The following is a 57671-nucleotide window of genomic DNA, read 5'->3' as shown; positions in this document are numbered from 1 at the left end:
CCTGGCGGGAATCTATCGTCACGCGCAGCCCCGTGATGCTGCGTCTGCTGGAACAGGCGAGGATGGTGGCGCAGTCTGACGTCAGCGTGCTCATCAACGGCCAGAGCGGAACCGGGAAAGAGATCCTCGCGCAGGCAATTCATAACGCCAGCCCGCGCAGCAAGAACGCCTTTATTGCGATTAACTGCGGCGCGCTCCCGGAGCAGCTGCTTGAATCCGAACTGTTTGGTCATGCCCGCGGCGCATTCACCGGTGCGGTAAGCAGCCGTGAAGGGCTATTCCAGGCGGCGGAAGGCGGCACGCTGTTCCTGGACGAAATTGGCGATATGCCCGCGCCGCTGCAGGTCAAGCTGCTGCGCGTGCTGCAGGAGCGCAAAGTGCGCCCGCTGGGCAGCAACCGCGATATCGATATTAACGTGCGAATTATCTCCGCTACCCACCGCGATCTGCCAAAAGTGATGGCCCGCAACGAGTTCCGCGAAGATCTCTACTACCGCCTGAACGTGGTCAACCTGAAGATCCCGGCGCTGGCCGAACGTGCGGAAGACATCCCGCTGCTGGCGAACCATCTTTTGCGCCAGGCGGCCGATCGCCATAAACCGTTCGTGCGCGCGTTTTCCACCGATGCGATGAAGCGGCTGATGGCCGCAAGCTGGCCGGGTAACGTCCGTCAGCTGGTCAACGTGATTGAGCAGTGCGTGGCGCTGACCTCCTCACCGGTCATCAGCGACGCGCTGGTGGAGCAGGCGCTGGAAGGGGAAAACACGGCCTTGCCGACGTTTGCCGAAGCGCGTAACCAGTTCGAGCTGAACTATCTGCGCAAGCTATTGCAGATCACCAAAGGCAACGTGACCCACGCGGCGCGCATGGCCGGACGCAACCGCACCGAGTTTTACAAGCTGCTCTCGCGCCACGAGCTGGAAGCGAACGATTTTAAAGAGTAGTACCGCAAAATTTGCCTGAATATGGTACTGTGAGCAATCGATTACGAGGCAGCTTACAGGCAAGAGTTTAAGGACCCACCATGAAAAAGATTGATGCGATTATTAAACCTTTCAAACTGGATGATGTGCGTGAAGCGCTGGCGGAAGTCGGCATCACCGGGATGACCGTGACGGAAGTGAAAGGTTTTGGTCGTCAGAAAGGTCACACCGAGCTTTACCGTGGCGCAGAGTACATGGTCGACTTTCTGCCGAAAGTGAAAATTGAAATCGTGGTCAGCGACGATATCGTGGACACCTGTGTGGATACCATTATCCGCACGGCGCAGACGGGCAAAATCGGCGACGGTAAAATCTTCGTCTTTGACGTGGCGCGCGTGATCCGTATCCGTACCGGCGAAGAAGACGACGCCGCGATTTAACGTTCTTGCCGGGTGGCGCTGCGCTTACCCGGCCTACAAAACTCTTCGTAGGCCCGCGCAAGCGAAGCGCCGCCGGGCGATTACAGCACCTTATGCGGCCCGAAGCATTCGTAATGAATGTTGTCTTTGTTCACGCCCAGCTCAACCAGCTGCTTCGCGGCATACTGCATAAACGCCACCGGTCCACAGACGTAGAACTGCATCTCCGGTGCGCTGAACGCACCTTCATGCTGGCGTAAATCCATCAACCCTTCGCTGTCAAATTGCGCGGCAGCGCGATCCGCTTCCGTCGGCAGACGATACCAGGTATGCGCGGTGAAACGCGGCAGGGAGGCTCCGAGCGTTTTCACCTCATCCGCAAAGGCGTGCACGTCGCCGTTTTCGGCGGCATGGAACCAGTTAACCTGCGCACCGTGGTGTGATTTTGCCAGCGTATCGAGCATCGCCAGCATTGGCGTCTGGCCGACACCCGCAGAGATCAGCGTCACCGGGGTATTCGCTTCAACGGCCATGAAGAAGTCGCCTGCTGGCGCGGCCAGATGGACCACGTCGCCCACGTTAGCTTCGTTGTGCAGCCAGCTGGAAACCTGACCGCCGTCCTCACGCTTCACCGCAATGCGGTAGGCTTTGCCGTTTGGCTTGCGGGTAAGAGAATACTGGCGGATCTCCTGATGCGGGAAACCTTCAGGCTTCAGCCACACGCCCAGATACTGTCCTGGCTGGTAATCGGCCACCGGCTTACCGTCCACCGGCTCAAACTCGAAGCTGGTGATTAACGCGCTGCGCGGGGTTTTCTTAACGATGCGGAACGCGCGGGTGCCTTCCCAGCCGCCGTTCTTGCGGGCGTTTTCGCTGTAAATCTGTGCTTCACGGTTGATAAACACGTTTGCCAGCACCCCGTAGGCTTTACCCCACGCGTCCAGCACCTCCTGACCCGGGCTGAACATTTCGTCCAGCGTCGCCAGCAGGTGAGTGCCGACGATGTTGTACTGCTCGGGTTGGATCTGGAAGCTGGTATGTTTCTGCGCGATTTTTTCCACCGCGGGCAGCAGCGCAGCCAGGTTTTCAATATTGCTGGCGTAAGCCGCGATGGCGTTGAACAGCGCTTCACGCTGATCGCCGTTACGCTGGTTGCTCATGTTGAAAATCTCTTTGAGCTCCGGGTTGTGCGTGAACATGCGGTCGTAGAAATGGGCGGTGAGTTTAGGGCCGGTTTCCACCAGCAGGGGAATAGTGGCTTTTACGGTAGCGATGGTTTGAGCGTCGAGCATGAGCGCGTCCTTCTGATGTCATTTTAATGATGTATTTTGAATGCATCTTATAAAAAATACCCCTGTGTTGTAAATGGTCCTTTGCAAGATGAAAAATATGCATCACAAACCTGAAAAGAAATCCGCTGGAAAGGGCGAGCGCTTTATTCCTCAAACCCTTGCGTGGCGGGTAGGAAAACGTTTGCGTAAAATCGTTTGTCAAGACCTGTTATCACAGAACTAATCAGTTATACTGTTGCCCGTCGTCCAACAGGACTGCCTTTTCAGGCCAAAATTTACTTGTTAGCTGAGTCAGGAGATGCGGATGTTAAAGCGTGAAATGAACATTGCCGATTATGATGCCGAACTGTGGCAGGCTATGGAGCAGGAAAAAGTACGTCAGGAAGAGCACATCGAACTGATCGCCTCCGAAAACTACACCAGCCCGCGCGTGATGCAGGCGCAGGGTTCTCAGCTGACCAACAAATACGCTGAAGGTTACCCGGGCAAACGCTATTACGGCGGTTGCGAGTACGTTGATATCGTTGAGCAGCTGGCTATCGATCGTGCGAAAGAACTTTTTGGCGCTGACTATGCAAACGTCCAGCCGCACTCTGGCTCCCAGGCTAACTTCGCGGTCTACACCGCGCTGCTGCAGCCGGGCGATACCGTTCTGGGTATGAACCTGGCGCAGGGCGGCCACCTGACTCACGGCTCCCCGGTTAACTTCTCCGGCAAACTGTACAACATCATCCCTTACGGTATTGATGAGTCCGGTAAAATTGACTACGAAGACATGGCGAAGCAGGCTAAAGAGCACAAGCCGAAGATGATCATCGGTGGCTTCTCTGCTTACTCTGGTATCGTTGACTGGGCAAAAATGCGCGAAATCGCAGACAGCATCGGCGCGTACCTGTTCGTCGACATGGCGCACGTTGCGGGTCTGATTGCCGCAGGCGTTTACCCGAACCCGGTTCCACACGCTCACGTTGTGACCACCACCACCCACAAAACCCTGGCGGGTCCACGCGGTGGCCTGATCCTGGCGAAGGGGGGTGACGAAGAGCTGTACAAAAAACTGAACTCCGCGGTATTCCCAAGCGCGCAGGGCGGCCCGCTGATGCACGTTATCGCGGCTAAAGCGGTCGCGCTGAAAGAAGCGATGGAGCCAGAATTCAAGGTTTATCAGCAGCAGGTTGCTAAGAACGCCAAAGCGATGGTGGAAGTGTTCCTGAACCGTGGCTACAAAGTGGTATCCGGCGGGACTGAAAACCACCTGTTCCTGCTGGATCTGGTTGATAAGAACCTGACCGGTAAAGAAGCTGACGCTGCCCTGGGCCGCGCCAACATCACCGTGAACAAAAACAGCGTGCCAAACGATCCGAAGAGCCCGTTCGTGACCTCCGGTATCCGTATCGGTTCTCCGGCCGTGACTCGCCGCGGCTTCAAAGAAGCGGAAGTGAAAGAGCTGGCTGGCTGGATGTGTGACGTTCTGGACAACATCAATGACGAAGCGGTTATCGAGCGCGTTAAAGGTAAAGTTCTGGATATCTGCGCACGCTTCCCGGTATACGCATAATTCCTCTGCTTTGCAGAAATAAAAAAAGGCCGCGCATGCGGCCTTTTTTTATGGCTTAACGCCGGTCAAGGGAGATGGCGCCTGGCCCCACAATCGCCAGCAAAATAAAGGCGCCAGCAATACTGACGTTTTTGTAGAAGTTAATCATATTCGGTACGACTGTATCACCGGTCATATCCCAGTAGTGGTGACCGATAATCGCCGTGCCCAGCGTATAGAAGACAAAGAGAACCGCGAGAGGACGGGTGAAAAAGCCCAGTACGATCAGAATAGCGGCAGGCACTTCCATCACCACCGCAATAATGGCCGCCAGCATGGGCATCGGCGTACCCAGCGAGGTCATATACTGTACGGTACCGCTAAACCCCGTCAGTTTCGGGTAACCAAAGATAATAAACAGCACGACAAGCGCGATGCGGCCAATGAGCAGCAGCAGATGACGCGACTGACCAAAATCGAGATAACGTAGTGAGTTCATGGCAGAAATACCTCTGCAAGTGGAGTAATTTAAACGTAATACACATTTTCATTCCCTGCCATAAGCCAGACGACTGCACAAGATGTTAATTTTTCGTTAATTTATAGCAGGCTATCTACTTGCTTAATTTTTATATTCTCGCCAGACTATGGCCTCGATTTCGGGAGGGATTCATGGTCTTGCATTCCACGCGCTGGCTGGCGCTCAGTTATTTCACCTATTTCTTTAGCTACGGCATTTTTCTGCCTTTCTGGAGCGTCTGGCTTAAGGGTATCGGCCTGACGCCTGAGACCATCGGCGTCCTGCTGGGGGCCGGGCTGGTGGCGCGTTTCCTCGGCAGCCTGCTGATCGCCCCGCGCGTCAGCGATCCCTCCTTACTGATCAAGGCCGTACGCATTCTGGCTCTGCTGACCCTGGTCTTTGTGGCCTGCTTCTGGGTCAGCCACCAGTTTGCCTGGCTGATGGTGGTGATGGTCGGCTTTAACCTGTTCTTCTCACCGCTGGTGCCGCTGACGGATGCCCTGGCGAACACCTGGCAGAAACAGATCACCATGGACTACGGTCGCGTGCGCCTGTGGGGCTCTATCGCCTTTGTGATTGGCTCGGCGCTGGTGGGGAAACTGGTCAGTCTTTACGATTACCGCGCCATTCTTGCCCTGCTGAGTATCGGTATTGCCTCGATGCTGCTGGGCATGCTTCTGCGACCGTCGGTGATGCCGCAAGGGGAAAGTCGCCATCAGGAGAGCGCGGGCTGGCCCGCATGGCGGAGCCTGGTCGCACAGAGCTGGCGTTTTCTGGCGTGCGTGTGCCTCCTTCAGGGGGCACATGCGGCGTACTATGGTTTCAGCGCCATCTACTGGCAGGGGGCGGGATATTCCGCTTCCGCCGTGGGCTATCTGTGGTCGCTGGGCGTGGTGGCCGAAGTCATTATCTTTGCCCTGAGCAAAAAACTGTTCCGCCGCTTTGGCGCGCGTGACCTGCTGCTGCTTTCCGCCGTGTGCGGCGTGGCGCGCTGGGGGATTATGGGCTGGACGACCGATCTGCCGTGGCTGATTGTGGCGCAAATTCTTCACTGCGGCACCTTTACCGTGTGCCATCTGGCGGCCATGCGCTATATCGCAGCGCGCGAGGGCGGGGACGTGATTCGCCTGCAGGCCGTCTATTCGGCAGTGGCAATGGGGGGCAGTATCGCGATCATGACGGTGTTTGCGGGGTTCCTTTACCAGCACCTGGGGCACGGCGTCTTCTGGGTGATGGCGCTCGTCGCCTTGCCCGCCATTGTTGTTCGACCTAAAGTGGCCGCCCGCGCGTCGCTATGATTCCAGCATGGCGCGAATATGTTCTTGCTGCTGCGCGTTCAGTGTCTCAACGGCATGGATCAGCGGCGGCGAGAACAGCGGCAGGGCCGTAGGGTAGGGGGTGATTACCAGCGCGGCTTCGCGCGGCGCCCCCTCTTTCTGAAAGGCCTGCAGCGTCAGGTAGCGAATGTTGAGCGGCAGCAGCGTCAGCTCGCGAAGCTGTTGTTCGATCTGTTCCTCACTGGCTTTATCGTCTCCCGTCAGCAGGATCACCTGTTTTTCATGCAGATCGGTCTCCTGCATCAGCCAGGCACCGAAAATTACCGCCACCAGACTCATCTCTTCGTCGGAAAAACGCAGCCCGAATTCCGCCTCCAGCTCAAACAGCGCCTCTTTCGTGGTACGTAACAGCCGGGGATAAAGGCGATGGATCTCCTCCGGCAGGCTGTTGTCGATGCCGATCTCAAACAGCGAACGGTCCAGCGCCTGAGCCAGATGGATATACAGCTGATCGGTCAGCCCCTGCTCATCGCTGAAGTTCATTCCGGTCTGCGAGCGAAAACGGGCCACCATGCGCACGATGGCCCGGCGTAGACGCTGATCCTGCTGGTGCTTATCAAGAACCGGATCGGGCGTGCGGAGCATCATAAACAGCAGCGCCAGAAACAGCTGTTCATCCACGTGCGCGCCCTGCGGCACGCGCCGCTTCCAGTGGCGGACAATCTCCTGCGCCGTAAAATACTCTCCCCGCGACTGGGTCCAGCTGCGCTGGGCATGCGAAAACTGCGGCGTATTCCCGAGCTGGTGCTGAATAAGACAATATTGCAGATAGAGCTGTAAAAACTGCACATCGCGGCATTCAAACTGGCGCTGCAGCTTGCGTGAGCAGAAGCCGATCAGCGCCCGCAGGTTCGCATCGTCGTAAAGCGGGCGCGCGATGCCGAGTTGTTTAAGCGCGGTTTTTAATGCGGGGGTAAACTGGTGCGAGACAAACTGCGGACAAAGCCGCAGCGCCCGGCGCAGCCAGTGCAGCAGGCATAAACGCTGATTCAGGGCTGTGCCTTCAATCCGGTAGCAGCCGTCGTGGTGCGTGACGATATCCAGCCGGTGATAGCGCTGGATTTCATCGCGCGTCTCGGCTATATCTTGCCGTGCCATCGCGTCGTCCACGCCGTTGGCAGCGATTATGCTCTGTGCGGTGACGGCAGCATCGGGCAGGTAAAGCATCAAAAGCACCTGGCAGCGGCGCTGCGAACTGGAAAGCACAGATGGAATTTCAAGCGTCGTCATCATCTGTCGGGTATCCAGTGTGAATGTTTGATAAGAATAGCTAAAGGATGAGCGCTGAAAAGCGCGCCGGCAGGCCTTTCACTCAGGATTGCAGGGGAACATCACAGAATTTTTGACGTGAGGAATTGATGCAAACAGTTAAACAAAGTGCGATGGCGTTATTTTTGGCGGTTATCACCTTCACCGCCAGCGCCCACCCTCACAGTTTTATTGGTCTCCAGACCGAGCTGGTCACCGACGGCACGCAGCTGAGCGGCCTGAAAATGCGCTGGACGATGGATGAAATCACCTCGGCTGACCTGCTCTATGATGCGGGAAACGCGAAGCCCGGTGACGATATCTGGAAAAAGCTGGCGGCGGAAGTAATGGCCAACGTGCTCGGCCAGCACTACTTCACCGAATTCTGGCATAACGGCAAAAAGGTCAAATTTCAGAACCGTCCAACGGAATACGGGATGACGCGTGACGGGCATCAGGCGGTGCTGACGTTCGTGCTTCCGCTGGCGCATCCTCAGCCGCTGGCCGGGCAAACGTACCGCTTTTCCACTTTTGACCCTACCTACTATGTCGACATGCGCTATGACAAAGACAGCGACGTACGGCTGCCGGACGCGCTGCAAAAAAGCTGCAAAATTGGCGTTCATACCCCGAAGCCCAGCGAAGAGACGCTGAACTTTGCGATCTCGCTGGATAAAGCAGATGCCCCGCCTGAGGACATGGAGCTGGGTAAACAGTTCGCGCAGGAGGTGACGTTACAATGTCAGTAATCTCCTCTCCGATCCGCAAGCCGCGTCGCTGGCTTCACCTCTGGCCGCTGGCGCTCTTTTTGCTGTTCGCGGTTTGCGGGGCGCTGTGGCTGTGGCAGGCCTGGCCGCAGGTGATGATGAAAAGCATTATCTGGCAGCGTGAAGTCAACCAGCAGATGAGCGGACTGCTGAAGGCGGTGGCCGAGAACCCGGCCAAAGCGGGCGGCTCCCTGCTGGCGTTCAGTTTTGTCTATGGCGTTCTGCACGCGCTGGGGCCGGGGCACGGCAAAGTCGTCATCACCACCTGGCTTGCCACCCATCCGTCTAAGCTGAAATCGAGCATCGGCCTGACGCTGGCCTCTTCGCTGCTTCAGGGCGGCGTGGCGATTGCGCTGGTCGTGGTGGTGCTTTCGCTGTTACAGCTTCCGGCGCGCCAGCTGCACATGAGCAGCTTCTGGCTGGAGAAGGGCAGCTATGCGCTGGTGGGCGTGCTGGGGCTGATCCTCTGCTGGCGGGCGCTGAAAAAACTGCGCGCGCTGCTGAAAAAGCCCACGTTCAAATCCTTTACGCCGCACCACGTTCATGATGAACACTGCGGCTGCGGTCATCAGCATCTGCCCACGCAGGAACAATTACAGAACGGCGACGACTGGCGCGCCCGGCTGATGATTATTCTCTCGATGGGGATGCGCCCGTGCTCGGGTGCCATTATGGTGCTGCTGTTCAGTAAGATAATAGGTGTCTTTGGCTGGGGAATGCTCTCGGCGCTGGCGATGGCGGCAGGAACCTCTCTCACCATTTCGTCTTTAGCGCTGCTGGTTCACAGCTTCCGTCAGCTGGCGGTCAAACTCAGCGGCAGTAAAACGCCGGTGCTGTGGCGACAGATAGGGTGGACAACGCTTGCGCTGGCGGGGGGAGTGATTCTGCTGGTGGCAGCGGTGACGATGTGGATGAGCGCGGTGCCGGTGGGAAGGGGATTGCGGCCTTTCTAGCGTACTGAGGGATTTTGTAGGCCCGGTAAGCGTAGCGCCACCGGGCTTAACAAACTGGATTAACGCTTCAGCGCATCGCTCAGTTCATCACGCATGTTTGCCAGCATGGCTTTAACAACGCGTGGGTTACCCGCAACAATGTTGCCGGTAGACATATAGTTATGGCCGCCGGTGAAGTCGCAAACAATGGCGCCTGCTTCACGCGCGATCAGCTCGCCCGCTGCAAAATCCCATGGCTTCAGTGAGAGTTCGAAGTAACCGTCAACGCGGCCGGTGGCAACGTAGGCCAGATCCAGCGCAGCAGAACCGGTGCGACGGAAGTCCGCGCATTCGGTGAACAGTTTGCCGAGGATATTCATATAGGTGGTCGCGTGCTGTTTCGCCTTGAACGGGAAACCGGTCGCCAGGATGGTGCCGTCCAGATCGCGTGCGTTGCTGCAGCGCAGACGGTAGCCGTTCAGCTGTGCGCCCTGACCGCGGGTCGCGGTGAACAGTTCGTTACGCATTGGATCGTACACAACGGCGACTTCAGTACGGCCTTTAATGCGTACGGCGATAGACACAGAGAAGTGTGGCAGGCGTTTGACGAAGTTGGTGGTGCCATCCAGTGGATCGATAACCCATTGAACATCCTGATCGGTACCTTCATGTTCACCGCTTTCTTCGGTGATGATGGTGTGCTGTGGGTAAGATTTGCGGATCGTTTCGATAATAATCGCTTCTGCGGCTTTATCGACGTTAGTCACGAAATCATTGCTGCCTTTCTGGCTGGTTTCTACGGAGTCTGGCGTTTCGTAGTGTTTGGCAATTACATTACCCGCCTTGCGCGCTGCGCGCACGGCGATGGTCAGCATCGGATGCATCGGTCTCTCTCACTGGATGTTAAAGAACAGGAAAATCGGCGCAGAGTATAGCAGCGGGATCGGATTATGTCTCCCGTTTATGATAATATGCCCGAATATTCTTCAGACACTGAATCCAGACATTAAAAATTATGCTGCAAAACATTCGAATCGTGCTGGTCGAAACATCGCACACCGGCAACATGGGCTCCGTTGCCCGCGCTATGAAAACCATGGGCTTAACGAACCTGTGGCTGGTTAACCCGCTGGTGAAGCCAGACTCGCAGGCCATCGCCCTGGCGGCCGGAGCCAGCGACGTGATCGGCAACGCCCAGATCGTCGATACCCTTGACGAAGCGCTGGCCGGCTGCAGCCTCGTTGTCGGTACCAGCGCGCGTTCGCGCACGCTGCCGTGGCCAATGCTCGATCCGCGTGAATGCGGCCTGAAAAGTGTCTCTGAGGCTGAACAAGCACCGGTTGCGCTGGTGTTCGGCCGCGAGCGCGTTGGCCTGACCAACGACGAGCTGCAGAAGTGTCATTATCACGTGGCGATTGCGGCAAACCCGGAGTACAGCTCGCTGAACCTGGCGATGGCGGTGCAGGTTATCGCCTATGAAGTGCGTATGGCGTGGCTGGCGACGCAGGAAAAAGAGATTGAGCCTAAAGAAGTGACGGCCTATCCGCTGGTGGACGACCTTGAGCGCTTCTACGGTCACCTGGAGCAGACGCTGCTCTCAACCGGCTTTATCCGCGAAGGCCACCCGGGGCAGGTGATGAACAAGCTGCGCCGTCTGTTCACCCGCGCGCGTCCGGAAAGCCAGGAGCTGAACATCCTGCGCGGGATCCTGGCGTCGATTGAGCAGAAAAATAAAGAGTAGTGTCGTCTGTTCGCCGGGTGGCGCTTCGCTTACCCGGCCTACAAATCCGCAGGTCGGGTAAGCGAAGCGCCACCCGACAAAAAACGGCACAGAAGGTTAAATACCTGACTAAAACAGTCAAGTAAATAGTTGACCATTTTAGTCAGGAATGTCAGACTTGGCCCTGCTATGCAATACCCCATTTTACAATAAAAAACCCCGGGCAGGGGCGAGTTTGAGGTTAAGTAAGACATGAGACTGACATCTAAAGGGCGTTATGCCGTGACCGCGATGCTGGACGTTGCGCTCAACTCCGAAGCGGGCCCGGTTCCGTTGGCTGATATTTCTGAACGACAGGGGATCTCCCTCTCTTATCTGGAACAGCTGTTCTCCAGACTGCGTAAAAATGGACTGGTTTCCAGCGTTCGTGGCCCAGGCGGCGGTTATCTGCTGGGTAAAGACGCGGGCAGTATTGCAGTTGGCGAAGTGATCAGCGCCGTTGACGAATCCGTTGACGCGACCCGTTGCCAGGGTAAAGGCGGCTGCCAGGGCGGCGATAAGTGCCTGACCCACGCGCTGTGGCGCGATCTGAGCGACCGTCTGACCGGCTTCCTGAACAACATCACCCTCGGTGAGCTGGTGAATAACCAGGAAGTTCTGGATGTTTCGGGCCGTCAGCACAGCCATGATTCCCAACGCAGCACCCGCGCGCAGGACGCTATCGACGTCAAATTACGCGCGTAATAAAACGATAAGTATTTCAGAATCAGGCCGGGGCGTAGACTCGCCCCGTGAACTCGGTCGTACATCCAGCCGGTTGCCTGATTCCTTGCATTGAAGCGATGTACGGAGTTTAAAGAGCAATGAAATTACCGATTTATCTCGATTACTCCGCAACCACGCCGGTGGACCCGCGTGTTGCCGAGAAAATGATGCAGTGTCTGACCCTGGACGGAAACTTTGGTAACCCAGCTTCCCGTTCACACCGTTTTGGCTGGCATGCTGAAGAGGCGGTTGATATCGCCCGTAATCAGATTGCTGACCTGGTGGGTGCCGACCCGCGTGAGATTGTTTTCACCTCCGGTGCGACCGAATCCGACAACCTGGCGATCAAAGGTGCAGCCAACTTTTATCAGAAAAAAGGCAAGCACATTATCACCAGCAAAACCGAACACAAAGCCGTGCTGGACACCTGCCGCCAGCTGGAGCGTGAAGGGTACGAAGTCACCTATCTGGCGCCACAGAGCAACGGCATCATCGATCTGAAAGAGCTCGAAGCGGCCATGCGTGATGACACCATTCTGGTCTCCATCATGCACGTCAACAACGAAATCGGCGTGGTACAAGACATCGCGACCATCGGCGAAATGTGCCGCGCGCGCGGTATCATCTACCACGTGGACGCGACCCAGAGCGTGGGCAAACTGCCTATCGACCTGAGCCAGCTGAAAGTTGACCTGATGTCCTTCTCCGGCCACAAAATCTATGGCCCGAAAGGCATCGGCGCGCTGTACGTTCGTCGTAAACCACGTATCCGCATCGAAGCACAGATGCACGGCGGTGGTCACGAGCGCGGCATGCGTTCCGGTACGCTGCCTGTTCACCAGATCGTGGGCATGGGCGAAGCCTACCGCATTGCAAAAGAAGAGATGGAAACCGAGATGGCACGCCTGCGCACGCTGCGTAACCGTCTGTGGGACGGCGTGAAAGATATGGAAGAAGTGTATCTGAACGGCGATCTCGAGCAGGGCGCACCGAACATCCTCAACGTCAGCTTCAACTATGTTGAAGGCGAGTCGTTGATCATGGCGCTGAAAGACCTGGCGGTTTCTTCCGGTTCTGCCTGTACGTCTGCAAGCCTTGAGCCATCCTACGTGCTGCGCGCGCTGGGTATGACTGACGAGCTGGCACACAGCTCTATCCGTTTCTCTTTAGGTCGTTTCACTACCGAAGAAGAGATTGACTACACCATCAAGCTGGTTCGCAACTCCATTGGCCGTCTGCGCGACCTTTCTCCACTGTGGGAAATGTTCAAACAGGGCGTGGATCTGAACAGCATTGAATGGTCACATCACTAATCGGTACATAAGGAGAATTCAATCATGGCATACAGCGAAAAAGTCATCGATCATTACGAAAACCCACGCAACGTTGGCTCTTTTGACAACAGCGACGAATCTGTTGGTAGCGGCATGGTCGGTGCGCCAGCGTGTGGCGACGTGATGAAGTTGCAGATTAAAGTCAACAATGAAGGTATCATTGAAGACGCGCGCTTCAAGACCTACGGCTGCGGTTCTGCTATCGCGTCCAGCTCCCTCGTCACCGAATGGGTGAAGGGCAAGTCTCTGGACGAAGCACAGGCAATCAAGAACACGGATATTGCTGAAGAACTCGAACTGCCACCGGTGAAAATTCACTGCTCAATTCTGGCAGAAGACGCGATCAAAGCCGCCATTGCGGATTACAAAAGCAAACGTGAAGCAAAATAATTGAGGTTTGAGTATGTCGATTACCCTTAGCGACAGCGCTGCCGCGCGAGTAAGCTCTTTTCTGGCGAACCGTGGTAAAGGCTTTGGCCTGCGACTGGGCGTACGTACCTCCGGCTGTTCTGGTATGGCTTACGTACTGGAGTTTGTTGACGAACCGGCGTCTGACGACACCGTGTTTGAAGACAAGGGCGTGAAGGTGGTGGTCGATGGCAAAAGCCTGCAATTCCTCAACGGCACTCAGCTGGACTTCGTTAAAGAAGGCCTGAACGAAGGGTTCAAATTCACGAACCCGAACGTCAAAGACGAGTGTGGTTGCGGCGAAAGCTTCCACGTTTAACCGCGCGTCATCCGAAACCCCACCGTGGCGTTACCCGCTACGCGTGGGGTTTGTTTTAACAGGCTACCCCTGAGATTGTTATGGATTACTTCACTCTCTTCGGACTACCCGCTCAATACCCGATTGATCTCCAGGCGTTGACGATCCGTTTTCAGGATCTGCAGCGTCAGTACCATCCGGACAAATTCGCGAGCGGTACTCAGGCAGAGCAGCTGGCTGCGGTTTCCCACTCTGCCACCATCAACCAGGCCTGGCAGACGCTGCGCCATCCGCTGGCGCGCGCTGAATATCTGCTCTCGCTCCACGGTTTTGATCTGGCGAGCGAACAGCATACCGTGCGCGACACGGCGTTTCTGATGGAGCAGCTGGAGCTTCGCGAAGAGCTCGATGAGATTGAACAGGCCAAAGACGAAGCGCGTCTGGAAAGCTTTATTACGCGCGTAAAGGGCATGTTCGATACCCGCCATCAGCAGATGGTGGAGCAACTGAACAACGAGACCTGGGACGTGGCGGCAGATACTGTGCGCAAACTCCGTTTTCTCGATAAACTGCGAAGCAGTGCTGAACAACTCGAAGAAAAGCTGCTCGATTTTTAATTTCGGAAGCAATTATGGCCTTATTACAAATTAGTGAGCCTGGCTTAAGTGCCGCACCGCACCAGCGTCGTCTGGCGGTGGGTATTGACCTGGGCACCACCAATTCCCTCGTGGCGACCGTGCGCAGCGGCCAGGCGGAAACGCTGGCTGACGAGCAGGGGCGCCATCTGCTGCCTTCCGTGGTCCACTACCAGCAGCAGGGTCACGCGGTAGGTTATGACGCCCGCGCTAATGCCGCGCGCGATCCGGCGAATACCATCAGCTCCGTCAAGCGCATGATGGGCCGCTCGCTGGCCGATATTCAGACCCGCTACCCGCATCTACCGTATCAGCTGCAGGCAAGTGAAAACGGCCTGCCGATGATTGCGACCGCGGCCGGTCTGCTGAACCCGATTCGTGTTTCTGCTGACATCCTCAAAGCGCTGGCTGAGCGCGCTACGGAAACGCTCGGTGGCGATCTGGACGGCGTGGTGATTACCGTTCCGGCCTACTTTGACGATGCACAGCGTCAGGGCACCAAAGACGCCGCGCGTCTGGCGGGCCTGCATGTGCTGCGTCTGCTGAACGAACCGACGGCGGCGGCGATTGCCTACGGCCTCGATTCCGGTCAGGAAGGGGTGATCGCGGTTTACGATCTCGGCGGCGGGACATTTGATATCTCTATCCTGCGCCTGAGCCGCGGGGTATTTGAAGTGCTGGCGACCGGCGGGGATTCCGCGCTGGGCGGCGATGACTTCGACCATCTGCTGGCGGACTACATCCGCGAGCAGGCAGGCATCAGCGATCGCAGCGATGCGCGCGTACAGCGTGAACTGCTGGATGCGGCCATCGACGCCAAAATTGCCCTGAGCGATGCGCAGAGCGTCACCGTCAATGTTGCGGGCTGGCAGGGTGACATCACCCGCGACCAGTTTAACGATCTGATTGCCCCGCTGGTGAAACGCACCTTACTGGCCTGCCGTCGCGCATTGAAAGATGCCGGCGTTGAGGCTAGCGAAGTGCTGGAAGTGGTCATGGTGGGCGGTTCGACCCGCGTGCCGCTGGTGCGCGAGCGCGTGGGCGAATTCTTTGGCCGCACGCCGCTGACCTCCATCGACCCGGACAAAGTGGTCGCCGTCGGCGCCGCGATTCAGGCCGATATTCTGGTTGGCAACAAGCCGGACAGCGAAATGCTGCTGCTGGACGTCATCCCGCTGTCGCTGGGCTTAGAAACCATGGGCGGCCTGGTGGAGAAAGTGATCCCGCGTAACACCACCATCCCGGTGGCGCGCGCGCAGGAGTTCACCACCTTTAAAGACGGCCAGACCGCGATGTCCATCCACGTGATGCAGGGCGAGCGCGAGCTGGTGCAGGACTGCCGTTCTCTGGCGCGCTTTGCGCTGCGCGGCATCCCGGCGCTGCCGGCGGGCGGGGCGCATATTCGCGTCACCTTCCAGGTGGACGCCGACGGTCTGCTGAGCGTCACGGCGATGGAAAAATCCACCGGTGTCGAGTCGTCTATTCAGGTTAAGCCGTCCTACGGCCTGACCGATGGCGAAATCGCCTCCATGATTCAGGACTCAATGAGCTACGCCGAGCAGGATGTGAAGGCGCGTATGCTGGCGGAACAAAAAGTGGAAGCCGCACGCGTGCTGGAGAGCCTGAACGGCGCGCTCGCTGCCGACGCCGCGCTGTTAAGCGCCGCTGAGCGCCAGGTGATTGACGAAGCCGCCGCGCGCTTAAGCGCCGTGGCCGAAGGCAATGACGCTGACGCAATAGAAGAAGCCATTAAAAACGTTGATAAACAAACCCAGGACTTTGCTGCTCGCCGCATGGACAACTCTGTCCGCGTCGCGCTGAAAGGCCAGTCCGTGGACGAGGTTTAATATGCCAAAGATTGTAATTTTGCCTCATGCGGACCTCTGTCCGGATGGCGCTGTTCTGGAAGCGAAGACCGGTGAAACCATTCTCGATGTAGCCCTGCGTGCAGGTATCGAAGTGGAACACGCCTGTGAAAAATCCTGTGCCTGCACCACCTGCCACTGCATCGTGCGTGAAGGTTTTGACTCTCTTGCCGAGAGCACCGAAGACGAAGACGACATGCTGGATAAAGCATGGGGTCTGGAGCCGGACAGCCGCTTAAGCTGCCAGGCAGCGGTGACCGATGAAGATCTGGTCGTGGAGTTCCCACGCTACACCATCAACCACGCACGCGAGCATTAATATGGGACTGAAGTGGACAGACAGCCGTGAAATCGGCGAAGCGCTCTACGACGCGAACCCGGATCTCGATCCGAAGACCGTACGATTCACCGATATGCATCAGTGGATCTGCGATTTAGAGGATTTCGACGACGATCCAAACGCATCCAATGAAAAAATTCTGGAGGCGATTCTGTTAGTCTGGTTAGATGAAGCAGAATAAATAACAAAACGGGCTGCCTTCAGGCGGCCCGTTTGCTAGTTGCTAATAAGGAAAAATAAAATGACCGAAGCGATGAAGATTACGCTCTCGAATCAGCCTGCCGACGCGCGCTGGGGCGAGAAAGCCACCTACAGCATTAATAACGACGGTATTACCCTGCACCTGACGGGCAATGATGATTTGGGCCTGATCCAGCGCGCCGCGCGTAAAATTGACGGTCTGGGCATTAAGCATGTCTCGCTGGAAGGCGAAGGGTGGGACACCGACCGCAGTTGGGCGTTCTGGGCGGGCTATAAAGGGCCGAAAGGCACCCGCAAAATTGAGTGGGCGAACCTCGACGAAGCCGGTCAGAAAGAGCTGGAAAGCCGCCTGAAAATTATCGACTGGGTGCGCGACACCATCAACGCCCCGGCGGAAGAGTTAGGCCCTGAGCAGCTGGCGCAGCGCGCCGTTGACCTGCTGTGCGGCGTGGCGGGCGACAAGATGTCCTACCGCATCACCAAGGGAGAAGACCTGCGCGAGCAGAACTACATGGGTATCCACACCGTGGGCCGCGGCTCCGAGCGTCCTCCGGTGCTGCTGGCGCTGGACTACAACCCAACCGGCGATAAAGACGCCCCTGTCTTTGCCTGCCTGGTCGGTAAAGGCATTACCTTCGACACCGGCGGCTACAGCCTGAAGCAGAGCGCGTTCATGGACTCCATGAAGTCCGACATGGGCGGCGCGGCCACCATCACCGGCGCGCTGGCCTTTGCCATCACCCGCGGTCTGAAAAAGCGCGTGAAGCTGTACCTGTGCTGCGCGGACAACATGGTCAGCGGTAACGCCTTCAAGCTGGGTGACATCATTCGCTACCGTAACGGCAAAAACGTTGAGGTGATGAACACTGACGCCGAAGGCCGTCTGGTGCTGGCCGATGGCCTGATCGACGCATCTGCCCAGAAGCCTGAGCTGATCATCGACATGGCGACTCTGACCGGTGCGGCGAAAACCGCGCTGGGTAACGACTACCACGCGCTGTTCAGCTTTGACGACAAGCTGGCCGCACGCCTGCTGGCCAGCGCTGCGGCGGAAAACGAACCGTTCTGGCGTCTGCCGCTGGCCGAGTTCCACCGTAGCCAGCTGCCGTCCAACTTTGCCGAGCTGAACAACACCGCAAGCGCGGCGTACCCGGCGGGGGCAAGCACCGCAGCAGGGTTCCTGTCTCACTTTGTTGAGAACTACCACGAGGGCTGGCTGCACATTGACTGCTCTGCAACCTACCGTAAAGCGGCGGTAGAACAGTGGTCCGCGGGCGCGACCGGTCTGGGCGTGCGTACCGTGGCGAACCTGCTGACGGCTGAGTAATCTTTTTTGCCGGGTGGCGCTACGCTTACGCGCGCCTTCGGAGTCATCATATTGCCCGGCGGCGCTGCGCTTGCACGGACCTACGGTTTTGTAGGCCGGATAAGCGAAGCGCCACCCGGCGTTTTTTGAAGTAGCCAAACTATGTCAGATACCAAAAACGAATTAGAAACCCTGCTGGAGCAGGCGGCGACCGAGCCCGCCCACCGTCCGGCCTTTTTCCGCACGCTGCTGGAATCTACCGTCTGGGTGCCGGGCACCGCGGCTGAAGGTGAACAGGTCGTAGAAGACAGCGCGCTGGATCTGCTGCACTGGGAGAAAGACGACGGCACGTCGGTGATCCCGTTCTTCACCTCGCTGGAAGCGCTGCAGAAAGCGGTAGAAGATGAACAGGCGTTCGTGGTGATGCCGGTGCGTACCCTGTTTGAAATGACGCTCGGCCAGACGCTGTTCCTGAACGCGAAGCTGCCGACCGGAAAAGAGTTCACGCCGCGCGAAATCAGCCACCTGATTGGCGAAGAGGGCAACCCGCTCAGCACGCAGGAAGTGCTGGAAGGGGGCGAAACGCTGCTGCTCTCTGAAGTGGCCGAGCCGCCCGCGCAGATGATTGATTCCCTGACGACGCTGTTCAAAACGCTCAAGCCCGTCAGGCGCGCGTTTCTCTGCTCCATTAAAGAGCGCGCGGACGAAAAGCCGGTGCTGTTGATCGGTATTGAAGCCGATGGCGATTTCGACGAGATCGTTCAGGCAGCGGGAAGCGTGGCGACCGACACGCTACCGGGCGATGAACCAATTGATATCTGCCAGGTGAAAAACGGTGAGAAGGGCATCAGCCACTTTATTACCGAGCACATTACGCCGTTCTACGAGCGTCGCTGGGGCGGCTTCCTGCGCGATCTCAAGACCAACCGCATTATCTGATGACAGCGGGGTGAATATCACCCCGTTGCTTCCAGCAGCAGTAAATCCATCAGCAGCACCAGATTCGACTCAAACGACGTCACCCCTGCGGCTTCGGCGGCAAAGTGCACCGCTTCGTCATAGAGCGCAAAGTGCACGTCGGCCATCTCCGCCAGCGTGTTGGCCGAGGCGCGGGTAAACGCGACGATCGTCATGCCGACGTTTTTGGCTATCCGCGCTTTATCCAGCACCTGCTCCGTTTCGCCGCTGCGCGAGACGGCAATAAACACCTGATAGCGGGCGGCATTGCTGAGAAAAATGTTCCGGCTGTCGCCCGGTCCGGAGATAAACGCCGTTTTGCCCATTACCTGTAGCTTCTTGGTCAGGTACTCCGCAAACAGATAAGAAAACCCGGCCCCGTAGAGAAAGAAGCTCTCTTTCTGGCGCAGCAGGTCGGAAAACTGCTGGCGTTTGTCCTGGGTAACCCACTGAAAGGTGTGCTGATAGTTGGCGATAAACTGGTTAAACAGCACCGGGAGTTCAGGACGCGACTGCGCCTGAGCGGCAATATGCGGCGTGTCGGAGAGCAGCTGCTTGCAGTGCCAGATAAACTCGCTAAAGCCGCTGAACCCCAGCTTCTGGCACAGCCGCATGATGGTGGCGGTAGAAACGAATGTCGCCTTTGCCAGCTCGCGAACCGTGATGTTGCCCACCAGCAGCGGATGCTCCGTGAGGTGGGCGAGGACGCGATACTCCGCACGGGTCAATGACGCCCCGCGCGTTAACAGCGTGGCCAGGCGGTTATCCATTATTTCGCGGGTTCAACCGGCAGGTCGTCACGCGCGCCCCATTCGCTCCAGGCGCCGTCGTAGAGCGTGACGTCGCTTACGCCGAGCGTGGCGAGCGCCAGAATGACCACGCAGGCCGTTACGCCGGAACCGCAGCTGGCGATAATCGGACGATGCAAATCCACGCCCTGACGTTCAAAAATGGCGCGCAGCTCGTCGGTGGTTTTCAGCTCGCCCTCAAACACCAGGTCGCCCCACGGCACGTTCAGCGCACCGGGAATATGTCCGCGCCTAAGTCCCGGACGCGGTTCATCCGCCTCGGCATTGAAGCGTGGAGCAGGACGGGCATCGACGATTTGCGCCGTTTTTTCGTGGCTTACAACCAGCACGTCGGTCAGGCGTTTCACTACGTGTGCGTCGAACGTGGCATCGAACTCGCCTTCCGGCAGCGTCACCTCGCCCTGCTGAAGCGGCAGTTCGTCACGTTTCCAGCCCGCGAGGCCGCCCGCCAGAATCGAGACTTTTTCCACGCCGAAGTTTTTCAGCATCCACCACGCGCGCGGCGCGGAAAAGAGGTTACCTTCATCATAGACAACGAGGTGTTTGTCTTTGCTGACGCCCAGCTCGCGCATCGCCACGGAAAACGCTTCCGGGCGCGGCAGCATGTGCGGCAGGGGAGAGGTATGATCGGAGAGGGCTTCGATATCAAAAAATACCGCGCCAGGCAGATGCCCTGCGCGGTATTCACCGGGCACGTCACGATGCTCTTGTCCCGGAGGGGCCATACGCGCGTCAATAATCTGGACTTCCGGATCGTCGCCGTGCTCAATCAGCCAGTCGGCGGCGACAAAATATGAGGTGGACATGGGTTGCCTCCATTCTTTTCCGTAAAAAAGGATTGTCGGTGTTTTTTCTGACACCGACAAGCAAACCACGTTCAACTCGCGAGCAAGCCCCTATTTTTTCACCGGTTCGCCGTCCTGCCAGGCTTTTTGCAGCGCTGGCCAGTAGTCGCGGTTGGCCTCAATCATCTCATCCAGAATCGCTTTTGCATGTTCCATGGTCGGCACGGTGCGGTTCAGGGTAAATGCCTGCAACGCTTTTTCATAGCTGCCTTCGATAGTCGCCTCCACCAGCAGCTGTTCAGACGCGAGCTGCTGTTGCAAAAGGGTCTGATGGAACAGCGGCACCTGGCCGACGCGAATCGGTTCCGGGCCTTCGGCGGTGATATAAGCGGGAACTTCCACCACCGCATCGTACGGCAGGTTGGTAATCGCCCCGCGGTTTTCCACCATCACCAGATGGCGGCTTCGCAGGTTGAACGCCAGCGAACAGGCGACGTCAACGATAAATTCACCGTGGACGCCCACGTGGAAGGCATCCGGTAAAATTCCGGTGCGTTGATATTCTTCGGCGGCGGCGAACAGCTTTTTCTCGCGCCCGTTCATCACTTCGTTGGCGCGGGTATAGTCCGGGTTCTGATGCGCCACAATCTGGTTCGGCATCAGGTAATACTGCAGATACGGGTTCGGCAGATACTCGGGGAAGTTGTCCATGATCGGCTTGATATTGCGCCAGGTTTTCACCCACGACGGATCCGAGTGCTGCGGGTCGGTTTTAGCCGCATCTTCCGTCAGCAGGCCAAACTTCGCGATATGCTTACGCAGCGCCGGGAGCTTGTCTTCGCCGTCCACCAGCACGCGGGTAAACCAGCCGAAGTGGTTCAGGCCGAAGTAGTCCACTTCCAGTTTATGACGATCCACGCCCAGAATGGCGCCCATATTGCGCATCGCGGCAACCGGCATATCGCAGATGTTCAGCACCCTTGCGTTCGGGCGCAGGCGGCGCACGCCTTCCGCGACGATCGCCGCCGGGTTGGAGTAGTTCACGATCCAGGCTTTCTCGTGCGCGTAGCGATCGACCAGATCGATAAGCTCCACCATCGGCAGGATCGTGCGCAGGCCGTAGGCCAGCCCGCCGGGGCCGCAGGTTTCCTGGCCCACCACGCCGTGACGCAGCGGGATCTTCTCATCCTGCTCACGCATTTTGTACTGGCCGACGCGCATCTGGGCGAAGACAAAATGCGCGCCGCTAAAGGCCACTTCCGGGTCGCTGGTGACGGTAAATGTGATGCGCTGACTGTGGTCGCGAATGACCTTCTCGACGACCGGCGCAATGGTGTTCTGGCGCGCCTCGTCGATATCGTACAGGCGAATTTCGGCCAGCGGGAAATCCTGCAGGCGCACCATCAGGCTTTTCACAATGCCCGGCGTGTAGGTGCTGCCGCCGCCGGCAATCGACAGAATGAATGGGGGTGTTAACATCTTTAGCTCCTTTCAGAGAAACGTCTCAACGGCTTCTCGCATTTTTTTGACATGCAGCCCGTAGACCACCTGAACGTTGTTACCTTGTTTGATAATCCCTTTCGCGCCAGTCGCCTTCAGGCGCGGCTCGTCGATGATGGCGACGTCCTTTACCGTGACGCGCAAGCGGGTGTAGCAGTTGTCCACCACTTCAATGTTTTCCCGACCGCCCAGCCCCACAACGATAGACTCGCCCAGACCGTCGTTATTGCCCTTCGCCTGGTACTCCTGCTTGCTGTAGAGGCGCGTCTCCTGGTCCTCATCTTCACGGCCCGGCGTTTTCATGTTGAAGCGCAGGATCAGGAAGCGGAACACCACGTAGTAGAGGGCGAACATGATCAGTCCGACAACGATGTACATCGGCCAGTTGGACTTGGCCGTGCCGAGCGGCAGGTTGTAAAGGATGAAGTCGATAATCCCGTTGGCGCCGATGGCGTGAACGCCCAGCAGCGAGAACAGCATCATGCCGATGCCGGTCAGCACCGCGTGCACCACGAACAGCAGCGGGGCGACAAACAGGAAGGAGAACTCAATCGGCTCGGTCACGCCGACCAGCAGCGAAGTCAGTGCCGCCGGGATCAGAATCGCTTTCGCCGCCGCTTTACGCTCTGGCCTGGCGGTCATATACATCGCCAGCGCCGCGGCAGGCAGGCCAAACATTTTGCTGGTGCCGCGGGCGTCCCACACCACGGTGCTGCTGAGCTGCTTCACGTCCGGGCAGGCCATCTCGGCAAAGTAGATATTGCGCGCGCCCTGATAGGTTGCGCCGCATACCTCCTGCGTGCCGCCCAGCTCGGTATAGAGGAACGGCGTATAAACCAGATGGTGCAGGCCGGTGGGGACCAGAATGCGTTCCAGGAAACCGTAGATGGCTACGCCAAACGGCCCGGAACCTTTGATGGCCAGCGCCAGGGCGCTGATGCCGTGCTGGGCAAAGGGCCACAGTTCGCTCATCACCACGCCGAGCAGCATGGAGACAGGCAGCATCACAATGGCGACAAAACAGTGGCCGGAGTAAATCGCCATCGCGCCGTTAAACTGTACGCCGGAGTATTTGTTGTACAGATAGCCGGAAAGCGCTCCGGTCAGTATCCCGGCAAAGACCCCCATCTCCAGCACCTGCACGCCCAGTACCATCGTCTGTCCGGCCGCTTTCATCTGCGCCGCTGGCGCCAGCGCGCCCTGCAGCTGCAGCGTGACGTTCATGGCGTTGATGAATACGACAAAGGTGACCAGGCCAATCAGCGCGGCATAGCCTTTATCGCGCGTTGCCAGGCCAATCGGAATACCGACGGCAAACACCAGCGCCAGGTTAACCAGCACCGACACGGCAGATTTTGCGATCAACTGACCAAGATGCTGAATCAGCGGATGACCGAGAAACGGCAGGTACTCGGCGAGATTACCGTTACCCAGCACGTTACCAAAGGCGATAAACAGACCGACGATCGGTAAGATAAGCACCGGTCCGTACAATGATTTTCCGAAATTTTGTAGGGCGTTCACGGCTCGTTTCATGGCTTTCTCTCTTTTTGAACCGCGCACTCGGGGTGCGTCATGGTCATAAAACTAGCAGCCTTCAGGGACGCTTATCCAGCTATCCTCTTGTTTTAAAAACAAATGACGTGAAAGGTAACATGTGACGTTATGCGCTGTGATCGCGGTTCCATCACGGCGTAGCGGCGTGATGCCATTCTGCGAGGCGCTTTCCAGATTCTAAAATTGGACTTTTTGAATTAATGAAACTTGCGGATAATACTTATCCGGACGACGACCAACAGGCCCCCTCTGGGCCAGGGACAAAGGATGAAACCGTTTCGCTTAGCCGCGCTCTCTCTTGCGCTGCTTACCACGTTTACGCTTTTCGGCTGTGATAACAGTGACGATAAACCTCAGGCTGCGGCTCCCGCGGCATCCACCGCATCCACACCAAAAGCCGCGGAAAAGCCAAATGCTGAAACGCTGGCTAAGCTAGCCGCCCAGAGTCAGGGAAAAGCGCTGACCCTGCTGGATGCTTCTGAAGTTCAGCTCGACGGTGCCGCCACGCTGGTGCTGACATTCTCGGTTCCGCTGAATCCCGATCAGGATTTCGCGAAAACCGTGCATGTCGTGGACAAAAAAAGCGGCAAAGTTGACGGGGCGTGGGAACTTGCGCCTAACCTGAAAGAGCTTCGCCTGCGTCATCTGGAGCCCAACCGCAACCTGGTCGTCACCGTTGAACGGAGCCTGCAGGCGCTGAATAAGGCGACGTTCGGCATTGATTATGAAAAAGCCCTCACCACCCGGGACGTCGAGCCTACCGTCGGGTTTGCCAGCCGCGGCTCGCTGCTGCCGGGTAAGGTGGTGGAAGGGTTGCCGGTGATGGCGCTTAACGTCAACAATGTTGACGTGAACTTCTACCGCGTGAAGCCAGAATCACTGGCCTCTTTTGTCAGCCAGTGGGAATACCGCAACTCCCTCACCAACTGGGAGTCCGACAACCTGCTAAAGATGGCGGAGCTGGTTTACACCGGTCGCTTCGATCTTAATCCGGCGCGCAACACGCGCGAAAAATTGCTGTTGCCCCTGAAGGATATTAAACCGCTCCAGCAGTCTGGGGTTTACATCGCGGTCATGAACCAGGCCGGGCACTATAACTACAGCAACGCCGCGACGCTCTTTACCTTAAGCGATATTGGCCTGTCCGCTCACCGTTATCATAATCGCCTGGACATCTTCACCCAGAGTCTGGAGAACGGTGCGGCGCAGTCTGGCGTCACCGTCACCCTGCTGAATGACAAAGGGCAGACCCTTGCCGAAGCGAACAGCGACGGCGATGGCCACGCAAAGCTTGAGACCGACAAAGAGGCTGCCCTGATTCTGGCCAGTAAAGACGGCCAGACCACGCTGCTTGACCTCAAGCTGCCGGCCCTCGACCTGGCGGAGTTTGATATCGCCGGGAGTCCGGGCTACAGCAAGCAGTTCTTCATGTTTGGTCCACGCGATCTCTATCGCCCGGGCGAAACGGTGATCCTCAACGGCCTGCTGCGCGACAGTGACGGTAAGCCGCTTCCCGATCAGCCCGTGAAGCTTGACGTGCTGCGCCCTGACGGTCAGGTGGCTCGCTCGATCGTTGTTCAGCCTGAAAACGGTCTCTACCGATTCAACTACCCGCTGGACAGCGGGGCGCAGACCGGCATGTGGCATATTCGCGCCAACACGGGCGATAACCTGCAGCGCCTGTGGGACTTCCACGTCGAAGACTTCATGCCAGAGCGCATGGCGCTCAACCTGAGCGGACAAAAAACGCCGGTTTCACCGCAGGATAACGTCGACTTTAACGTGGTCGGCTATTACCTGTATGGCGCACCGGCCAACGGTAACTCTCTGCAGGGCCAGCTCTTCCTGCGTCCGCTGCGTGACGCGGTGGCCGCGCTGCCGGGCTTCCAGTTTGGTGATATCGCCGAAGAGAACCTGAGCCGCAGCCTGGATGAAGTTCAGCTTACGCTGGACGAGCAGGGGCGTGGGCAGGTTTCTACCGAAAGCCAGTGGAAAGACGTGCACTCTCCGCTGCAGCTGATCCTGCAGGCCAGCCTGCTGGAGTCGGGCGGTCGTCCGGTGACGCGTCGCGCTGAGCAGGCTATCTGGCCGGCGGCTGAGCTGCCGGGTATTCGCCCTCAGTTCGCCAGTAAAGCCGTTTACGACTACCGCACCGATACGACCGTCAACCAGCCGATTGTTGATGAGAACGGCAACGCCAGCTTCGACATCGTTTATGCCGATGCCAGCGGAGCCAAAAAGGCCGTTTCCGGGTTACAGGTTCGTCTGATTCGCGAGCGTCGGGACTACTTCTGGAACTGGTCTGAGAGCGAAGGCTGGCAGTCTCAGTTCGATCAGAAAGACCTCGTCGAAGGCGAGCAGGAGCTGACGCTTAAGGCCGATGAAACGGGTAAAGTTACCTTCCCGGTAGAGTGGGGCTCTTATCGTCTGGAAGTCAAAGCGCCTGATGAAATGGTCAGCAGCGTGCGCTTCTGGGCAGGCTACAGCTGGCAGGATAACAGCGATGGCACTGGGGCCGCGCGCCCTGACCGCGTGACGCTGAAACTGGATAAGCCAGCCTATCAGCCGGGCGACACCATCCAACTGCACATCGCCGCGCCGGCCGCAGGAAAGGGCTATGCGATGATCGAATCCAGCGAAGGGCCGCTGTGGTGGAAAGAGATCGACGTGCCTGCAAACGGTCTCGATCTCTCCATTCCGGTGGATAAAGCCTGGAAACGTCACGATCTTTACCTCAGCACGCTGGTGGTGCGTCCGGGCGATAAATCCAAATCCGCCACGCCGAAACGCGCGGTCGGTCTGCTGCATCTGCCGATGGGCGATGAAAATCGCCGTCTGAATATTGCGCTCGATAACCCGCAGAAAATGCGTCCAAACCAGACGCTCTCGGTGAAGGTGAAAGCCAGCGTGAAAGAGGGGGCCGTGCCGCAGAAGGTGAACGTGCTGGTCTCGGCGGTAGACAGCGGCGTGCTGAACATTACCGATTACGTCACGCCGGATCCGTGGCAGGCTTTCTTTGGCCAGAAGCGCTACGGCGCGGATATCTACGATATATACGGCCAGGTCATTGAAGGGCAGGGCCGTCTGGCCGCGCTGCGCTTCGGTGGCGATGGGGATGAACTGAAGCGCGGCGGCAAACCGCCGGTGAACCACGTCACCATCATTGCCCAGCAGGCACAGCCGGTTACGCTGGATGCCAACGGGGAAGGCACGATTACGCTGCCAATTGGTGATTTCAACGGCGAGCTGCGTCTGATGGCGCAGGCCTGGACGGAAGACGATTTTGGCAGCAGCGAAAGCAAGGTTGTGGTGGCCGCACCGGTTATTACCGAGCTCAACACGCCGCGCTTCCTGGCAAGTGGAGACACCTCACGCCTGACGCTGGATCTCACCAACCTGACCGACCAGCCGCAAACGCTGAACGTTGCCCTGACCGCGACAGGCAAACTGTCGCTGGAAGGTGGACAGCCGCAGCCGGTGCAGCTGCCTCCGGGGGCGCGGACCACCCTGTTTATTCCGGTGCGTGCGCTGGAGGGGTATGGTGACGGAGAGGTAACAGCACAGGTTACCGGCCTGCAGCTTCCGGGCGAGACCTTTGCACCACAGCAGAAGAGCTGGAAAATCGGCGTGCGTCCGGCATTCCCGGCACAGACGGTGAATACCGGTGCCATGCTCAACCCTGGCGAATCCTGGACCGCACCGGCGCAGCACAGTAACGGTTTCTCTCCTGCCACCCTGCAGGGGCAACTGCTGCTGAGCGGCAAACCACCGCTCAACCTGGCGCGCTATATTCGCGAACTGCAGGCCTATCCGTATGGCTGTCTTGAGCAGACCACCAGCGGCCTGTTCCCGTCGCTCTACACCAACGCGGCGCAGCTGACGGCGCTTGGCATCAAAGGTGATACGGACGATAAACGCCGTGCCGCCATTGATATCGGTATTTCCCGTCTGCTGCAGATGCAGCGTGAAGACGGTGGTTTTGCGCTGTGGGATAAAAACGGTCCGGAAGAGTACTGGCTGACGGCTTATGTGACCGACTTCCTGGTGCGGGCGGGCGAGCAGGGCTATAGCGTGCCTGCCGATGCGGTGAATAACGCCAATAGCCGGTTGCTGCGCTATCTGCAGGACCCGGGCATGATGTCCATCCGCTACAGCGATGATACTCAGGCCAGTAAATTTGCCGTTCAGGCCTATGCCGCGCTGGTGCTGTCTCGTCAGCAAAAAGCGCCGCTGGGCGCGCTGCGTGAAATCTGGGATCGTCACGCTCAGGCGGCGTCCGGCCTTCCGCTGATGCAACTGGGCATGGCGCTCAGGCTGATGGGCGATGCCCCGCGCAGCCAGCAGGCGCTGGATCTGGCGCTCAAAACGCCGCGCAACGATAGCAAAACCTGGATGGCCGATTACGGCAGCCAGCTTCGCGATAACGCGCTGATGCTCTCCCTGCTGGAGGAGTACAAACTTCTGCCGGATGCGCAAAATACGCTGCTGAATGCCCTGTCTGAACAGGCCTTCAGCCAGCGCTGGTTGTCCACTCAGGAGAGCAACGCGCTGTTCCTGGCCGGACGTTCGCTGCAAACTCTGTCCGGCGCATGGCAGGCGAAAACCTCCCTGCCAGATTCCGCATCAGGTGGCGATAAAGCGCAGGTACAAAACGTGAGCGGCGACCAGCTTGGCGCGCTGCAGGTCACCAATACCGGAACGACACCGCTCTGGGTACGTTTGGACAGCACCGGCTATCCGGAATATGCCCCTCAGCCGAGCGCGAACGTGTTGCAGGTCGAACGTCATATCCTGGCAACCGACGGCAGTACGAAATCACTCTCTTCGCTGAAGAGCGGCGAGCTGGTGCTGGTGTGGCTGGAAGTTAAAGCCAGCCAGAACGTGCCGGACGCGCTGGTGGTAGATCTCCTGCCTGCGGGTCTGGAGCTGGAAAACCAGAACCTGGCAAGCAGCAGCGCCAGCCTGCAGGACAGCGGCAGTGAGGTGCAGAACCTTCTCAGCCAGATGCAGCAGGCGGACATTCAGCATATGGAATTCCGCGACGACCGCTTTGTGGCGGCCGTGCCGGTAAATGAAGGTCAGCCGGTCACGCTGGTTTATCTGGCGCGCGCCGTGACGCCGGGAACCTACCAGGTGCCGGTTCCGATGGTCGAGTCTATGTATGTGCCGCAGTGGCGGGCAACGGGTGCGGCCAGCGGCCCGCTGATTGTTGTTCCGTAATATGCGAATGGCACGTCTGACACGCTCCCGCTGGCTGTGGCTGGCGGGAGCGCTTCTCGTTTTAGGGGGGCTGATTTTCGTCGCCGATCGCCTGTGGCCGTTGCCGCTGAAAGAGGTTAACCCCGCGCGGGTGGTGGTGGATGAGAAGGGCACGCCGCTCTGGCGTTTTGCCGATAGCGACGGAATCTGGCGCTATCCGGTGACGATCGAAGAGGTCTCTCCCCGTTATCTTGAGGCGCTGATCCAGTACGAAGATCGCTGGTTCTGGGATCACCCCGGCGTAAACCCGCTCTCTGTCCTGCGCGCCGCCTGGCAGGATCTCAGTTCCGGGAAAGTCATCTCTGGCGGAAGCACGCTCACCATGCAGGTCGCGCGACTGCTGGATCCGCATCCGCGCACCTTTGGCGGCAAAATTCGCCAGCTCTGGCGTGCCATGCAGCTGGAGTGGCATCTTTCCAAACGCGAAATCCTGACGCTCTATCTCAATCGCGCCCCCTTTGGCGGTACGCTGCAGGGCGTGGGAGCGGCAAGCTGGACGTATCTGGGCAAGCCGCCGTCGCAGCTCAGCTATTCCGACGCGGCGCTGCTGGCGGTGCTGCCGCAGGCGCCGAGTCGATTACGCCCGGACCGCTGGCCTGAACGGGCCGAAGCGGCGCGCAATAAAGTGCTCGACCGCATGGCGACGCAGGGCGTCTGGTCCGCAAAGCAGGTCAAAGAGTCCCGTGAAGAATCAGTATGGCTGGCGCCCCGGCAGATGCCGCAGCTGGCGCCGCTCTTTGCTCGGATGATGCTCGGCAAAAGTCGCGACACGAAAATTGTCACCACGCTGGATGCCGGACTGCAGCGGCAGCTGGAAGAGCTGGCGATGAACTGGAAATCGCGTCTGCCGGCCCGCAGCTCGCTGGCGATGATCGTGGTCGATCATACCGATATGAAAGTGCGCGGTTGGGTTGGATCGGTGGATATCAACGATGACACGCGTTTTAGCCATGTGGATATGGTCAATGCGATCCGATCCCCGGGATCGGTGTTAAAACCCTTTATCTACGGCATGGCGCTGGATGATGGCCTGATCCATCCCGCCTCGCTGCTTCAGGATGTGCCAAGAAAAACCGGTGATTATCGTCCCGGGAATTTTGACAGCGGGTTCCATGGGCCGGTCAGCATGAGTGAAGCGCTGGTCCGCTCCCTCAACCTGCCGGCCGTTCAGGTGCTGGAAGCCTACGGACCAAAACGATTTGCCGGGATGCTGAGCAACGCAGGCTTGCCGCTGATCTTGCCTGCGGGGGCGCAGCCGAATTTGTCTCTGATCCTCGGCGGGGCGGGCGCGCGGCTGGCAGATATCACTGCGGCCTATAGCGCCTTTGCCCGACACGGTAAGGCGGGAAGGCTGCGGTTACAGCCGGGCGATCCGCTGACTGAACGCCCGCTGTTATCGCCAGGCTCGGCGTGGATTATTCGCCGTATTCTGGCCAATGAAGCGCAGCCGCTGCCGGATAATGCGCTGCCGCAGGTTGCGCCGCTGGCGTGGAAAACCGGCACCAGCTACGGGTACCGTGATGCCTGGGCCATCGGTCTGAATGCCCGTTATGTGATAGGCATCTGGACCGGACGACCGGACGGCACGCCCGTGGCGGGACAGTTTGGGTTTGCCAGCGCGGTTCCGCTGTTAAACCAGGTCAATAATCTGCTTCAGTCACGTTCAACGGTAGACGAAGCCCGCCTGCCGCGCGATCCGCGTCCGGAGAGCGTCGGGCGGGGCGTGATCTGCTGGCCGGGCGGCCAGTCGCTACCGGAAGGCAGTGAAAACTGTCGACGTCGCCTGTCGACCTGGCTGCTGGAAGGGAGTGAGCCGCCCACGCTGCTTCTCCCTGAACAGGAGGGCATACGCGGCATTCGTTTCCCGGTCTGGCTGGATAAAACCGGCAAACGCGTGGCCGCAGATTGTCCGGATGCTACTGAAAAAGTCCTGGATGTCTGGCCGCTGCCGCTGGAGCCGTGGCTGCCCGCTGCGGAAAAAAGAGCTGCGCGTCTCCCGGCAGCATCAACAGTTTGCCCGCCTCTGGATAACAGCAATATCGCGCCGCTTATGCTGTCAGGGGTCAGAGAGGGGGCCGTCATCAAGCGTCTTCCGGGTGAGACAACTATAACGCTTTCTCTCTCAACCAGCGGTGGAGAAGGGCAGCGATGGTGGTTTTTAAATGGCGAGCCTTTAGAGGGGCATGAATATAAATATTCACTGAAATTATATTTGCCGGGTGAATATCAATTAATGGTAATGGATGAAACCGGCCAAATAGCGACGGTGAATTTCGAAATGGCTTATTAAAATAATCCAGAAGGGTTAGCTTGATAATTATCAATGTTCGGTTCTGCAAAAAAACGAGAATGCGTTTTTATTTGAAGGAACGAGCAATGAAAAAAAATAAGAAACTGAGAGAGAGTCTTAATCCCGCTCTCTCCCGGCGTCACTTTATTCAGGCCGGGTCCGCGCTTGCCGCTCTGCCGTTTGTGGTAAAAGGCGGAAAAGCGCAGGCGGCGACAATGCCTGCGGCAGTGAACGAACCCGAAGAAAAAGTCATTCAAACCTGCAGCACTTTTGACTGTGGCGGGAAATGCGATATTCGGGCGCACGTCAGCGACGGCGTGGTCACACGCATCTCTACGCGTCCGGATAATGAACTGGATCTTCAAATGCCGGTGATGCGCGCCTGCGTTCGCGGACGCGCGTATCGGAAATTTGTTTATCATCCCGATCGGCTTAAATATCCAATGAAACGCGTGGGTAAACGTGGCGAAGGAAAATTCGAACGTATTACCTGGGATGAAGCTACAACGCTTATTGCGAATCAATTAAAAACCATTACGCAAAAATACGGTGCTGCTTCGCGCTATGTGCATGTTGGCACCGCAGTTTCGGGAGGAACGTTCTCCGGCGATAAAATGGTTCGTCGTCTGCTTAATTTAACGGGTGGCTATCTCGAAAGCTATCACTCGGTCAGTATGGGCAACACCGCAGCGGCAACGCCCTATACCTACGGTACCGCCGCCAGCGGCAGCTCGCTGGACACGCTGCTGGACACCAAACTGGTCATCCTCTGGGGACATAACCCGACGGAAACGATTTTTGGTCACAGCAACTACTTCTTCCAGAAGATGAAGCAAAACGGCACCCGCTTCATCGTTGTCGATCCGCGCTATTCAGATACGGTGTCCTCCCTTGCTGACCAGTGGATCCCGCTGCTGCCAACAACCGATAACGCCCTGATGGACGCCATGATGTACGTGATCGTCACGGAGAACTTGCACGATCGCGACTTTATTCTGCGCTATACCCTGGGCTTTGATGAAGACGCTATGCCGGAAGGCGTTCCGGCCAATGAATCCCTGATGGCTTACCTGAACGGGGCAAAAGATGGCGTGGCGAAAACGCCTGAGTGGGCAGAGAAGATCACCCACGTGCCTGCGCAAACCATTCGTCAGCTGGCGCGCGATTATGCCACGACGAAGCCCGCCGCGCTGATCCAGGGCTGGGGACCGCAGCGCCATAACTGCGGCGAGCGCACCGCGCGCGGCTCGACGATACTGGCCACGCTGACGGGTAACGTTGGGGTGAAAGGCGGCTGGGCGGCTGGCTATGGCGGCTGTGCTAACCGTAAATTTGCCGCAGGCCCGGAGATGCCGGATAACCCGGTGAAAGCCAAAATATCGGTGATGAACTGGGTGCAGACCGCCGACGATGCCTCTAAGGTAACGGCGGAAGTCGGCCTGAAGGATGCCGAAAAGCTGGACAGCAATATCCGCATCCTCTTCTCGCTGGCGGGCAATTATCTGGCTAACCAGAACCCGGATCTTCATCAGGCAACCCGCGTGCTGGAAGACGAGTCGAAAATCCAGTTTATCGTCGCGAGCGATCTGTTTATGACGCCGAGCGCCCGATACGCCGATCTTCTCCTGCCGGAAACCAGCTTTATGGAACGCTGGAATATCGGCGAAACCTGGGGTACTGCAAGCTATCTGATCCTGTCCGAAAAGCTGATTGAGCCTGAATTTGAGCGCCGTTCAGACTACGACTGGCTGCGGGAGGTCGCTGCTAAGCTTGGCGTCGAACCGGCATTCAGCGAAGGGCGTGACGAAAAGGCGTGGATTGAGCACATCTGGGAGCAGACGCGGCTCTCCATGCCAGATGAAAACCTGCCGGACTTCGCGACGTTACAAAAGACGCGTCAGCATCTCTTCAAAAGCGCGCCGTACGTTGCTTTTGAAGACAACATTCGCGACCCGCAAAATCATCCGTTCCCGACGCCGTCCGGAAAAATTGAGATCTTCTCGAAGCGTCTGTACGACATGCAGCACCCGGAAATTCCGGCGCTGTCGCACTACGTGCCTGCCCACGAAGGGCCGGAAGACGAACTGGCGAAAACCTTCCCGCTGCAGCTGATCACCTGGAAAGGGAAAAACCGCGCCAACTCTACCCAGTACGCCAACCCGTGGCTGATTGAGGCGCAGCAGCAAAAGCTGTGGATTAACCCTCAGGACGCGCAGAAGCGCGGCATTGCGCAGGGAGATACCGTGCGTATCCATAACGCACGCGGCATTTGTGAGATCCCGGCGGAGGTTACGCCGCGCATCATTCCTGGCGTGGTAGCCATGCAGGCAGGTGCCTGGTGGCAGCCGGATGAGAAGGGCATTGATAAAGGCGGCTGCGCGAACGTGCTCAGTTCGGCTCGTATTACCGCGCTTGCGAAAGGGAATTCACATCAAACCATGCTGGTGGAGGTGGCAAAAGCATGAGTCAGTTTAAACACTACGCGCCGGTGAGCGACAAACAGCTGGGCTTTTATATCGACTCTTCACGCTGCTCAGGGTGTAAAGCCTGCCAGGTGGCATGCAAAGATAAAAACAACCTTGAGGTCGGACGTCGTTTCCGTCGCGTGTACGAAGTCAACGGCGGGAATTTCATCCCCACCGGGCAGGGCGGCGTCAGCAACAATGTGTTTGCTTACACGCTCTCTATTTCCTGTAACCACTGTGCAGACCCCATCTGCACTAAAAACTGTCCGACCACGGCGATGCACAAGCGTCCGGGAGACGGCATTGTGCGCGTTGATACAGATAAGTGCGTCGGCTGCGGCTACTGTGCGTGGTCATGCCCCTACGGCGCGCCACAGCTCAACGAGCAGACCGGGCAAATGTCAAAATGCGATTTCTGCGTGGATCTCCAGGCGAAGGGGGAGCAACCCGTCTGTGTGGCAACCTGTCCACTCGAAGCGATTAAATTCGGGCCGATTGATGAACTGCGGGCGAAGTATGGTGCGGTCTGTGACGTGAAAGGCTTGCCTGATTCTTCCATCACAAAACCGAATCTGGTGATCAAAGCGCATCAGGGTGCAGAGAAAGAGGGCAAACGCCATGCATGAGTTACCGCTGCTGATTTTTACACTGTTCCTGCAGGGCTCGGTAGGCGTGACGCTCTGGCTGGCGTTCGGGGAGGCGCATGCTTCGCAGCGTAGCGCGCTTCTGCCTGCTGCCGGGGCGTTTGTGCTCGCAAGCCTCGGGCTGCTCGCCTCGGCGCTGCACATGGGCTATCCGCTCAATGCTCTCAACGCGCTGCGCCATGTCTCCAGCTCCTGGCTGAGCCGTGAGATTATCTTTGCCAGCCTTTACCTGGCGGCGCTGGGGCTCGCGACGCTGCTGATGTTCGCCAAAACGCCAGGCTGGAAGCTGCTTCTGGCGGCGGCGGGCCTTGTCGGGCTGGTGGATGTGTTCTGCATGGCGCAGATCTACATGCATGCGTCCGTGGTGACGTGGCAGCATATCAACACGCTGGTGCTGTTTATCGGCTCGGTGGGCATTATTGGTTCAGCCTGCATGGCGGTTGGGATGCGTTCCCGGGCTACTCTGCGTGCGGCGGTGGTCATTATCACGCTGCTGGTGCTTGTGCGTCTGGTGATGCAGCCCGTCTGGCTGGCCGACATCTCGGCTATGGACAAGACCGTGGTGACGTTCCCTCATGCGCCGTTACAGATGCTGCAACAACTGCGCACCGTGCATCTGCTGAGCTGGTGTGTGTCTGTCGTGGGTATGCTGTGCTTTGCTGCAGGCGGGTTAAAAGCGGCGCGAGGCACGATGCTGCTGGGCAGCGCCTTGCTGATTGCGGGTGAGCTGATGCTGCGCTTCGTTTTCTTCAGTATTGGCTGATGGGCAGATTGACGTTTGGCCCGGCGATGGACGTGACGCATGCGTGCGTCCGTCGCCGTTTTCGCCATGCTTCCTGTTGCGCCTGCGCAGACGTTTGTCCCGTGCAGGCTTTTTCTTTTACGGACGCAGATATCTCGGTTGATGAGAGCCGCTGTATTGAATGCGGTGACTGCCTGTTTGTTTGCTCCACTGAGGCCATCACCGGCATCACGCCGCGAAAACGCTTTTTGTGTGGCGATACGCTTGTCGGGCCTTTTACTGAACGTGCGCCGAATATGAATGAGCTGCTGCTCTGGCATGCACAGCACCATGTTCGTTTTATCAGTATCGACGTGGAGCAGTATCCTGACTGGCTGCTGGCGATTGCCCGGCTTAATCTTGTGCTTCGTCGACGCGGTGAAGCGGCATGGGCGTTTAAACTTTTACCCGTCAACGAGGTTAATATCGCCCGCCGTGCGCTGATGCACGTTCCCCGTGAGGATGTCCGGACCTGTAGCGTCGTGCCCGGTCAGCGTGAACTGCGCAGAGCGTTTCCTGGGGTTAGTGAGGCAGAGATAGCTCTCGACGCCGGAACGTGCGTATTGTGCGGCGCGTGCTGGCGGAGTTGTACGGAAAACGCGATTCGGTTTGAGAACGCTGAACTGGTCGTCGAAACCGGACGTTGTACCGGTTGCGGTGGCTGCGAAGCGGTATGCCAGCATGCGGCGATAAAAGTGACGCAAACAGAAGGAACAGCGAAAAACGTGGCCATACTGGCATATGAAGCCGTTTGCCTGACGTGCCACCGTCATTTCTGGTCATTTACGCCTGATGAAAAGCAGTGTCCGCTCTGTTTTCACCATCAACACGATATGCGAAACCCGGACTGTTGCTAATCTTCGTCTCATTTTAAAAAAATGTTATGCAGAACCATAGGCAATAGCGCTATAGCTCTTTATAATCCGCGCCACACCATACTCAGGTATGCAAAACAACAGAACATTGACAGAGGTTATCATGGCTATTGAACGTACTTTTTCCATCATCAAACCAAACGCGGTGGCAAAAAACGTTATTGGCAGCATCTTCGCTCGCTTTGAATCTGCAGGGTTCAAAATTGTTGGTACCAAAATGCTGCACCTGACCGTTGAGCAGGCTCGCGGCTTCTACGCTGAGCACGAAGGTCGCCCATTCTTTGACGGCCTGGTGGAGTTCATGACCTCCGGTCCAATCGTGGTATCCGTACTGGAAGGCGAAAACGCCGTACAGCGTCACCGCGACCTGCTGGGCGCAACCAACCCGGACAACGCGCTGGCAGGTACTCTGCGCGCTGACTACGCTGACAGCTTCACCGAGAACGGTACCCACGGTTCTGACTCTGTTGAATCTGCTGCACGCGAAATCGCATTCTTCTTCGCTGAAGGCGAAGTGTGTCCACGTACCCGTTAATTTAACGGTTTCGTTTACACATTATTTTCGTAAATGCCGCGTCCAGACGTGGCATCCCTGCGCCAGACTTTGTACAATGCAACGCCCCGGACGAGCAGACCGCTTTCCGGGGCGTTTCTATTCAACCCTCCATGGGCCATAACGTGTAACAACGAGGCCGGTAAATATTATGTCTGAATTAGTGAATACCTCCGAAGTCGCCATTCCTGCGGTTCCCAATAAAAATGGAAAAATCAACCTGCTGGATCTGAACCGTCAGCAGATGCGCGAGTTCTTCAAAGAGATGGGCGAAAAGCCATTTCGTGCCGATCAGGTCATGAAGTGGATGTACCATTACTGCAGCGACAATTTTGATGACATGACTGACATCAACAAGGTCCTGCGCAATAAGCTCAAAGAAGTGGCTGAAATCCGCGCCCCGGAAGTAGTGGAAGAGCAGCGCTCCGCAGATGGCACCATCAAATGGGCGATTGCGGTGGGCGATCAGCGCGTTGAAACCGTCTACATTCCGGAAGAAGACCGCGCGACGCTGTGCGTCTCCTCTCAGGTGGGCTGTGCGCTGGAGTGCAAATTCTGCTCAACCGCGCAGCAAGGCTTTAACCGTAACCTGCGTGTTTCAGAAATTATCGGCCAGGTCTGGCGTGCTGCGAAAATCGTAGGCGCGGCAAAAGTGACCGGCACTCGCCCAATCACCAACGTGGTGATGATGGGGATGGGTGAACCGCTGCTGAACCTGACCAACGTCGTTCCGGCGATGGAAATCATGCTGGATGACTTCGGGTTTGGTCTGTCCAAGCGTCGCGTCACGCTGTCGACCTCAGGCGTTGTGCCTGCGCTGGACAAGCTCGGCGATATGATTGACGTCGCGCTGGCGATCTCCCTGCACGCGCCAAACGATGAAATTCGTGACGAAATTGTGCCAATCAACAAAAAGTACAATATCGAAACCTTCCTCGCTGCCGTACGTCGCTATCTGGAGAAATCCAACGCCAACCAGGGTCGCGTCACTATCGAGTACGTGATGCTGGACCACGTCAACGACGGTACCGAACATGCGCATCAGCTGGCTGAACTGCTGAAAGATACGCCATGTAAAATCAACCTGATCCCGTGGAACCCGTTCCCGGGCGCGCCGTATGGCCGTAGCTCGAACAGCCGTATCGACCGTTTCTCCAAGGTGCTGATGGAGTATGGTTTCACCACCATCGTGCGTAAAACGCGTGGTGATGATATTGATGCCGCATGTGGACAGCTGGCTGGTGATGTTATTGACCGTACCAAGCGTACCCTGCGTAAACGCATGCAGGGCGAGACGATCGCGGTTAAAGCTGTTTGATTATTATGCACTCACGGCGCATTATCTGCGCCGTGAGACATAACCTTACTGAATAATCAGTCAGATTCGTGAAGACTGATCAATAATTACGGTGCGTTTCATCCGACTTTCGGGCAGTATGTAACGACGTAACAACAGTTTAGCCGTACGGGCAGGGCTGTACTGTCATCTCCGGGCTGACAGTCTTATACTCTGTGTTCAAGGTTAACTGACCAGAAGTTTCGCGGTGCGGGTGGCATTGTGACTCACCGGCGCCTGAACCCTTTTTTTCACGTACCAGTAGTTGTAGCGAATGAATACTGAAGCCACTCACGACCAACATGAAGCACTCTCCACTGGCGTTCGTCTTCGCAACGCCCGTGAACAACTCGGACTCAGCCAGCAAGCCGTCGCAGAACGCTTGTGCCTGAAGGTTTCCACGGTTCGCGATATTGAAGAAGATAAGGCACCCGCCGATCTGGCTTCAACGTTCTTGCGCGGTTATATCCGCTCTTACGCAAAACTGGTGCACATCCCCGAAAACGAATTACTGCCAATGATGGAGAAGCAGGCGCCGGTCCGTGCAGCAAAAGTTGCGCCGATGCAGACCTTCTCCCTGGGGAAACGTCGTAAAAAACGTGATGGCTGGCTGATGAGCTTTACCTGGCTGGTGCTGTTTGTGGTGGTCGGTCTGACCGGTGCGTGGTGGTGGCAAAACCACAAGGCGCAGCAGGAAGAGATCACCACTATGGCCGATCAATCCTCCGCCGAACTCAACCAGGCCGGAACGGATAACGCCCAGAGCGTGCCGCTGAATACCGACGGTGCAGCGACTTCCAGCGAGCCACAGACCGCAGCGCCAGATGCGACAGCGACCAATGCTGCGCAGGCTCCGGCAGCAACGGCTAATACCGCTGCGCCTCAGGCTCAGGATCAAAACGCGGTGGTTGCCCCTTCTCAGGCGAATGTTGATACTGCGGCGAACGCGCCTGCGGCTACTCAGCCTGCAGACAATACCGCAGCGTCTCTGCCAACCAGCCCGGCGGGTACGGCGACACCCGCAGCCGACCCTAACGCGCTGGTAATGAACTTCAGCGCCGACTGCTGGCTGGAAGTGACTGACGCGACAGGTAAAAAACTGTTCAGCGGCCTGCAGCGCAAAGATGGCACGTTAAACCTAACGGGCCAGGCGCCTTATAAACTTAAAATCGGCGCTCCGGCAGCGGTACAGATCCAGTATCAAGGAAAACCTGTCGACCTGAGCCGCTTTATCAGAACTAACCAGGTTGCACGTCTTACCGTTAATGCCGAACAATCAGCAGCACAGTAACAGACGGGCAACGCGGGAGATTTTTCATGCATAACCAGGCTCCGATTCAACGTAGAAAATCGAAACGGATTTACGTTGGGAATGTGCCAATCGGCGATGGGGCACCTATCGCCGTTCAGTCGATGACCAATACGCGCACCACCGATGTGGAAGCGACGGTCAATCAAATCAAAGCATTAGAACGTGTCGGCGCGGACATTGTTCGCGTCTCCGTCCCGACCATGGATGCGGCTGAGGCGTTCAAACTGATCAAACAGCAGGTCAGCGTTCCGCTGGTGGCGGATATTCACTTCGACTACCGCATCGCACTGAAAGTGGCCGAGTACGGTGTCGATTGCCTGCGTATTAACCCGGGCAACATCGGTAACGAAGAGCGTATCCGCATGGTCGTGGACTGCGCCCGCGATAAAAATATTCCTATCCGTATCGGCGTTAACGCCGGTTCCCTGGAAAAAGATCTGCAGGAAAAATACGGTGAGCCTACGCCGCAGGCGCTGCTCGAATCCGCGATGCGTCACGTCGATCATCTCGATCGCCTTAACTTCGATCAGTTCAAAGTCAGCGTAAAAGCGTCCGACGTGTTCCTGGCCGTAGAATCTTATCGCCTGCTGGCAAAGCAGATCGATCAGCCTCTGCACCTCGGGATCACCGAAGCGGGCGGCCTGCGTAGCGGCTCGGTAAAATCCGCGATCGGTCTGGGGCTGCTGCTCTCTGAAGGGATCGGTGACACCCTGCGCGTCTCGCTGGCGGCGGATCCTGTCGAAGAGATCAAGGTCGGCTTCGATATCCTGAAATCACTGCGTATTCGCGCGCGTGGGATCAACTTCATTGCCTGCCCAACCTGTTCACGTCAGGAGTTCGATGTGATCGGTACGGTGAATGCCCTGGAGCAACGTCTGGAAGACATTATCACCCCGATGGACGTCTCCATCATCGGCTGCGTGGTGAACGGTCCTGGTGAAGCCCTGGTGTCAACCCTGGGCGTGACCGGCGGTAACAAGAAAAGTGGTCTCTATGAAGATGGCGTTCGAAAAGATCGTCTGGATAATAGCGACATGATCGACCAGCTTGAAGCCCGCATCCGCGCCAAAGCCGCCATGATGGACGAGACACAGCGTATCAACGTTCAGCAGGTTGAAAAATAACGTGATGGGAAGCCGTGAGCTTCCCATGTATGATTGAACCCATTCTTTGGGTTTTTTTTGTATATAGAAAGAGAATAAACGTGGCAAAAAACATTCAAGCCATCCGCGGCATGAACGATTATCTGCCTGGCGAAACCGCCATCTGGCAGCGCATTGAAGGCACGCTGAAGCAGGTGCTCGGCAGCTACGGTTACAGCGAAATTCGTTTGCCGATTGTAGAGCAGACCCCGTTATTCAAACGCGCGATCGGTGAAGTGACCGACGTGGTTGAAAAAGAGATGTACACCTTTGAGGACCGCAACGGCGACAGCCTGACCCTGCGTCCGGAAGGGACGGCGGGCTGCGTACGCGCCGGCATCGAACATGGTCTTCTGTACAATCAGGAGCAGCGTCTGTGGTATATCGGCCCGATGTTCCGCCACGAACGTCCTCAGAAAGGGCGTTATCGCCAGTTTAATCAGCTGGGTGTGGAAGTCTTTGGCCTGCAGGGCCCGGACATCGACGCTGAACTGATTATGCTGACCGCCCGCTGGTGGCGTGCGCTCGGTATCGCCGATCACGTTTCCCTCGAGCTGAACTCTATCGGTTCTCTCGAAGCGCGTGCGAACTACCGCGATGCGCTGGTGGCGTTCCTGGAACAGCATAAAGAGAAACTGGACGAAGACTGCAAACGTCGCATGTACAGCAACCCGTTGCGCGTTCTGGATTCTAAAAACGCCGATGTTCAGGCACTGCTGAACGATGCGCCTGCGCTGGGTGATTACCTGGATGAAGAATCTCGCGAACACTTCGCGGGCCTGTGCAAGCTGCTTGAAGCGGCGGGTATCGCCTATACCGTAAACCAGCGCCTGGTGCGCGGTCTGGACTACTACAACCGTACCGTGTTTGAGTGGGTGACCACCAGCCTCGGCTCTCAGGGCACCGTGTGCGCCGGCGGCCGTTACGACGGTCTGGTTGAGCAACTTGGCGGTCGCGCTGCGCCTGCGGTTGGCTTCGCGATGGGTCTTGAGCGACTTGTTTTGCTGGTTCAGGCAGTTAATCCGGAATTTAAAGCAGATTCCGTTGTCGATATATACCTGGTGGCCTCAGGTGCGGAAACGCAGTCTGCGGCGATGCAGCTTGCCGAACGCGTGCGCGATGCGCTGCCGGGCGTTAAGCTGATGACCAACCATGGCGGCGGCAACTTCAAAAAACAGTTTGCTCGTGCCGATAAGTGGGGCGCAAGTATCGCACTGGTGCTGGGTGAGTCCGAAGTGGCTAACGGCGAAGTGGTGGTGAAAGACCTGCGCTCTGGTGAGCAGACAACGGTAACGCAGGACGGCGTTGCGGCGCACTTGCGCACTCTATTGGGCTAAGGAGAAGGACTGCGTGGAAATTTACGAGAACGAACACGATCAGGTCGACGCGATTAAACGCTTCTTTGCTGAAAACGGCAAAGCGCTGGTTGTTGGGGTTATTTTAGGTGTCGGTGCGCTGGTAGGCTGGCGTTACTGGAACAATCATCAGGCGGATTCCGCGCGCGGCGCGTCCCTGTCCTATGAAAATACCGTGAGCGCAATTCGTGCCGATCAGCCGCAAACGCTGACGGCGGCAGAAAAATTTGCGGCTGACAACAAAAACACCTACGGTGCACTGGCTGCGCTGGAAGTGGCTCAGCAGTACGTTGATAAGAACGAACTGGATAAAGCCGTTGCTCAGCTGTCTCAGGGCCTTGCTGCCGCCAGTGATGAAAATCTGAAAGCGGTGATCAATCTGCGCCTGGCACGTATTCAGGTTCAGCAGAAGAAAGCTGACGATGCGCTGAAAACGCTCGATACCATCAAAGGCGAAGGCTTTGCTGCCATCGTTGCCGATCTGCGCGGTGAAGCACTGCTGAGCAAAGGTGACAAAGCGGGCGCGCGTAAAGCGTGGCAAGCTGGCGTAGAGAGCAATGCCTCACCTGCGCTGAGCGAAATGATGCAGATGAAAATAAATAATTTGTCCGTCTGAGAGGGACCCGATGCAATTGCGTAAATTACTTCTGCCAGGACTGCTTTCTGTTACGTTATTGAGTGGTTGTTCACTGTTCAGTGGCGAAGAAGACGTTGTGAAAATGTCCCCACTGCCGACGGTTGAAAACCAGTTTACCCCATCCACCGCGTGGGACGTCTCCGTGGGCAATGGGATTGGTGATTTCTATTCCAACCTTCATCCTGCGTATGCAGACAGCGTTGTCTATGCGGCCGATCGCAAAGGTACCGTGAAAGCGGTGAACGCGGATGACGGAAAAGAAGTGTGGTCCGTTAACCTGGCGGAAAAAGACGGCTGGTTCTCCCGTAAGCCTGCACTGCTGTCTGGCGGCCTGACCGTTGCCGGTGGCCACGTCTACGTGGGCAGCGAAAAAGCGCAGGTTTATGCCCTGAACAGCAGCGACGGTTCCATTGCCTGGCAAACGACCGTGGCGGGGGAATCCCTCTCTCGTCCGGTGGTGAGCGATGGCCTGGTGCTGATTCATACCAGCAACGGCCAGCTGCAGGCGCTGAACGAAGCGGACGGCCTGGTGAAATGGACCGTTAACCTGGATATGCCTGCGCTCTCTCTGCGTGGCGAATCTGCCCCGGCTACCGCATTTGGTGCTGCCATTGTCGGCGGCGACAACGGTCGCGTAAGCGCCGTGCTGATGCAGCAGGGCCAGATGATTTGGCAGCAGCGTATCTCTCAGGCCACTGGCTCAACGGAAATTGACCGTCTGAGCGACGTGGACACAACGCCGGTCATCGTTAACGGTGTGGTTTACGCGCTGGCCTACAACGGCAACCTGACCGCGCTGGATCTGCGCAGCGGCCAGATCATGTGGAAACGTGAGCTGGGCTCGGTGAATGATTTCATCGTTGAGGGTAACCGTATCTATATGGTTGACCAGAACGACCGTCTGCTGGCCCTGAGCACCGAAGGCGGCGTGACGCTGTGGACGCAAAGCGATCTGCTGCACCGTCTGCTGACTGCGCCAGCGCTGTACAACGGTAGCCTGGTTGTGGGCGACAGCGAAGGGTATATGCACTGGATCGATCCGGATAATGGCCGCTTTGTTGCACAGCAAAAAGTCGACAGCTCCGGTTTCCTGACCGACCCGGTCGTGGCCGACGGCAAACTGCTGATTCAGGCAAAAGACGGCACGCTGTACGCGATCACGCGTTAATTACCCGGCGGTTGTAGTATACTAAACGGCTCCTGTTCACTCAGGAGCCGTTTTGACATTTTTAAAAACGCCGCGAAAGCGACGTTATTTTGAATTTTATGAGGCTTCAAACATGGTACCTGTGGTCGCGCTTGTCGGGCGCCCTAACGTTGGAAAATCCACTCTTTTTAACCGTTTAACACGCACCCGTGATGCGCTGGTTGCGGATTTCCCGGGGCTGACGCGTGACCGTAAGTACGGTCGTGCAGAGGTGGAAGGACGCGAGTTCATCTGTATTGATACCGGTGGTATTGACGGCACAGAAGACGGCGTGGAAACCCGCATGGCGGAACAGTCGCTGCTGGCGATTGAAGAAGCGGACGTGGTGCTGTTCATGGTGGACGCGCGCGCTGGCCTGATGCCGGCGGACTCCGCTATCGCTAAACACCTGCGTTCACGCGAAAAGCCAACCTTCCTGGTGGCGAACAAAACTGACGGCATCGATGCCGATCAGGCCATCGCAGATTTCTGGTCACTGGGTCTGGGTGAAATCTATCCTATCGCGGCATCGCATGGCCGTGGCGTCACCAGCCTGCTGGAAACCGTTCTGCTGCCGTGGGTTGACGAAGTGAACCCGCCGGAAGAGGTGGACGAAGACGCGGAATACTGGGCGCAGTTCGAAGACGGAGAAGCGGGCGAAGAAGAAGAGCCTGAAGACGACTTCAACCCGCAGGATCTGCCGATCAAGCTGGCCATCGTAGGTCGTCCAAACGTAGGTAAGTCTACACTTACTAACCGTATTCTGGGTGAAGAGCGCGTGGTCGTTTACGATATGCCGGGCACCACCCGCGACAGTATCTACATCCCGATGCAGCGCGATGAGCGTGAGTATGTCCTCATCGACACCGCCGGGGTGCGTAAGCGCGGGAAAATCACCGATGTGGTGGAAAAATTCTCCGTTATCAAAACCCTGCAGGCGATTGAAGATGCCAACGTCGTGCTGCTGGTTATCGACGCGCGCGAAGGGATCTCCGATCAGGACCTCTCTCTGCTCGGCTTTATCCTCAATAGTGGGCGCTCACTGGTTATCGTGGTCAACAAATGGGATGGCCTGAGCAATGAAGTGCGTGAGCAGGTGAAAGAGACCCTCGACTTCCGTCTGGGCTTTATCGACTTTGCTCGCGTACACTTCATCTCTGCGCTGCACGGCAGCGGCGTGGGTAACCTGTTCGAATCCGTGCGTGAAGCCTACGACAGCTCCACCCGTCGTCAGAGCACCGCCATGCTGACCCGTATCATGAACATGGCTGCGGAAGACCATCAGCCGCCGCTGGTGCGCGGTCGTCGCGTGAAGCTGAAATACGCCCACGCCGGTGGTTATAACCCGCCAATCGTGGTGATCCACGGCAACCAGGTGAAAGACCTGCCGGATTCCTACAAGCGCTATCTGATGAACTACTTCCGTAAGTCGCTGGACGTGATGGGCACGCCTATCCGTATCCAGTTCAAGGAAGGGGAAAACCCGTTCGCCAACAAGCGCAACACCCTGACGCCGAACCAGATGCGCAAGCGTAAGCGTCTGATTAAGCACATTAAGAAAAGCAAATAAGCTTTGCTGAACGCACGAAAGCCCGCGACTCTCGCGGGCTTTTTTTTGCCCATTCATACCGCCGGTTTTCTCTGTGTGAAGTCAATCACTATTCACTTTTAACCAAGTTTAAATCTAAGAAAGTAGACAATCGTCGAATTTTCATCTTAAAGTCCAGGGTCCGGTACTAGACAAAACTAGCGCCTGGTTATCAAATGGTTAACCAACTTTTCGCCGCATGTAAAAAATCGGCCAGATACGTAACTGGCCGGCGTACCTGCTGGTGTTTACAAGCACGACGACATACCTTTCGGGAGAATTATGCAATCCTCTGTTAATCAAAAAGAAAGCCGAACGTTCTTCGGCCATCCATATCCGCTCGGTTCCCTGTTCTTCACCGAGATGTGGGAGCGTTTCTCGTTTTACGGCATTCGTCCGTTACTGATCCTGTTTATGGCCGCCACCGTCTATGACGGCGGGATGGGCCTGGCGCGTGAAAACGCCTCGGCGATTGTCGGTATCTTTGCCGGCACCATGTACCTGGCCGCGCTGCCGGGCGGCTGGCTGGCGGATAACTGGCTCGGCCAGCAGAGAGCCGTCTGGTACGGTTCGATCCTGATTGCGCTCGGTCACCTGTCGATTGCGCTCTCGGCCATCATGGGCAATAACCTGTTCTTTATCGGCCTGATGTTCATCGTGCTCGGCTCCGGGCTGTTTAAGACCTGTATCTCGGTAATGGTCGGTACCCTGTATAAAAAAGGCGACGCGCGCCGTGACGGCGGTTTCTCGCTGTTCTATATGGGCATCAACATGGGCTCGTTCATTGCCCCGCTGATTTCCGGCTGGCTGATCAAAACCCACGGCTGGCACTGGGGCTTTGGTATTGGCGGTATCGGGATGCTGGTGGCGCTGATTATCTTCCGCGTGTTTGCCGTTCCGGCAATGAAACGCTATGACGGCGAAGTCGGCCTCGACTCCACCTGGAACAGCCCGGTGGTGAAGCGTAACGGCGTGGGCGCCTGGCTGCTGGCGCTGGCGGCAGGCGTGGCAACGATCGTGACGCTGATTACGCAGGGTGTGATTGTGATTAACCCGGTCGCGGTAGCCAGCGTGCTGGTTTACGTGATTGCGGCATCCGTTGCCCTCTACTTTATTTATCTGTTTGTTTTTGCAGGACTGAACCGTAAAGAGCGCGCCAGACTGCTGGTCTGCTTTATTCTGCTGATCTCCGCGGCGTTCTTCTGGTCCGCGTTCGAGCAGAAGCCAACCTCGTTCAACCTGTTTGCCAACGACTACACTAACCGCATGATCGGCGATTTCGAAATCCCGGCGGTGTGGTTCCAGTCAATCAACGCCCTGTTCATCATCCTGCTGGCACCGGTGTTCAGCTGGGCGTGGCCGAAGCTGGCGAGCATGAACATTCGTCCGAGCAGCATCACCAAGTTTGTTATCGGTATCCTGTGTGCCGCAGCGGGCTTTGGCCTGATGATGCTGGCGGCACAGAACGTGCTGAGCAGCGGTGGGGCGGGCGTATCGCCGTTCTGGCTGGTGGGCAGTATCCTGATGCTGACGCTCGGCGAGCTGTGTCTCAGCCCGATTGGCCTGGCGACCATGACGCTGCTGGCGCCGGAGAGAATGCGCGGCCAGATGATGGGGCTGTGGTTCTGTGCGAGCGCGCTGGGTAACCTGGCGGCGGGTCTGATTGGCGGCCACGTGAAGGCCGACCAGCTGGATATGCTGCCGGATCTCTTTGCGCGCTGCTCCGTCGCACTGCTGATTTGTGCCGCGGTACTGATCGTCCTCATTGTTCCGGTACGTCGCATGCTGGAAAATGCGCAGACTAAACCGGCTGCTAACGCCTCATAAACCTCGGGCTTGCCGGGGCGGCGTTATGCCCCGGCATCGATTCCCTGAGGTGAAACTATGCAGTTAGGATTTGTCGGTCTTGGTGCGGTCGTGGAAACCGCGTATCTGCCCGCCTTACGTCGCCTTTATGGTCACGCGGTTCATTGTTTTGGATTTGATGTTCTCCCCACCAGGCAGCCTGAAGGCGTCACGCGCTGCGCTTCGCTTACGGAACTTCTCGCCGTACCGCTTGATACTCTCTTTATTACCACCGCATCGCTGCACCACCTCGAGGTGCTGGAACAGGCCATAGCCTCGGCCGTTCCGCGGATTGTGATTGAAAAACCGATCGTCGCCACGCTTCCCCAAATCGAAAAGCTCAACGCGCTTCTGGCAAACCCCGACGCTGCTTCCCGCGTGCTGGCGCTCGATCACTGGATGGCGCGCATCGAAACGGTAAAGCGGTCGCTGGTTGGCAGCGTCTCTGACATCGTCAAAATAGACGGCTTTTTGCAGGAGCCGAGCGGAGTTAACGCCGCAGGGGAACCCATCGCGCTTAACTTTGCCACCGGCGAGCCGGACGCGCGTACGCTTCGCCACCCGGACGGCGTGATTCTGGATATCGGTACGCACGTGCTGGCGATGCTGCGCGAAACGGTGCGTTATCTGGGCGGAAGTGATGATATGACCCTGCAGGTCGTCACGGCTAAAGACCGCCTGGGCCGCGCTATCGCAAAAGGCGATCTGACCACGGCGGAGGGCGAGGCGCATCTTCAGGGTCGCATCAGCGGCGTGCCGGTGGATATCTGGCTGAACAAATACGCGGGACCCGCGGGCGGGCAAAAAGGATTACGGCTCTGGTTGCGCGACGGGCGCATCATCAGCCACGACCGGCGCGGCGCGGAGGATGTGCTTGAGCTGATTGAGGGTAAGGATATTCAGCGCTGGCATATTCCCGGGACACTCTACGAGCACTGTCTTGCCGGGCATATTCTGGGCACCAGCAGTCTTTTTGAACGGGATCCGCACGAGGTGAGCCGCACGACGCGCCGCAGGATAGCGGAAGTGGAACTGCTGCTGGCGTTACAGCAACAGCTGCGTGGCCCGCACTGAACGCGACGTGGTAAAATGATCGCAGACCAGAATGCTTTTAAGGAGTCACCATGACGATTACCTGCCCGGATTGCCAGGCACCGCTTGAGCCCCTGAACGGGGTGGCACACTGCGAGAACTGTAATAAGGATATTGCGCTTGAAGCCCGCTGCCCGGAGTGCCATCAGCCACTCCAGGTCTTAAAAGCCTGCGGGGCGGTGGATTATTTCTGCCAGAACGGCCACGGTCTTATCTCTAAAAAACGCGTGGAGTTTGTTCGGGCCGAAGGTTAATCGCACACGCAGCCTTCGCCTTTCTGCCACAGCTCGACCAGCGACTCAGGAGCTTCCTGCTCCGGCACCAGCACGATGATATCGGCATAGTGCGCCTGATTTTGCCCGGTCCAGATAATCTGGATGCGGAAATAGCGCTGGTCCCCGCTGCCGGGGGAAGAGACTTGTCCGGGCGGCTGGCCGCGCGGGAAGGCCTGCTCGAGGATGCTCACCAGGCGCTGGCGCTGGGCCTCATTGAGCGAGGAGAGCGCGATGGTGCGCTGGCCGCTCAGCTTGGGAATATAAGCGACGCCGCCTTCCCGGGCCAGCTCAACCACGGCGTCATCCGTCAGTTCCGGAACCTGCATTTACAACACTCCCACCTGTTCCCAGGCTTGTTTTATGGCCGCCCCAACGTCACCGCCGGAGCGTTTTTCTCCGTGTGCTACCGTCAGTTTTGCGAAGGCCTCAAAATCCGCATCCTGCGCCAGATTGCGATCGCAAACCGTGTCGTACCAGGCATAACCCGCTTTTTCCCAGGCATAGCCGCCAATCGCCGTCGCGGCCAGATAAAATGCCCGGTTGGGGATGCCGGAGTTCAAGTGCACGCCGCCGTTATCCTCACGCGTTTTGATGAAATCCTTCATGTGTGCAGGCTGCGGGTCTTTGCCGAGCAGCGGATCGTTGTAGGCGGTGCCCGGTTCAGACATCGAGCGTAGCCCTTTGCCGTTGATGCCTTTTGCCAGCAGCCCTTCACCAATCAGCCAGTCCGCTTTATCGGCGGTTTGCTTCAGATGGTACTGCTTCACCAGCGAGCCAAACACGTCCGACAGCGACTCGTTCAGCGCGCCGGACTGCTCAAAGTAGATAAGCCCGGCTTCAGTCTCGGTCACGCCGTGGCTCAGCTCATGCGCCACGACGTCTATGGCGATGGTAAAGCGGTTAAATATTTCCCCGTCGCCGTCGCCAAATACCATCTGCTGACCGTTCCAGAAGGCGTTCTGATATTCCCGACCGTAGTGAACGGTGCCGGTTAAAATAAGCCCTTTGTTATCGAGCGAATCGCGCTGATATTCCTTCCAGAAGAAATCATGGGTAATACCCAAATACTCGTACGCTTCGTCTACCGCCACATCGCCGTTCGACGGCTGACCTTCATAACGCACCTGCGTACCAGGTAGCTCCTGGGTCTGCTTCGCGTCGTAGATATCACGCTCCAGCTGTCCGGCTTTATTCACGTGCGGCGCGGCGGGTTTGCCCGGCATATGGGCCATCAGCGTCTGGACGTGGGTTAAGGTCTGACGGGCACAGCGCTGCTGCGGTTCGGAACCGCTTTCGATAATACGACGAAGAATATACGGGGGAATAACGCTATGAAGATGGGGCATGCTGCTCTCCTTATTAAAAAAGGGAATAGCAGCAGTATAGTAAGTAACCGGCGAAGAATTATCCGGTTTTACGCTGACGCGTCTTTTTCACCGGTTTAATTGATTTCACTTCGCTTTCTACCCAGCCGTCCGACAGACGCGTCGTCAGCACATCGCCGGTACTCACCTGTTTGGTTTGCTTGAGCACCTTGCCGTCCGTTGCCGTCGTCACGCTATAGCCGCGCGCCAGCGTGGAGAGAGGGCTGACCGCTTCAAGGTGGGTCACCGCATTGCCAAAGCGTTCCCGGGTGGCGCTCAGTCGCGCACGGAGAGTTTCCGCCAGACGGTACTCAAGCTGCTGAATCCGCGTTTGCGCACGATAAATTTTCGGCTGCGGGTTCTGCTGGTTCAGACGCTGCGTCACGCGCTGCTGGCGCGACACCGCGCGCTTGATCTGCGTGTCCACCGCCACGTTCATGCGCTGGCGCAGTCGCTCCAGCACGGTCTGCTGACGCGCCAGGCGCAGCTGCGGGTGCTGCTGCTGTAGACGGTGATGAAGCTGGGTAAAGCGCCGGGTCCGGTTGGCGAGGTAGTAGTCCATCGCCATCTCCAGACGCTGCTGGCCGCTCTGGATCTGACGCAGCAGCTCCAGCTGGTTGCGGCTGACCACTTCCGCCGCCGCGGACGGCGTCGGCGCGCGGAGATCCGCGACAAAATCGGCGATCGTCACGTCCGTTTCGTGGCCGACGGCGCTCACCACGGGGATAAGGCTGGCAAAGATTGCCCGCGCCACGCGCTCGTCGTTAAAGCTCCACAAGTCTTCCAGCGAGCCGCCGCCGCGTCCGACGATTAAGACGTCGCACTCCTGACGCGTGTTCGCCAGCGCTATGGCGCGCACAATCTGCCCCGGCGCATCGTCACCCTGCACGGCGGTCGGGTAGATAATGACGGGGAGGGAAGGGTCGCGACGCTTCAGAACGTGCAAAATATCGTGCAGTGCCGCACCGGTTTTCGAGGTGATGACCCCCACGCAGTGGGCAGGCGAGGGCAGCGGCTTTTTGAACTGCTGGTCGAAAAGTCCCTCTTCCGAGAGCTTAGCCTTTAACTGTTCGTACTTCTGCTGCAGCAGACCTTCGCCCGCAGGCTGCATGCTCTCGACGATAATCTGATAATCACCGCGCGGCTCATAGAGGGTGATATTGGCGCGCACCAGAACCTGCTGGCCGTGCTGTGGACGGAACGTCACGCGGCGGTTGCTGTTGCGGAACATCGCGCAGCGCACCTGGGCGGTGTCGTCTTTTAAGGTAAAATACCAGTGTCCGGAGGAGGGCTGCGTGAAGTTAGATATCTCACCGCTGATCCAGACCTGCCCCATTTCCTGCTCAAGCAGCAAACGCACCGTCTGATTAAGGCGGCTGACGGTATAAATTGAGGGGGATTGAGAGGATAACATGTGAGCGGGATCAAATTCTAAATCAGCAAGTTATTCAGTCGATAGTAACCTGCTGAGAGGCGATCGCAAGCTTTTTTATAAAAAAGTGTAGATGCAATCGGTTACGCTCTGTATAATGCCACGGCAATATTTAACCACCCAGGTCAGAGATATTGCCCATGCTACGTATCGCTAAAGAAGCACTGACGTTTGACGACGTCCTCCTCGTTCCCGCTCATTCCACCGTTCTGCCGAATACTGCCGATCTCAGCACGCAGTTGACGAAAACCATTCGCCTGAACATTCCTATGCTCTCTGCGGCAATGGACACCGTGACTGAAGCGCGCCTGGCAATTGCCCTGGCACAGGAAGGTGGCATTGGCTTTATTCACAAAAACATGTCTATCGAACGTCAGGCGGAAGAAGTTCGCCGCGTGAAGAAACATGAATCCGGCATCGTGTCCGATCCACAGACCGTTCTGCCAACCACCACCCTGCACGAAGTGAAAGCCCTGACCGAGCGTAACGGCTTCGCCGGTTACCCGGTGGTGACCGAAGAGAACGAACTGGTCGGTATTATTACCGGTCGTGACGTGCGTTTCGTGACTGACCTGAACCAGCCTGTCAGCGTGTACATGACGCCAAAAGAGCGTCTGGTTACCGTTCGCGAAGGTGAAACCCGCGACGTGGTGCTGGCAAAAATGCACGAAAAACGCGTTGAAAAAGCGCTGGTTGTTGACAGCAACTTCCACCTGCGCGGCATGATCACCGTTAAAGATTTCCAGAAAGCAGAACGTAAGCCTAACGCCTGTAAAGACGAGCATGGCCGTCTGCGCGTTGGCGCTGCGGTTGGCGCAGGTGCCGGTAACGAAGAGCGCGTTGACGCGCTGGTTGCCGCGGGCGTTGACGTCCTGCTGATTGACTCCTCTCACGGCCACTCTGAAGGCGTTCTGCAGCGTATCCGTGATACCCGTGCCAAATACCCTGACCTGCAGATCATCGGCGGTAACGTAGCCACTGGCGCAGGCGCTCGTGCGCTGGCTGACGCTGGCTGCAGCGCGGTGAAAGTGGGTATCGGTCCTGGCTCTATCTGTACCACGCGTATCGTGACCGGCGTGGGCGTTCCGCAGATCACCGCCGTGTCTGACGCGGTTGAAGCGCTGGAAGGGACCGGTATTCCGGTTATTGCTGACGGCGGTATCCGCTTCTCTGGCGACATCGCGAAAGCGATCGCTGCGGGCGCAGCGGCGGTGATGGTAGGCTCTATGCTGGCCGGTACCGAAGAATCCCCGGGTGAAATCGAACTCTACCAGGGCCGTTCTTACAAATCTTACCGCGGTATGGGTTCCCTGGGCGCGATGTCCAAAGGTTCCTCTGACCGTTACTTCCAGACCGATAACGCTGCTGACAAACTGGTGCCGGAAGGTATCGAAGGTCGCGTTGCCTATAAAGGCCGTCTGAAAGAGATCATCCACCAGCAGATGGGCGGCCTGCGCTCCTGTATGGGTCTGACCGGCTGTGGTACCATTGACCTGCTGCGTACTAAAGCGGAATTCGTACGCATCAGCGGTGCGGGTATCCAGGAGAGCCACGTTCACGACGTGACGATCACCAAAGAGTCCCCGAACTACCGTCTGGGCTCCTGATAAGTTTCCGCGCCCGGCTCCTGCCGGGCGCTCTGTTTTTGTTTCACTTGCCTCGGAATTAGCGTCAATGACGGAAAACATTCATAAACATCGCATTCTCATCCTGGACTTTGGTTCTCAGTACACTCAGCTGGTGGCGCGTCGCGTGCGTGAACTGGGCGTTTACTGTGAACTGTGGGCGTGGGATGTCACGGAAGCACAGATTCGCGAATTCAATCCAAGCGGCATCATCCTGTCCGGCGGCCCGGAAAGCACCACCGAAGAAAACAGCCCGCGCGCGCCGCAGTACGTATTCGAAGCTGGCGTGCCGGTATTCGGCGTTTGCTACGGTATGCAGACCATGGCAATGCAGCTGGGCGGCCACGTAGAAGGCTCCAGCGAGCGCGAGTTCGGCTATGCGCAGGTTGAAGTGGTTAACGACAGCGCGCTGGTGCGCGGTATCGAAGACTCCCTGACCGCAGACGGCAAACCGCTGCTGGACGTGTGGATGAGCCACGGCGACAAAGTTACCGCCATCCCGTCTGACTTCGTGACCGTTGCCAGCACCGAAAGCTGCCCGTTCGCCATCATGGCGAACGAAGAAAAACGCTTCTACGGCGTACAGTTCCACCCGGAAGTGACTCACACCCGTCAGGGTATGCGCATGCTGGAGCGCTTCGTGCGTGATATCTGCCAGTGTGAAGCCCTGTGGACCCCGGCAAAAATCATCGACGACGCCGTTGAGCGTATCCGCCAGCAGGTTGGCGATGACAAAGTGATCCTCGGCCTCTCCGGCGGCGTGGACTCCTCCGTGACCGCGATGCTGCTGCACCGCGCTATCGGCAAAAACCTGACCTGCGTCTTCGTGGACAACGGCCTGCTGCGCCTGAACGAAGCCCAGCAGGTTATGGACATGTTCGGTGACCACTTCGGTCTGAACATCGTTCACGTGGAAGGCGAGCAGCGCTTCCTGGACGCGCTGAAAGGCGAGAACGATCCGGAAGCAAAACGTAAGATCATCGGTCGCGTGTTCGTGGAAGTGTTCGACGAAGAAGCGCTGAAGCTGGACGACGTGAAGTGGCTGGCGCAGGGCACCATCTATCCTGACGTGATCGAGTCTGCGGCCTCCGCCACCGGTAAAGCACACGTCATCAAATCTCACCACAACGTGGGCGGCCTGCCGAAAGAGATGAAGATGGGGCTGGTTGAACCGCTGCGCGAGCTGTTCAAAGACGAAGTGCGTAAGATCGGTCTGGAACTGGGTCTGCCGTACGACATGCTCTACCGTCACCCGTTCCCGGGCCCGGGTCTTGGCGTGCGCGTGCTGGGCGAAGTGAAGAAAGAGTACTGCGATCTGCTGCGTCGCGCGGACGCGATCTTCATTGAAGAGCTGCACAAAGCTGACCTGTACAACAAAGTGAGCCAGGCGTTCACCGTGTTCCTGCCGGTTCGCTCCGTTGGCGTAATGGGCGACGGCCGCAAGTACGACTGGGTTGTTTCCCTGCGTGCGGTGGAAACCATCGACTTCATGACCGCGCACTGGGCGCACCTGCCGTATGACTTCCTGGGCCGTGTGTCTAACCGCATCATCAACGAAGTGAACGGCATTTCCCGCGTGGTGTATGACATCAGCGGTAAGCCACCGGCTACGATTGAGTGGGAATGATTTCCCAACCGGATACGTCTGGTACTAACAGGTTCTAAATTATCTCTAAGCCCGCGGATTGCGGGCTTTTTTTTGGGCCATGGCTGGCAACATCATGTCAGGTGAGTGCCAGGAGCGGGCGCAACGTAAGGCTATCCATTAAATCCTTATTCGATGCGTTCCACATTTGGATGACGATCGGTTGCGGCTTCATGGAAAATGTCACCCAGCCAACCGGCAATCTCGCCTTCAGTCATATCGTCAGGAATAGCGATGTCATAGAGTCGAGAAAACTTTCTCTCCGTCAGGTCAGCACGAAATACCAGCCACCGATCATGCTTACGTTGAACGCCAATATGCCGTCCAAAAACGTTATATATCAGCATATGCAATCTCCGATCATGCTAGTGAGTTCCTGTATCTATGATACATGTCAGATCAGGCCAGAGCGTAAATCGTACAAAGATGAAAGGTCAGCGTTCGCATCTCGCTTACAGTGGACATCATGATTCTGTATCTGCTCTGTGCCAGGGGCGGAAGTTAGATAAATTATGGGCATTAGATTAGATCGACTGTCCTGTTGCCACGAAAAAACCTGCAAAATGTTCCCCGTGGATCTACCACTTGGTGGAAATATACCCCAAAAGGAATGAGAAGTCTGGTAGTGTGAACGTAAAATGACCATTATACCTTAGGTAATGTGGTGATCGGCGGCGGGAAGGTTCTTATGATGTGTTCTGTGACAAACCGCCCCGGAGAGGCGGCGCTTCTTGATATTACGAAAAACGAAAGACGGCCAAGACCATGAAGATAATGATACCTTAGTTACAAAGTCAAGATTCAAACCAGTGCGTTTTGAGTTGAAAGGGAGAGATCAGGTACTGTTTGTGGCATTTTGAATACATGACCATTATTATGATGGCTCAAATGCTTGAAAAAACATAAAAATGAATTAAATTGTAATTATAAATTATCATCTTAGGAACAAATATGCCTTTAGAACGACTACATGTGAAAAGTTTGAAAAAATTTCCTGAAGTTAACGTCCGGTTTAATAGTAGGTTTAACTTCATTACAGGTCCTAATGGTTGCGGTAAAACCTCCTTGCTTGCAGCTATTGCTCACTGCCTTGAATGGAATGGAGAATACTCCAGGCATCAGGACGAGAGCGAGTACTGGATAGATATTAGTGAGAAAGATATAAAATATAGATTTGGCTTAGGCCCTGGGTGTATAGGAACTAAAAGATATAGACAAGACCAACTTATGACTTGGGTATCACCACCAGAAGAAAAGGGGCGTTATACATTTTTAGCCTATCAAACAAAGGACAATTTGGTATTACCTCCACTTGTCATTGGTGCACAGAGGAAAATAAATTATAAATCTGTGTCTGGAGTCACTAGAGAGAGTGACAGTCAGCAAAGTAGAAGTATCTATTGTAATAATGCACTTAGATTTCTATATAATAATGATTCGCGAGATGTTAAACAATGGTTGATTAATCGTTATTTCATTATAGATAAATCATGGGCCATTGAAGAAAAATTGAATTGGGAGCATTTGCTATGCTCTTTACCAGCCATTGGGCCATTCGATAGCGATTTTCGGTATATTGATACAGAACGTGATCTTGAACCTGTATTCTCAATTTACGGAAAAAAATGTTTTTTAGAAGAGCTTTCATCAGGCTTTCAAGCTGTTCTATATATTATAATTGCTGTGTTTGAATGGATAGAAGCATGTTTACCTGTAGGAGAAAGAGATGTAAGAAAAGCATGCGGAACTGTGTTGATAGATGAACTAGATAACCATCTTCATCCTGAGTGGCAGTTCACAGTGAGGCAGGGTCTTGCAAAAATTTTCCCTGAAATTCAGTTTATTATAACTACGCATTCGCCCCATCTTTTGGCTTCAGCTAAAGAAAATGAAATAATATTACTTCCTTCCTCATATCCGGAAGAAAAATATGACTTTGAGCCTTCTGATAAGGCATATTCTGGTTGGAGTACAGATCTAATCCTTACTGAATTGATGGGAGTGGTAAGTCTCGATAACAAGGACTACGAGGTCCTCGTTACGGCATGTTACGACAATATAAAAAATAATGATCTTGATAAACTTAAAATTAACTATGCTCATCTCGAGTCAATATGTCATCCGGACGATGAAATATTGATTATACTGAAAACTCGCATCGCAGGGATGGAGGCTAAAGTTGATGATTAAATTGACCCGGCCACCTGAGCCAAAGATCTTATGCGACAATAGCGCAGTTTGGACTCGTGACATCATGAATCTAGTAGCCAAATATGGTTCTTATAAAGAAATTCCTTCTTCAGAAAAAGAGGCAGCATTAAAGTTTTATCGTCATGATGATATAAGGAATGCTCTGAAAGAAAGTTCATTCCGTAAATGTGCATTTTGCGAAGGAAAGCCAGAGGAAACTGGTTTTGCTGAGGTCGAGCATTTCTATCCAAAATCAATATATACTGAAAAAGCTTTTGAATGGGCGAATCTCTTGTATTGTTGTAAGGCATGCAATAACAAGAAGCTCGACCATGATACACATTTATTACCAATAATAAATCCTTATGAATTGGACCCACGTGAATGTTTTACCTATACAGATATAATGATCGAAGCCAAACCTGGAGCCAATCAGGATATTGCTGAAAGAACAATTAAAGTGTGCGGCCTTGCAGAGAAAAGGCTTTTTTCTCCCAGAAGTGCGATTTTGGCAAGTTTTCGCATTTTCGAAGCTGACATTCATGACGCTTTGGCAGAATTTCAACAGGCACGCACTTTACCCAATAAGAAGAAGCGGGCATCAATGATAAGCAACGCTCTTTCTACGATTGAAGAATTGGTGCTACCCAACGCGAAATTCTCAAATTACTGTACATATCTGCTTTCCAGCTCAGATGTTTATCAACAAGCCAAAAAAACGCTCGAAGAATTCACCCACCAAAACTTGTGAGTCCATCTTTGCATCCCTGTTAGTGCTCCTAAATAGCGGAAGGGCATACAACCCTTCTGCTTTATACAGAAACTAGAAACAAGGTCTCTCGTACACGTCAGCAAATTACTGGCAAAAATTAAAAAACATTTCTTAGCGCCAGATAATCTGACCAGCTCCTTATTGTTATACATACCACATTTTAAATGCTTTTATCTAATTGCTAACGTCCGCTCCTCGCTCACAATGGACCTAACCCGCCCCACAAACTCATTTCGTATACAGCATATTAATTCAGCTCTTTAAAATCGCATGACTCACCGGGATAGGGCCCTTACAATTGCCTCCGGGCTGAACTTTCGACGAATGTTAGGTCAACAAAAAGCTAAACGGGCTGTTTCCTGTTGAAACTCAGAACCCTCCAGGGTTTTTCACCCTCATGATGGTTCCACTGCGCCCGGCGTAAAGGGAAGGTGCGAATAAGTCCGAGATGTGAGATCATCGTGTTGTAACCTGAACCCAGAATGAGTAACCGGATGAGCCAGCAACTGACTTTTGCCGACAGTGAGTTTTCCAGTAAACGCCGCCAGACCCG

General features: G+C 56.5%; 51 protein-coding genes (1 of these 51 running past the window's edge). 38 read left to right on the top strand and 13 right to left on the bottom strand.

The features are described 5' to 3' along the window. Positions 1–944 carry the 3' portion of a two-component system response regulator GlrR gene (gene glrR / locus ACOTXT_RS09835; RefSeq protein ID WP_021241871.1) on the top strand. Its footprint begins 394 nt before the window's first position, so only the last 944 of its 1338 coding nucleotides appear in the window; the start codon falls outside the window, past its left edge; it ends in the stop codon at positions 942–944. Positions 945–1024: 80 nt separating this feature from the next. Next, the gene (gene glnB / locus ACOTXT_RS09830) at positions 1025–1363 is read left to right on the top strand and encodes a nitrogen regulatory protein P-II (RefSeq protein WP_003860685.1); all 339 of its coding nucleotides are present in this window, start codon (positions 1025–1027) and stop codon (positions 1361–1363) included. An 80-nt stretch (positions 1364–1443) separates the two neighbouring features. Here the strand turns inward: glnB and hmpA are convergent, their stop codons facing one another. After that, entirely contained in the window at positions 1444–2634 is a 1191-nt protein-coding gene (hmpA, locus tag ACOTXT_RS09825) for an NO-inducible flavohemoprotein (protein ID WP_333166030.1), read from the bottom strand. Positions 2635–2938: 304 nt separating this feature from the next. Between hmpA and glyA the strand changes: the two genes are divergently transcribed. Then, on the top strand, positions 2939–4192 hold the full coding sequence (gene glyA, locus ACOTXT_RS09820; RefSeq protein WP_008502165.1) for a serine hydroxymethyltransferase: 1254 nt from the start codon (positions 2939–2941) through the stop codon (positions 4190–4192). Between the two features lie 55 nt (positions 4193–4247). On the opposite strand, the gene ACOTXT_RS09815 is transcribed toward glyA, so the two are convergent. Then, entirely contained in the window at positions 4248–4670 is a 423-nt protein-coding gene (locus ACOTXT_RS09815) for a DoxX family protein (RefSeq protein WP_065102731.1), read from the bottom strand. A gap of 173 nt (positions 4671–4843) precedes the next feature. Between ACOTXT_RS09815 and ACOTXT_RS09810 the strand changes: the two genes are divergently transcribed. Next, entirely contained in the window at positions 4844–5989 is a 1146-nt protein-coding gene (locus ACOTXT_RS09810; protein ID WP_008502163.1) for a 3-phenylpropionate MFS transporter, read from the top strand. Here the strand turns inward: ACOTXT_RS09810 and csiE are convergent. Beyond that, positions 5984–7261, bottom strand: coding sequence for a stationary phase inducible protein CsiE (gene csiE, locus ACOTXT_RS09805; RefSeq protein WP_008502162.1), 1278 nt, complete (start codon positions 7259–7261; stop codon positions 5984–5986). The genes ACOTXT_RS09810 and csiE overlap by 6 nt on opposite strands. Positions 7262–7386: 125 nt before the next feature. Between csiE and ACOTXT_RS09800 the strand changes: the two genes are divergently transcribed. Together ACOTXT_RS09800 and ACOTXT_RS09795 are read left to right on the top strand one after the other, a co-directional pair. Next, positions 7387–8025 (top strand): DUF1007 family protein, encoded by a 639-nt coding sequence (locus tag ACOTXT_RS09800; RefSeq protein ID WP_333166035.1) that lies wholly within the window; start codon positions 7387–7389, stop codon positions 8023–8025. Then, positions 8016–8996 (top strand): nickel/cobalt transporter, encoded by a 981-nt coding sequence (locus ACOTXT_RS09795; RefSeq protein WP_008502160.1) that lies wholly within the window; start codon positions 8016–8018, stop codon positions 8994–8996. The genes ACOTXT_RS09800 and ACOTXT_RS09795 overlap by 10 nt, the downstream gene beginning before the upstream one ends. Before the next feature lie 59 nt (positions 8997–9055). On the opposite strand, the gene suhB is transcribed toward ACOTXT_RS09795, so the two are convergent. Then, positions 9056–9859, bottom strand: a complete 804-nt coding sequence (suhB, locus tag ACOTXT_RS09790) for an inositol-1-monophosphatase (RefSeq protein ID WP_003860668.1) — start codon at positions 9857–9859, stop codon at positions 9056–9058. A 131-nt stretch (positions 9860–9990) separates the two neighbouring features. Here suhB and trmJ point away from each other — a divergent pair, with 131 nt between their 5' ends. From trmJ to sseB, 11 genes are all read left to right on the top strand, one after another. Then, a complete protein-coding gene (trmJ, locus tag ACOTXT_RS09785) occupies positions 9991–10716 on the top strand; it encodes a tRNA (cytosine(32)/uridine(32)-2'-O)-methyltransferase TrmJ (RefSeq protein WP_100121732.1) in 726 nt (241 codons plus the stop codon). Positions 10717–10947: 231 nt separating this feature from the next. Further along, on the top strand, positions 10948–11439 hold the full coding sequence (iscR, locus tag ACOTXT_RS09780; RefSeq protein ID WP_008502158.1) for a Fe-S cluster assembly transcriptional regulator IscR: 492 nt from the start codon (positions 10948–10950) through the stop codon (positions 11437–11439). A 119-nt stretch (positions 11440–11558) separates the two neighbouring features. Further along, positions 11559–12773, top strand: a complete 1215-nt coding sequence (gene iscS, locus ACOTXT_RS09775) for a cysteine desulfurase (protein ID WP_008502157.1) — start codon at positions 11559–11561, stop codon at positions 12771–12773. Between the two features lie 24 nt (positions 12774–12797). Next, entirely contained in the window at positions 12798–13184 is a 387-nt protein-coding gene (iscU, locus tag ACOTXT_RS09770; protein ID WP_003860661.1) for a Fe-S cluster assembly scaffold IscU, read from the top strand. Positions 13185–13197: 13 nt separating this feature from the next. After that, positions 13198–13521 carry an iron-sulfur cluster assembly protein IscA gene (gene iscA / locus ACOTXT_RS09765; protein ID WP_003860659.1) on the top strand — a complete coding sequence of 108 codons (324 nt, stop codon included), beginning with the start codon at positions 13198–13200 and terminating at the stop codon, positions 13519–13521. A gap of 80 nt (positions 13522–13601) precedes the next feature. Beyond that, positions 13602–14117: a co-chaperone HscB gene (gene hscB, locus ACOTXT_RS09760; RefSeq protein ID WP_024908642.1), complete on the top strand. Its 516-nt coding sequence runs from the start codon at positions 13602–13604 to the stop codon at positions 14115–14117. Positions 14118–14131: 14 nt separating this feature from the next. Continuing rightward, positions 14132–15982, top strand: a complete 1851-nt coding sequence (gene hscA, locus ACOTXT_RS09755; RefSeq protein ID WP_333166075.1) for a Fe-S protein assembly chaperone HscA — start codon at positions 14132–14134, stop codon at positions 15980–15982. A gap of 1 nt (position 15983) precedes the next feature. Beyond that, a complete protein-coding gene (gene fdx, locus ACOTXT_RS09750) occupies positions 15984–16319 on the top strand; it encodes an ISC system 2Fe-2S type ferredoxin (RefSeq protein WP_003860652.1) in 336 nt (111 codons plus the stop codon). Between the two features lies 1 nt (position 16320). Continuing rightward, on the top strand, positions 16321–16521 hold the full coding sequence (gene iscX, locus ACOTXT_RS09745; protein ID WP_003860650.1) for a Fe-S cluster assembly protein IscX: 201 nt from the start codon (positions 16321–16323) through the stop codon (positions 16519–16521). Positions 16522–16581: 60 nt separating this feature from the next. Continuing rightward, positions 16582–17868 (top strand): aminopeptidase PepB, encoded by a 1287-nt coding sequence (gene pepB / locus ACOTXT_RS09740; protein ID WP_021241865.1) that lies wholly within the window; start codon positions 16582–16584, stop codon positions 17866–17868. Positions 17869–18009: 141 nt separating this feature from the next. Continuing rightward, positions 18010–18786, top strand: coding sequence for an enhanced serine sensitivity protein SseB (sseB, locus tag ACOTXT_RS09735; RefSeq protein WP_008502151.1), 777 nt, complete (start codon positions 18010–18012; stop codon positions 18784–18786). 17 nt (positions 18787–18803) lie between these two features. On the opposite strand, the gene ACOTXT_RS09730 is transcribed toward sseB, so the two are convergent. From ACOTXT_RS09730 to ACOTXT_RS09715, 4 genes are all read right to left on the bottom strand, one after another. Then, positions 18804–19574 (bottom strand): MurR/RpiR family transcriptional regulator, encoded by a 771-nt coding sequence (locus tag ACOTXT_RS09730; protein WP_008502150.1) that lies wholly within the window; start codon positions 19572–19574, stop codon positions 18804–18806. After that, positions 19574–20419, bottom strand: coding sequence for a 3-mercaptopyruvate sulfurtransferase (gene sseA, locus ACOTXT_RS09725; RefSeq protein ID WP_333166072.1), 846 nt, complete (start codon positions 20417–20419; stop codon positions 19574–19576). Before sseA ends, ACOTXT_RS09730 begins: the two co-directional genes overlap by 1 nt. Before the next feature lie 90 nt (positions 20420–20509). After that, on the bottom strand, positions 20510–21877 hold the full coding sequence (locus ACOTXT_RS09720; RefSeq protein ID WP_008502148.1) for a 6-phospho-alpha-glucosidase: 1368 nt from the start codon (positions 21875–21877) through the stop codon (positions 20510–20512). A gap of 12 nt (positions 21878–21889) precedes the next feature. Next, entirely contained in the window at positions 21890–23434 is a 1545-nt protein-coding gene (locus ACOTXT_RS09715; protein WP_055321472.1) for a PTS transporter subunit EIIC, read from the bottom strand. 288 nt (positions 23435–23722) lie between these two features. Between ACOTXT_RS09715 and ACOTXT_RS09710 the strand changes: the two genes are divergently transcribed. From ACOTXT_RS09710 to ACOTXT_RS09630, 17 genes are all read left to right on the top strand, one after another. Beyond that, positions 23723–28675 (top strand): alpha-2-macroglobulin, encoded by a 4953-nt coding sequence (locus ACOTXT_RS09710; RefSeq protein ID WP_333166067.1) that lies wholly within the window; start codon positions 23723–23725, stop codon positions 28673–28675. 1 nt (position 28676) lies between these two features. Further along, positions 28677–31004: a peptidoglycan glycosyltransferase PbpC gene (gene pbpC, locus ACOTXT_RS09705; RefSeq protein ID WP_333166064.1), complete on the top strand. Its 2328-nt coding sequence runs from the start codon at positions 28677–28679 to the stop codon at positions 31002–31004. 86 nt (positions 31005–31090) lie between these two features. Further along, positions 31091–33469: a DMSO/selenate family reductase complex A subunit gene (locus tag ACOTXT_RS09700; protein WP_333166061.1), complete on the top strand. Its 2379-nt coding sequence runs from the start codon at positions 31091–31093 to the stop codon at positions 33467–33469. Further along, positions 33466–34095: a DMSO/selenate family reductase complex B subunit gene (locus ACOTXT_RS09695; protein ID WP_003860631.1), complete on the top strand. Its 630-nt coding sequence runs from the start codon at positions 33466–33468 to the stop codon at positions 34093–34095. The genes ACOTXT_RS09700 and ACOTXT_RS09695 overlap by 4 nt, the downstream gene beginning before the upstream one ends. Further along, positions 34088–34876: a dimethyl sulfoxide reductase anchor subunit family protein gene (locus ACOTXT_RS09690; protein ID WP_421625307.1), complete on the top strand. Its 789-nt coding sequence runs from the start codon at positions 34088–34090 to the stop codon at positions 34874–34876. The genes ACOTXT_RS09695 and ACOTXT_RS09690 overlap by 8 nt, the downstream gene beginning before the upstream one ends. Beyond that, positions 34876–35751 (top strand): 4Fe-4S binding protein, encoded by an 876-nt coding sequence (locus ACOTXT_RS09685; RefSeq protein ID WP_333166055.1) that lies wholly within the window; start codon positions 34876–34878, stop codon positions 35749–35751. Before ACOTXT_RS09690 ends, ACOTXT_RS09685 begins: the two co-directional genes overlap by 1 nt. Positions 35752–35872: 121 nt before the next feature. Beyond that, positions 35873–36304, top strand: a complete 432-nt coding sequence (ndk, locus tag ACOTXT_RS09680) for a nucleoside-diphosphate kinase (protein WP_003860625.1) — start codon at positions 35873–35875, stop codon at positions 36302–36304. Between the two features lie 169 nt (positions 36305–36473). Further along, complete coding sequence (locus ACOTXT_RS09675; protein WP_014171168.1) at positions 36474–37640, top strand: bifunctional tRNA (adenosine(37)-C2)-methyltransferase TrmG/ribosomal RNA large subunit methyltransferase RlmN; 1167 nt, start codon at positions 36474–36476, stop codon at positions 37638–37640. A gap of 292 nt (positions 37641–37932) precedes the next feature. Then, on the top strand, positions 37933–38949 hold the full coding sequence (gene rodZ, locus ACOTXT_RS09670; RefSeq protein WP_023325867.1) for a cytoskeleton protein RodZ: 1017 nt from the start codon (positions 37933–37935) through the stop codon (positions 38947–38949). A gap of 26 nt (positions 38950–38975) precedes the next feature. Beyond that, positions 38976–40094, top strand: coding sequence for a flavodoxin-dependent (E)-4-hydroxy-3-methylbut-2-enyl-diphosphate synthase (gene ispG / locus ACOTXT_RS09665; protein ID WP_008502138.1), 1119 nt, complete (start codon positions 38976–38978; stop codon positions 40092–40094). Positions 40095–40174: 80 nt separating this feature from the next. After that, entirely contained in the window at positions 40175–41449 is a 1275-nt protein-coding gene (gene hisS / locus ACOTXT_RS09660) for a histidine--tRNA ligase (protein ID WP_032622984.1), read from the top strand. Positions 41450–41462: 13 nt separating this feature from the next. Beyond that, the gene (locus ACOTXT_RS09655; protein WP_008502136.1) at positions 41463–42083 is read left to right on the top strand and encodes a YfgM family protein; all 621 of its coding nucleotides are present in this window, start codon (positions 41463–41465) and stop codon (positions 42081–42083) included. Positions 42084–42093: 10 nt separating this feature from the next. Beyond that, positions 42094–43272 (top strand): outer membrane protein assembly factor BamB, encoded by a 1179-nt coding sequence (gene bamB, locus ACOTXT_RS09650; RefSeq protein ID WP_008502135.1) that lies wholly within the window; start codon positions 42094–42096, stop codon positions 43270–43272. A 112-nt stretch (positions 43273–43384) separates the two neighbouring features. Next, positions 43385–44860, top strand: coding sequence for a ribosome biogenesis GTPase Der (gene der, locus ACOTXT_RS09645; protein ID WP_008502134.1), 1476 nt, complete (start codon positions 43385–43387; stop codon positions 44858–44860). 300 nt (positions 44861–45160) lie between these two features. Further along, positions 45161–46705: a peptide MFS transporter gene (locus ACOTXT_RS09640; RefSeq protein WP_021241851.1), complete on the top strand. Its 1545-nt coding sequence runs from the start codon at positions 45161–45163 to the stop codon at positions 46703–46705. Positions 46706–46762: 57 nt separating this feature from the next. Beyond that, positions 46763–47797, top strand: coding sequence for an oxidoreductase (locus ACOTXT_RS09635; RefSeq protein ID WP_333166051.1), 1035 nt, complete (start codon positions 46763–46765; stop codon positions 47795–47797). Between the two features lie 50 nt (positions 47798–47847). Beyond that, entirely contained in the window at positions 47848–48069 is a 222-nt protein-coding gene (locus tag ACOTXT_RS09630; protein ID WP_126544256.1) for a zinc ribbon domain-containing protein, read from the top strand. Here the strand turns inward: ACOTXT_RS09630 and ACOTXT_RS09625 are convergent. From ACOTXT_RS09625 to xseA, 3 genes are read right to left on the bottom strand one after another with little or no spacing between them, the layout of a single operon-like run. Then, positions 48066–48416: a protealysin inhibitor emfourin gene (locus ACOTXT_RS09625; protein WP_045371078.1), complete on the bottom strand. Its 351-nt coding sequence runs from the start codon at positions 48414–48416 to the stop codon at positions 48066–48068. The two genes, ACOTXT_RS09630 and ACOTXT_RS09625, sit on opposite strands and share 4 nt — an antisense overlap. Continuing rightward, entirely contained in the window at positions 48417–49436 is a 1020-nt protein-coding gene (locus tag ACOTXT_RS09620; protein ID WP_025912812.1) for a M4 family metallopeptidase, read from the bottom strand. It abuts the gene before it with no gap. Between the two features lie 58 nt (positions 49437–49494). Beyond that, positions 49495–50868 carry an exodeoxyribonuclease VII large subunit gene (xseA, locus tag ACOTXT_RS09615; RefSeq protein ID WP_262794521.1) on the bottom strand — a complete coding sequence of 458 codons (1374 nt, stop codon included), beginning with the start codon at positions 50866–50868 and terminating at the stop codon, positions 49495–49497. A 158-nt stretch (positions 50869–51026) separates the two neighbouring features. Between xseA and guaB the strand changes: the two genes are divergently transcribed. Both guaB and guaA read left to right on the top strand, forming a co-directional pair. Continuing rightward, complete coding sequence (gene guaB / locus ACOTXT_RS09610) at positions 51027–52493, top strand: IMP dehydrogenase (protein ID WP_008502128.1); 1467 nt, start codon at positions 51027–51029, stop codon at positions 52491–52493. 67 nt (positions 52494–52560) lie between these two features. Beyond that, positions 52561–54138: a glutamine-hydrolyzing GMP synthase gene (gene guaA, locus ACOTXT_RS09605; RefSeq protein ID WP_008502126.1), complete on the top strand. Its 1578-nt coding sequence runs from the start codon at positions 52561–52563 to the stop codon at positions 54136–54138. Between the two features lie 146 nt (positions 54139–54284). Here the strand turns inward: guaA and ACOTXT_RS09600 are convergent, their stop codons facing one another. Beyond that, positions 54285–54503: a DUF7661 family protein gene (locus tag ACOTXT_RS09600; protein ID WP_032648750.1), complete on the bottom strand. Its 219-nt coding sequence runs from the start codon at positions 54501–54503 to the stop codon at positions 54285–54287. Positions 54504–55107: 604 nt separating this feature from the next. Between ACOTXT_RS09600 and ACOTXT_RS09595 the strand changes: the two genes are divergently transcribed. Next, positions 55108–56346, top strand: a complete 1239-nt coding sequence (locus ACOTXT_RS09595; protein ID WP_055321478.1) for an AAA family ATPase — start codon at positions 55108–55110, stop codon at positions 56344–56346. Beyond that, complete coding sequence (locus ACOTXT_RS09590) at positions 56339–57097, top strand: retron system putative HNH endonuclease (RefSeq protein WP_055321479.1); 759 nt, start codon at positions 56339–56341, stop codon at positions 57095–57097. The genes ACOTXT_RS09595 and ACOTXT_RS09590 overlap by 8 nt, the downstream gene beginning before the upstream one ends. A gap of 364 nt (positions 57098–57461) precedes the next feature. Here ACOTXT_RS09590 and ACOTXT_RS09585 read toward each other — a convergent pair. Further along, positions 57462–57671: hypothetical protein (locus ACOTXT_RS09585; RefSeq protein ID WP_421625306.1), on the bottom strand; the 210-nt coding region annotated here is incomplete at its 5' end.

Source organism: Enterobacter cloacae complex sp. IR5422, from assembly GCF_049238165.1.
GTDB classification, from domain to species: domain Bacteria; phylum Pseudomonadota; class Gammaproteobacteria; order Enterobacterales; family Enterobacteriaceae; genus Enterobacter; species Enterobacter roggenkampii.
The sequence above is the reverse complement of the archived record's forward strand: the minus strand, read 5'-3'. Positions and strand labels throughout refer to the sequence as shown.

Coding starts and splice junctions, on each gene's coding strand:
- ACOTXT_RS09675 (WP_014171168.1), top strand. CDS start 36,474: ATGTCTGAATTAGTGAATACCTCCGAAGTCGCCATTCCTGCGGTTCCC.
- iscS (WP_008502157.1), top strand. CDS start 11,559: ATGAAATTACCGATTTATCTCGATTACTCCGCAACCACGCCGGTGGAC.
- fdx (WP_003860652.1), top strand. CDS start 15,984: ATGCCAAAGATTGTAATTTTGCCTCATGCGGACCTCTGTCCGGATGGC.
- guaB (WP_008502128.1), top strand. CDS start 51,027: ATGCTACGTATCGCTAAAGAAGCACTGACGTTTGACGACGTCCTCCTC.
- sseB (WP_008502151.1), top strand. CDS start 18,010: ATGTCAGATACCAAAAACGAATTAGAAACCCTGCTGGAGCAGGCGGCG.
- pbpC (WP_333166064.1), top strand. CDS start 28,677: ATGCGAATGGCACGTCTGACACGCTCCCGCTGGCTGTGGCTGGCGGGA.
- ACOTXT_RS09595 (WP_055321478.1), top strand. CDS start 55,108: ATGCCTTTAGAACGACTACATGTGAAAAGTTTGAAAAAATTTCCTGAA.
- iscA (WP_003860659.1), top strand. CDS start 13,198: ATGTCGATTACCCTTAGCGACAGCGCTGCCGCGCGAGTAAGCTCTTTT.
- hmpA (WP_333166030.1), bottom strand. CDS start 2,634: ATGCTCGACGCTCAAACCATCGCTACCGTAAAAGCCACTATTCCCCTG.
- glyA (WP_008502165.1), top strand. CDS start 2,939: ATGTTAAAGCGTGAAATGAACATTGCCGATTATGATGCCGAACTGTGG.
- iscR (WP_008502158.1), top strand. CDS start 10,948: ATGAGACTGACATCTAAAGGGCGTTATGCCGTGACCGCGATGCTGGAC.
- ACOTXT_RS09600 (WP_032648750.1), bottom strand. CDS start 54,503: ATGCTGATATATAACGTTTTTGGACGGCATATTGGCGTTCAACGTAAG.
- ACOTXT_RS09625 (WP_045371078.1), bottom strand. CDS start 48,416: ATGCAGGTTCCGGAACTGACGGATGACGCCGTGGTTGAGCTGGCCCGG.
- bamB (WP_008502135.1), top strand. CDS start 42,094: ATGCAATTGCGTAAATTACTTCTGCCAGGACTGCTTTCTGTTACGTTA.
- ACOTXT_RS09695 (WP_003860631.1), top strand. CDS start 33,466: ATGAGTCAGTTTAAACACTACGCGCCGGTGAGCGACAAACAGCTGGGC.
- ACOTXT_RS09685 (WP_333166055.1), top strand. CDS start 34,876: ATGGGCAGATTGACGTTTGGCCCGGCGATGGACGTGACGCATGCGTGC.
- hscA (WP_333166075.1), top strand. CDS start 14,132: ATGGCCTTATTACAAATTAGTGAGCCTGGCTTAAGTGCCGCACCGCAC.
- ispG (WP_008502138.1), top strand. CDS start 38,976: ATGCATAACCAGGCTCCGATTCAACGTAGAAAATCGAAACGGATTTAC.
- ACOTXT_RS09690 (WP_421625307.1), top strand. CDS start 34,088: ATGCATGAGTTACCGCTGCTGATTTTTACACTGTTCCTGCAGGGCTCG.
- ACOTXT_RS09635 (WP_333166051.1), top strand. CDS start 46,763: ATGCAGTTAGGATTTGTCGGTCTTGGTGCGGTCGTGGAAACCGCGTAT.
- xseA (WP_262794521.1), bottom strand. CDS start 50,868: ATGTTATCCTCTCAATCCCCCTCAATTTATACCGTCAGCCGCCTTAAT.
- guaA (WP_008502126.1), top strand. CDS start 52,561: ATGACGGAAAACATTCATAAACATCGCATTCTCATCCTGGACTTTGGT.
- ACOTXT_RS09800 (WP_333166035.1), top strand. CDS start 7,387: ATGCAAACAGTTAAACAAAGTGCGATGGCGTTATTTTTGGCGGTTATC.
- ACOTXT_RS09720 (WP_008502148.1), bottom strand. CDS start 21,877: ATGTTAACACCCCCATTCATTCTGTCGATTGCCGGCGGCGGCAGCACC.
- iscU (WP_003860661.1), top strand. CDS start 12,798: ATGGCATACAGCGAAAAAGTCATCGATCATTACGAAAACCCACGCAAC.
- csiE (WP_008502162.1), bottom strand. CDS start 7,261: ATGATGACGACGCTTGAAATTCCATCTGTGCTTTCCAGTTCGCAGCGC.
- iscX (WP_003860650.1), top strand. CDS start 16,321: ATGGGACTGAAGTGGACAGACAGCCGTGAAATCGGCGAAGCGCTCTAC.
- ACOTXT_RS09810 (WP_008502163.1), top strand. CDS start 4,844: ATGGTCTTGCATTCCACGCGCTGGCTGGCGCTCAGTTATTTCACCTAT.
- rodZ (WP_023325867.1), top strand. CDS start 37,933: ATGAATACTGAAGCCACTCACGACCAACATGAAGCACTCTCCACTGGC.
- hscB (WP_024908642.1), top strand. CDS start 13,602: ATGGATTACTTCACTCTCTTCGGACTACCCGCTCAATACCCGATTGAT.
- pepB (WP_021241865.1), top strand. CDS start 16,582: ATGACCGAAGCGATGAAGATTACGCTCTCGAATCAGCCTGCCGACGCG.
- ACOTXT_RS09815 (WP_065102731.1), bottom strand. CDS start 4,670: ATGAACTCACTACGTTATCTCGATTTTGGTCAGTCGCGTCATCTGCTG.
- ACOTXT_RS09590 (WP_055321479.1), top strand. CDS start 56,339: ATGATTAAATTGACCCGGCCACCTGAGCCAAAGATCTTATGCGACAAT.
- der (WP_008502134.1), top strand. CDS start 43,385: ATGGTACCTGTGGTCGCGCTTGTCGGGCGCCCTAACGTTGGAAAATCC.
- ACOTXT_RS09730 (WP_008502150.1), bottom strand. CDS start 19,574: ATGGATAACCGCCTGGCCACGCTGTTAACGCGCGGGGCGTCATTGACC.
- ndk (WP_003860625.1), top strand. CDS start 35,873: ATGGCTATTGAACGTACTTTTTCCATCATCAAACCAAACGCGGTGGCA.
- trmJ (WP_100121732.1), top strand. CDS start 9,991: ATGCTGCAAAACATTCGAATCGTGCTGGTCGAAACATCGCACACCGGC.
- glnB (WP_003860685.1), top strand. CDS start 1,025: ATGAAAAAGATTGATGCGATTATTAAACCTTTCAAACTGGATGATGTG.
- ACOTXT_RS09795 (WP_008502160.1), top strand. CDS start 8,016: ATGTCAGTAATCTCCTCTCCGATCCGCAAGCCGCGTCGCTGGCTTCAC.
- ACOTXT_RS09620 (WP_025912812.1), bottom strand. CDS start 49,436: ATGCCCCATCTTCATAGCGTTATTCCCCCGTATATTCTTCGTCGTATT.
- ACOTXT_RS09700 (WP_333166061.1), top strand. CDS start 31,091: ATGAAAAAAAATAAGAAACTGAGAGAGAGTCTTAATCCCGCTCTCTCC.
- suhB (WP_003860668.1), bottom strand. CDS start 9,859: ATGCATCCGATGCTGACCATCGCCGTGCGCGCAGCGCGCAAGGCGGGT.
- ACOTXT_RS09715 (WP_055321472.1), bottom strand. CDS start 23,434: ATGAAACGAGCCGTGAACGCCCTACAAAATTTCGGAAAATCATTGTAC.
- ACOTXT_RS09710 (WP_333166067.1), top strand. CDS start 23,723: ATGAAACCGTTTCGCTTAGCCGCGCTCTCTCTTGCGCTGCTTACCACG.
- ACOTXT_RS09630 (WP_126544256.1), top strand. CDS start 47,848: ATGACGATTACCTGCCCGGATTGCCAGGCACCGCTTGAGCCCCTGAAC.
- ACOTXT_RS09640 (WP_021241851.1), top strand. CDS start 45,161: ATGCAATCCTCTGTTAATCAAAAAGAAAGCCGAACGTTCTTCGGCCAT.
- sseA (WP_333166072.1), bottom strand. CDS start 20,419: ATGTCCACCTCATATTTTGTCGCCGCCGACTGGCTGATTGAGCACGGC.